The 57,671-nt window shown below is 56.0% G+C and carries 49 protein-coding genes, 2 tRNA genes, 1 other RNA gene and 3 pseudogenes (2 of these 55 cut by a window edge); 21 read left to right on the top strand and 34 right to left on the bottom strand.

Going from position 1 to position 57,671, the window contains the following annotated elements; all coding sequences use genetic code 11:
* Positions 1-2,743, top strand: the 3' portion of a protein-coding gene (locus tag BFP99_RS16140) for a DUF748 domain-containing protein (protein WP_065947691.1). It extends 191 nt beyond the left edge of the window; 2,743 of the gene's 2,934 nt are visible here — the last part of the coding sequence; its start codon lies beyond the left edge, outside the window; the stop codon is at positions 2,741-2,743.
* 180 nt (positions 2,744-2,923) lie between these two features.
* On the opposite strand, the gene BFP99_RS16135 is transcribed toward BFP99_RS16140, so the two are convergent.
* The 16 genes from BFP99_RS16135 to rlmE form a co-directional block, all read right to left on the bottom strand.
* Positions 2,924-3,544, bottom strand: coding sequence for a BON domain-containing protein (locus BFP99_RS16135; RefSeq protein WP_065947690.1), 621 nt, complete (start codon positions 3,542-3,544; stop codon positions 2,924-2,926).
* Positions 3,545-3,838: 294 nt separating this feature from the next.
* On the bottom strand, positions 3,839-5,944 hold the full coding sequence (gene pnp, locus BFP99_RS16130) for a polyribonucleotide nucleotidyltransferase (RefSeq protein ID WP_027605371.1): 2,106 nt from the start codon (positions 5,942-5,944) through the stop codon (positions 3,839-3,841).
* A 195-nt stretch (positions 5,945-6,139) separates the two neighbouring features.
* Complete coding sequence (rpsO, locus tag BFP99_RS16125; RefSeq protein ID WP_003176135.1) at positions 6,140-6,409, bottom strand: 30S ribosomal protein S15; 270 nt, start codon at positions 6,407-6,409, stop codon at positions 6,140-6,142.
* Between the two features lie 115 nt (positions 6,410-6,524).
* The gene (gene truB, locus BFP99_RS16120) at positions 6,525-7,442 is read right to left on the bottom strand and encodes a tRNA pseudouridine(55) synthase TruB (protein ID WP_027605370.1); all 918 of its coding nucleotides are present in this window, start codon (positions 7,440-7,442) and stop codon (positions 6,525-6,527) included.
* Between the two features lie 3 nt (positions 7,443-7,445).
* Positions 7,446-7,841: a 30S ribosome-binding factor RbfA gene (rbfA, locus tag BFP99_RS16115; RefSeq protein ID WP_029298974.1), complete on the bottom strand. Its 396-nt coding sequence runs from the start codon at positions 7,839-7,841 to the stop codon at positions 7,446-7,448.
* A gap of 159 nt (positions 7,842-8,000) precedes the next feature.
* On the bottom strand, positions 8,001-10,523 hold the full coding sequence (infB, locus tag BFP99_RS16110; protein ID WP_065925310.1) for a translation initiation factor IF-2: 2,523 nt from the start codon (positions 10,521-10,523) through the stop codon (positions 8,001-8,003).
* Between the two features lie 27 nt (positions 10,524-10,550).
* Positions 10,551-12,032: a transcription termination factor NusA gene (gene nusA / locus BFP99_RS16105; protein WP_003212187.1), complete on the bottom strand. Its 1,482-nt coding sequence runs from the start codon at positions 12,030-12,032 to the stop codon at positions 10,551-10,553.
* Between the two features lie 47 nt (positions 12,033-12,079).
* Positions 12,080-12,538, bottom strand: a complete 459-nt coding sequence (rimP, locus tag BFP99_RS16100) for a ribosome maturation factor RimP (protein ID WP_003235029.1) — start codon at positions 12,536-12,538, stop codon at positions 12,080-12,082.
* A 140-nt stretch (positions 12,539-12,678) separates the two neighbouring features.
* Positions 12,679-12,755: transfer RNA gene (locus tag BFP99_RS16095), tRNA-Met, on the bottom strand.
* Between the two features lie 96 nt (positions 12,756-12,851).
* Positions 12,852-12,937: transfer RNA gene (locus BFP99_RS16090), tRNA-Leu, on the bottom strand.
* 22 nt (positions 12,938-12,959) lie between these two features.
* Positions 12,960-13,343, bottom strand: coding sequence for a preprotein translocase subunit SecG (secG, locus tag BFP99_RS32180; RefSeq protein WP_010206600.1), 384 nt, complete (start codon positions 13,341-13,343; stop codon positions 12,960-12,962).
* 4 nt (positions 13,344-13,347) lie between these two features.
* The gene (gene tpiA, locus BFP99_RS16085; protein ID WP_015885920.1) at positions 13,348-14,103 is read right to left on the bottom strand and encodes a triose-phosphate isomerase; all 756 of its coding nucleotides are present in this window, start codon (positions 14,101-14,103) and stop codon (positions 13,348-13,350) included.
* 66 nt (positions 14,104-14,169) lie between these two features.
* Positions 14,170-15,507: a phosphoglucosamine mutase gene (gene glmM / locus BFP99_RS16080; protein WP_065925311.1), complete on the bottom strand. Its 1,338-nt coding sequence runs from the start codon at positions 15,505-15,507 to the stop codon at positions 14,170-14,172.
* Between the two features lie 16 nt (positions 15,508-15,523).
* Positions 15,524-16,375 (bottom strand): dihydropteroate synthase, encoded by an 852-nt coding sequence (folP, locus tag BFP99_RS16075; protein WP_065947689.1) that lies wholly within the window; start codon positions 16,373-16,375, stop codon positions 15,524-15,526.
* A gap of 8 nt (positions 16,376-16,383) precedes the next feature.
* Entirely contained in the window at positions 16,384-18,294 is a 1,911-nt protein-coding gene (gene ftsH / locus BFP99_RS16070; protein WP_027605365.1) for an ATP-dependent zinc metalloprotease FtsH, read from the bottom strand.
* 200 nt (positions 18,295-18,494) lie between these two features.
* Positions 18,495-19,145, bottom strand: a complete 651-nt coding sequence (gene rlmE, locus BFP99_RS16065; protein WP_015885924.1) for a 23S rRNA (uridine(2552)-2'-O)-methyltransferase RlmE — start codon at positions 19,143-19,145, stop codon at positions 18,495-18,497.
* A 105-nt stretch (positions 19,146-19,250) separates the two neighbouring features.
* On the opposite strand from rlmE, the gene BFP99_RS16060 reads away from it, so the two are divergent.
* Positions 19,251-19,559 carry a YhbY family RNA-binding protein gene (locus tag BFP99_RS16060; RefSeq protein WP_017139256.1) on the top strand — a complete coding sequence of 103 codons (309 nt, stop codon included), beginning with the start codon at positions 19,251-19,253 and terminating at the stop codon, positions 19,557-19,559.
* Between the two features lie 9 nt (positions 19,560-19,568).
* On the opposite strand, the gene BFP99_RS16055 is transcribed toward BFP99_RS16060, so the two are convergent.
* The 8 genes from BFP99_RS16055 to grpE all read right to left on the bottom strand — a co-directional run bounded on the left by BFP99_RS16055 (position 19,569) and on the right by grpE (position 30,033).
* Positions 19,569-19,973, bottom strand: a complete 405-nt coding sequence (locus tag BFP99_RS16055; protein WP_027605364.1) for a hypothetical protein — start codon at positions 19,971-19,973, stop codon at positions 19,569-19,571.
* Positions 19,974-20,001: 28 nt separating this feature from the next.
* Positions 20,002-20,478, bottom strand: coding sequence for a transcription elongation factor GreA (greA, locus tag BFP99_RS16050; protein ID WP_053137809.1), 477 nt, complete (start codon positions 20,476-20,478; stop codon positions 20,002-20,004).
* Entirely contained in the window at positions 20,475-23,696 is a 3,222-nt protein-coding gene (carB, locus tag BFP99_RS16045) for a carbamoyl-phosphate synthase large subunit (protein ID WP_027605362.1), read from the bottom strand. Before carB ends, greA begins: the two co-directional genes overlap by 4 nt.
* Before the next feature lie 104 nt (positions 23,697-23,800).
* A complete protein-coding gene (carA, locus tag BFP99_RS16040) occupies positions 23,801-24,937 on the bottom strand; it encodes a glutamine-hydrolyzing carbamoyl-phosphate synthase small subunit (protein WP_027605361.1) in 1,137 nt (378 codons plus the stop codon).
* A gap of 259 nt (positions 24,938-25,196) precedes the next feature.
* A complete protein-coding gene (gene dapB, locus BFP99_RS16035; RefSeq protein ID WP_027605360.1) occupies positions 25,197-26,003 on the bottom strand; it encodes a 4-hydroxy-tetrahydrodipicolinate reductase in 807 nt (268 codons plus the stop codon).
* 10 nt (positions 26,004-26,013) lie between these two features.
* Entirely contained in the window at positions 26,014-27,138 is a 1,125-nt protein-coding gene (gene dnaJ, locus BFP99_RS16030) for a molecular chaperone DnaJ (RefSeq protein WP_065925314.1), read from the bottom strand.
* A 318-nt stretch (positions 27,139-27,456) separates the two neighbouring features.
* On the bottom strand, positions 27,457-29,370 hold the full coding sequence (gene dnaK, locus BFP99_RS16025) for a molecular chaperone DnaK (RefSeq protein WP_065947688.1): 1,914 nt from the start codon (positions 29,368-29,370) through the stop codon (positions 27,457-27,459).
* Positions 29,371-29,472: 102 nt separating this feature from the next.
* A complete protein-coding gene (gene grpE / locus BFP99_RS16020) occupies positions 29,473-30,033 on the bottom strand; it encodes a nucleotide exchange factor GrpE (protein WP_027605357.1) in 561 nt (186 codons plus the stop codon).
* A gap of 254 nt (positions 30,034-30,287) precedes the next feature.
* Here grpE and recN point away from each other — a divergent pair, with 254 nt between their 5' ends.
* Complete coding sequence (gene recN / locus BFP99_RS16015; RefSeq protein WP_065947687.1) at positions 30,288-31,961, top strand: DNA repair protein RecN; 1,674 nt, start codon at positions 30,288-30,290, stop codon at positions 31,959-31,961.
* A gap of 85 nt (positions 31,962-32,046) precedes the next feature.
* Here the strand turns inward: recN and fur are convergent, their stop codons facing one another.
* The gene (gene fur / locus BFP99_RS16010; RefSeq protein WP_010562662.1) at positions 32,047-32,451 is read right to left on the bottom strand and encodes a ferric iron uptake transcriptional regulator; all 405 of its coding nucleotides are present in this window, start codon (positions 32,449-32,451) and stop codon (positions 32,047-32,049) included.
* A gap of 98 nt (positions 32,452-32,549) precedes the next feature.
* Between fur and BFP99_RS16005 the strand changes: the two genes are divergently transcribed.
* Entirely contained in the window at positions 32,550-33,077 is a 528-nt protein-coding gene (locus BFP99_RS16005; protein ID WP_027605355.1) for an outer membrane protein assembly factor BamE, read from the top strand.
* Between the two features lie 62 nt (positions 33,078-33,139).
* Here BFP99_RS16005 and BFP99_RS16000 read toward each other — a convergent pair whose 3' ends face one another.
* Positions 33,140-33,442: an RnfH family protein gene (locus BFP99_RS16000; RefSeq protein WP_065925317.1), complete on the bottom strand. Its 303-nt coding sequence runs from the start codon at positions 33,440-33,442 to the stop codon at positions 33,140-33,142.
* Positions 33,435-33,869, bottom strand: a complete 435-nt coding sequence (locus tag BFP99_RS15995; RefSeq protein ID WP_027605353.1) for a type II toxin-antitoxin system RatA family toxin — start codon at positions 33,867-33,869, stop codon at positions 33,435-33,437. Before BFP99_RS15995 ends, BFP99_RS16000 begins: the two co-directional genes overlap by 8 nt.
* Before the next feature lie 168 nt (positions 33,870-34,037).
* Here BFP99_RS15995 and smpB point away from each other — a divergent pair, with 168 nt between their 5' ends.
* The gene (gene smpB / locus BFP99_RS15990) at positions 34,038-34,520 is read left to right on the top strand and encodes an SsrA-binding protein SmpB (RefSeq protein ID WP_003176160.1); all 483 of its coding nucleotides are present in this window, start codon (positions 34,038-34,040) and stop codon (positions 34,518-34,520) included.
* Between the two features lie 36 nt (positions 34,521-34,556).
* Here the strand turns inward: smpB and BFP99_RS15985 are convergent, their stop codons facing one another.
* Positions 34,557-35,324, bottom strand: coding sequence for an FCD domain-containing protein (locus BFP99_RS15985; RefSeq protein ID WP_065947686.1), 768 nt, complete (start codon positions 35,322-35,324; stop codon positions 34,557-34,559).
* Positions 35,325-35,585: 261 nt separating this feature from the next.
* On the opposite strand from BFP99_RS15985, the gene BFP99_RS15980 reads away from it, so the two are divergent.
* From BFP99_RS15980 to BFP99_RS15955, 7 genes and pseudogenes are all read left to right on the top strand, one after another.
* Positions 35,586-37,280 carry a lactate permease LctP family transporter gene (locus BFP99_RS15980; protein WP_065947685.1) on the top strand — a complete coding sequence of 565 codons (1,695 nt, stop codon included), beginning with the start codon at positions 35,586-35,588 and terminating at the stop codon, positions 37,278-37,280.
* A gap of 105 nt (positions 37,281-37,385) precedes the next feature.
* A complete protein-coding gene (locus tag BFP99_RS15975; RefSeq protein ID WP_065947684.1) occupies positions 37,386-40,196 on the top strand; it encodes an FAD-binding and (Fe-S)-binding domain-containing protein in 2,811 nt (936 codons plus the stop codon).
* 137 nt (positions 40,197-40,333) lie between these two features.
* Complete coding sequence (locus BFP99_RS15970; protein WP_027605349.1) at positions 40,334-40,612, top strand: hypothetical protein; 279 nt, start codon at positions 40,334-40,336, stop codon at positions 40,610-40,612.
* 93 nt (positions 40,613-40,705) lie between these two features.
* Positions 40,706-41,102: a transfer-messenger RNA gene (gene ssrA / locus BFP99_RS15965) on the top strand.
* A gap of 182 nt (positions 41,103-41,284) precedes the next feature.
* Positions 41,285-42,529, top strand: coding sequence for an integrase domain-containing protein (locus BFP99_RS15960; protein ID WP_065947683.1), 1,245 nt, complete (start codon positions 41,285-41,287; stop codon positions 42,527-42,529).
* Positions 42,525-42,783 (top strand): annotated as a pseudogene (locus tag BFP99_RS34110) (integrase); the annotation flags it as partial. The gene BFP99_RS15960 and the pseudogene BFP99_RS34110, both read left to right, overlap by 5 nt.
* A 38-nt stretch (positions 42,784-42,821) precedes the next feature.
* Positions 42,822-43,481 carry a hypothetical protein gene (locus BFP99_RS15955; protein ID WP_065947682.1) on the top strand — a complete coding sequence of 220 codons (660 nt, stop codon included), beginning with the start codon at positions 42,822-42,824 and terminating at the stop codon, positions 43,479-43,481.
* Between the two features lies 1 nt (position 43,482).
* On the opposite strand, the gene BFP99_RS15950 is transcribed toward BFP99_RS15955, so the two are convergent.
* Both BFP99_RS15950 and BFP99_RS32175 read right to left on the bottom strand, forming a co-directional pair.
* The gene (locus BFP99_RS15950) at positions 43,483-44,568 is read right to left on the bottom strand and encodes a YagK/YfjJ domain-containing protein (protein ID WP_065947681.1); all 1,086 of its coding nucleotides are present in this window, start codon (positions 44,566-44,568) and stop codon (positions 43,483-43,485) included.
* 308 nt (positions 44,569-44,876) lie between these two features.
* Positions 44,877-45,128 (bottom strand): helix-turn-helix transcriptional regulator, encoded by a 252-nt coding sequence (locus BFP99_RS32175; protein WP_083221203.1) that lies wholly within the window; start codon positions 45,126-45,128, stop codon positions 44,877-44,879.
* Between the two features lie 349 nt (positions 45,129-45,477).
* Between BFP99_RS32175 and BFP99_RS33445 the strand changes: the two genes are divergently transcribed.
* A complete protein-coding gene (locus tag BFP99_RS33445; protein WP_218064741.1) occupies positions 45,478-45,855 on the top strand; it encodes a hypothetical protein in 378 nt (125 codons plus the stop codon).
* A 79-nt stretch (positions 45,856-45,934) separates the two neighbouring features.
* Positions 45,935-46,903, top strand: coding sequence for a DUF932 domain-containing protein (locus BFP99_RS15945; protein WP_065947680.1), 969 nt, complete (start codon positions 45,935-45,937; stop codon positions 46,901-46,903).
* A 169-nt stretch (positions 46,904-47,072) separates the two neighbouring features.
* Here BFP99_RS15945 and BFP99_RS32170 read toward each other — a convergent pair whose 3' ends face one another.
* Positions 47,073-47,318: a helix-turn-helix domain-containing protein gene (locus BFP99_RS32170; RefSeq protein WP_083221202.1), complete on the bottom strand. Its 246-nt coding sequence runs from the start codon at positions 47,316-47,318 to the stop codon at positions 47,073-47,075.
* A gap of 125 nt (positions 47,319-47,443) precedes the next feature.
* Between BFP99_RS32170 and BFP99_RS32165 the strand changes: the two genes are divergently transcribed.
* Both BFP99_RS32165 and BFP99_RS15940 read left to right on the top strand, forming a co-directional pair.
* The gene (locus BFP99_RS32165; RefSeq protein ID WP_083221201.1) at positions 47,444-47,803 is read left to right on the top strand and encodes a hypothetical protein; all 360 of its coding nucleotides are present in this window, start codon (positions 47,444-47,446) and stop codon (positions 47,801-47,803) included.
* A 173-nt stretch (positions 47,804-47,976) separates the two neighbouring features.
* Positions 47,977-48,669 (top strand): hypothetical protein, encoded by a 693-nt coding sequence (locus BFP99_RS15940; protein WP_256098151.1) that lies wholly within the window; start codon positions 47,977-47,979, stop codon positions 48,667-48,669.
* A 113-nt stretch (positions 48,670-48,782) separates the two neighbouring features.
* Here the strand turns inward: BFP99_RS15940 and BFP99_RS15935 are convergent, their stop codons facing one another.
* A complete protein-coding gene (locus BFP99_RS15935; RefSeq protein WP_065947679.1) occupies positions 48,783-50,150 on the bottom strand; it encodes an HNH endonuclease in 1,368 nt (455 codons plus the stop codon).
* Positions 50,151-51,056, bottom strand: coding sequence for a DNA adenine methylase (locus BFP99_RS15930; protein WP_065947678.1), 906 nt, complete (start codon positions 51,054-51,056; stop codon positions 50,151-50,153).
* A gap of 104 nt (positions 51,057-51,160) precedes the next feature.
* Here BFP99_RS15930 and BFP99_RS15925 point away from each other — a divergent pair, with 104 nt between their 5' ends.
* Positions 51,161-52,477 carry a site-specific DNA-methyltransferase gene (locus tag BFP99_RS15925; RefSeq protein WP_065947677.1) on the top strand — a complete coding sequence of 439 codons (1,317 nt, stop codon included), beginning with the start codon at positions 51,161-51,163 and terminating at the stop codon, positions 52,475-52,477.
* A 688-nt stretch (positions 52,478-53,165) separates the two neighbouring features.
* Here the strand turns inward: BFP99_RS15925 and BFP99_RS15920 are convergent.
* Positions 53,166-54,335 (bottom strand): MFS transporter, encoded by a 1,170-nt coding sequence (locus BFP99_RS15920; RefSeq protein WP_065947676.1) that lies wholly within the window; start codon positions 54,333-54,335, stop codon positions 53,166-53,168.
* Between the two features lie 166 nt (positions 54,336-54,501).
* Here BFP99_RS15920 and BFP99_RS15915 point away from each other — a divergent pair.
* The 4 genes and pseudogenes from BFP99_RS15915 to BFP99_RS34105 all read left to right on the top strand — a co-directional run.
* Positions 54,502-54,669 (top strand): annotated as a pseudogene (locus BFP99_RS15915) (DUF6124 family protein); the annotation flags it as partial.
* A 352-nt stretch (positions 54,670-55,021) separates the two neighbouring features.
* Positions 55,022-55,954, top strand: coding sequence for a chemotaxis protein CheV (locus tag BFP99_RS15910; RefSeq protein WP_065947675.1), 933 nt, complete (start codon positions 55,022-55,024; stop codon positions 55,952-55,954).
* Positions 55,955-56,029: 75 nt separating this feature from the next.
* A complete protein-coding gene (locus BFP99_RS15905) occupies positions 56,030-57,145 on the top strand; it encodes an HD-GYP domain-containing protein (RefSeq protein WP_083221200.1) in 1,116 nt (371 codons plus the stop codon).
* A gap of 131 nt (positions 57,146-57,276) precedes the next feature.
* A pseudogene (locus BFP99_RS34105) lies at positions 57,277-57,671 on the top strand (HAMP domain-containing protein); its annotated part runs 868 nt beyond the window's last position; the annotation flags it as partial.

Here is a 57,671-nt window from a genome sequence, read left to right as displayed (position 1 = left end):
GGGCTTGAAGATCGGCGAGCCCGGTAAGGAACAGGTAGGTTTCGAACGGCTTTACGCCAATCTGCAGGCCGATAGCCTGTGGACCCGCGCCCTGCACCTGGCGGATGTGCAACTGGACAAGCCCAGGACCGAGTTGTTGTTCGACAAGTCAGGCCAGCTGAATCTGGCGCAGTTGTTCAAGCTGCCACCGAGCGAGCCGACCCCGGCAGACCCTGACGCCAAGCCGTTCCCGCTGCGTGTCGACAGCATCAAGCTGGCTGGCGGTTATTTGCATTTCCAAGACCTGCGTCCCAGCGAACCCATCGAATTCCTCTACGACACCCTCGACTTCGAACTGAAGAATCTCAGCACCCTGCCGGAAGACAATGCGGACATGACCTTGGTCGCCGCCGGCCCTGAAGGCGGGCAGATCGACTGGAAAGGCAACTTCAGCCTGGTGCCGATCACGTCCGAAGGTACGCTCAAAGTCACCGGCGGCAAGATGAAAGCCTGGTGGCCTTATGTGCGTGACGCCTTACCCCTGGTACTTGAAGACGGCGTGCTCAACTTCAGTACCGAATACAGGTTCAGCCTGGCCAAAGAGACCGAGCTGAACCTGACCAACACCGCCGCCAGCATCGCGCCGTTCGCGATCAAGGCCCCGGATGGCCGGCCGTTGGTGCGCCTGGAGCGTTTGGACGTCAGCGAGACCACGGTGGACCTGGCCAAACAGCAGGTGGTGGTGGGCAAGATTCGCAGCAATAAACTCGAGACCTGGGCGGCTCGTGAAGCGGATGGGCAACTGGACTGGCAAAAACTGTTCGCCGGCCAGCCGAACAAACCGGCCAAGGCGCCGGAGCCTGCGACTGCACCCGCCACGGCCGACTCGCCAAAGCCTGCGCCCGTCGCCCCAAGCAAGCCCTGGCAAGTGCTGCTCAAGGATGTACAGCTGCGCAACTACCAAGTGCACTTGGCCGACCGTCAGGCCAAACCTGCGGTGGCACTGGAGCTCGGCCCGTTGAACGTCGACGTGCAGAACTTCGACAGCCTCAACCAGAGCCCCTTTACCCTGAAGGTCGACACCGGCCTGGGCAAGCAGGGCAAGATCCAGGCAACCGGCACGGTTAACCTCAACCCGGTCAGCGCCAAGTTGAAGGTCAATACCAAGGACATCGACCTGCGGGTCGCCCAGTCCTATATCAGCCCGTTTATCCGCCTGGAACTGCGCAGTGGCATGCTTGGCAGCGACCTCGACGTGAACCTGAAAAGCACCGATCCCCTGGCGCTGCAGATCACCGGCCGAGCGCAGGTTGACCAGTTGCATACCCTCGACACCCTCAAGACCCGCGACCTCCTCAAGTGGCAGCGCCTGGTGCTCGAAGGCGTGAACTACCAACACGGCGACAGCCTGTCGATCGACAAGGTCAACCTGCTGCAGCCCTATGCGCGGTTCATGATCAACGATGACCGCACCACCAACGTCGACGACTTGCTGATCCCGCAGCCGGCCGACAGTGGCGCCAAATCGTCAGCCAAACCTGCCGCGAGCAAAGACAAGCCGCTGGGTATCCATATCGGGCAGATTGCGATCAACGACGGTTCGGCCAACTTCGCCGACTTCAGCCTCACCCCCAATTTCGCCACTGCGATCCAACAGCTCAATGGGCAGATCGGCACCATCGACAGTCGCCAGGCCAAGCCGGCGAGCGTTGACATCAAGGGCAAGGTCGACCGTTATGCACCGGTGACCATCAAAGGCAGCGTGAACCCGTTTGACCCGATGGCGGCGCTGGACATCGCCACCAGCTTCAAACGTGTCGAGCTGACCACCCTGACGCCTTACTCGGGCAAGTTCGCCGGTTTCCGCATCCGCAAGGGCCGCCTCAACCTTGACCTGCATTACGTGATCACCAAGGGCCAGTTGAAGGCTGAGAACAAAGTGGTGGTCGAGCAATTGCAGCTGGGCGAAAAAGTCGACAGCGCCGATGCCGTGGACTTGCCGATTCGTCTGGCAATCGCCTTGCTCAAGGACAGCGACGGCAAGATCTCCATCGAACTGCCCGTATCCGGTGACCTGAATAACCCGCAATTCAGCGTGATGCCCATTGTGTGGCAAACCCTGCGCAATCTGGTGGTGCGAGCGGCCACTGCGCCGTTCAAGTTTATTGGCGGATTGGTCACCGGAGGCGGAGCGGAGGACTTGGGTAGCGTGTCGTTCGCGGCAGGCTCCAGCGAGTTGAACAAAGACGCCGAAGGCGCTCTCAACACCTTGGCCAAAGCCTTGAAAGAACGCCCTGCCCTACGCCTGGAAATCGAAGGCACGGCCGCAGCCAGCAGCGACGGCCCATTCCTGGCGGCCCAGCGGCTGGAGCGGGAATACCAATACAACTACTACAAAATGCTGCAGCGCCGTGGCGAGAAAGTCCCGGCCCAGGCGTCCTTGCTGGAAGTCCCTGAGGGCGAAAAAGCCCCCTTGCTCGAAGGTATTTACCGCACCCGCTTGAAACAGCAGCCTCCGGCAGAATGGAAGGACCTGAGCAGCAGTGACCGCACCGCCAAGTTGAAAGAGGGCGTGATCAAGTTCTGGAGTGGCAGTGACGTGCTGCTGCGCCAGTTGGGCCAGGACCGTGCAAGCACGATCAAGGACTACCTGGTGGATAAAGCCCAGCTGGAGGACGACCGGGTCTACTTCATTGACGCGCAACTGGGCCAGGCAGAGAAAGACGGTCGAGTGATAACGCCGATGCACCTGGATGCCGAGTAGGCGTCCACGGCAAGCCGCTACCGCATTACTTTCCCGCCCCAATAGAACAGGCCCCGACACAGAAGTGCCGAGGCCTATAATGACCACATCCGTGTGGTCGGTCGCATGAAACTTAGAGGTGCATTGAGTGGATATCTAACTCACGCGCCGCCGCCGCTAGTTCAGACGAGTGCTTGAGCGTTACTCTGCTTTCAGGCCATCGGCCGATACAGCTTTAACGCCTTTGATTTTCTTAGTGATGTTCACCGCGGTCGTTTTCTGTGCCTCGGTCAAAGCGACCGAAGAGGACAGGGAAACTACACCCTTGTTGGTTTCGACTTTAATGTCGGTGCCAGGAATGCCTTTCTCGGTGACCAGGTCAGCTTTGACTTTGGTGGTGATCCAAGTATCGGAGGTTGCGCCTTTGGCGTCAGCCGCTGCACCTTTGGTTTTGTCGATGTTGTCTGCCTTGGTAGCGCCGCCAGCCAACAGGCCGTCAGCCGAAACTGCGGTAACACCTTTGATTTTCTTGGTGATCGCTACGGCAGTTTCTTTCTGCGCGTCCGAAATGGCTACGGTCGAAGACAGGGAAACCACACCTTTGTTGGTCTCAACCTTGATGTCCGAACCAGGAATGCCTTTTTCGGTCAGCAGATCGGATTTAACTTTGGTGGTGATCCAAGTATCCGAAACGCTTTCTTTTGCCTTGGTGGCTTCACCGGCCGCCAGAGTCATTGGAGCTTGGGAAGTCTGGGCAAAGGCCACGTTAGCACCCATGGCCAGGGTCAGAGCGGTAGCAGTAGCGAGAGCGAACTTCTTCATACGAGTAACTCCTGTTTTATTAAAAGTCTGCAGTGTGTGAACCTTGATGCTGCAGCGTTAACAGGGTTATTGCAGGCAGTGTGCCAAGTCTCTAGCGCAGATTAAATACTTAAAAATCATATAGTTATCAAAATAGCCAAATTTCGGAATCGTGCAACTTGCATGAACCTGATCGTGCCTGCGTGCAAGTTGCGGCTTTTGCGATTTACTAAGCGTCTGATTTTTCGGCATTTTCCTTCAGGCGTAAAAAAAGGACTCCGAAGAGTCCTTTTTTTCAGCGGGAGCCTGGGGTAATTAAACGCCCGAAGCCTTGGCTGCTGCTACGTCCTTGATGGACAGCTTGATACGGCCGCGGTTGTCCACGTCCAGTACCAGCACTTCCACTTCCTGGCCTTCTTTCAGAATGTCGGTGACTTTCTCAACGCGAGCGTCGCTCAGCATGGAGATGTGAACCAGACCGTCTTTGCCTGGCAGGATGTTGACGAATGCGCCGAAGTCGACGATGCGCTCAACTTTACCGACGTAGATCTTGCCGATCTCGGCTTCAGCGGTGATGCCCAGGACGCGTTGACGCGCAGCTTCTGCAGCTTCCTTGGTTTCGCCGAAGATCTTGATCGAGCCGTCGTCTTCGATGTCGATCGAAGCCTTGGTCTCTTCACAGATCGCACGAATGGTCGCGCCGCCTTTACCGATAACATCACGGATTTTGTCGGTGTCGATTTTCATCGCGATCATGGTCGGAGCATTTTCCGACAGTTCGGTACGGGACTGACCAATGATCTGGTTCATCTGACCGAGGATGTTCAGGCGCGCTTCCAGGGCTTGGCCCAGGGCGATTTCCATGATCTCTTCGGTGATGCCCTTGATCTTGATGTCCATCTGCAGCGCGGTAACACCTTTGGCGGTACCGGCTACTTTGAAGTCCATGTCGCCCAAGTGGTCTTCGTCGCCCAGGATGTCGGTCAGGATGGCGAACTTCTCGCCTTCCTTAACCAGGCCCATGGCGATACCGGCAACCGGCGCCTTCATCGGCACACCCGCGTCCATCAGCGCCAGGGAAGCACCGCAGACCGAAGCCATGGAGCTGGAGCCGTTGGACTCGGTGATTTCCGACACCACACGGATGGTGTACGGGAACACGTCAGCAGCAGGCAGCATGGCCTGGACCGAACGACGGGCCAGACGGCCGTGACCGATTTCGCGACGACCAGCACCGCCCATGCGACCACACTCGCCCACCGAGAACGGCGGGAAGTTGTAGTGCAGCATGAACGGGTCTTTTTTCTCGCCTTCCAGGGTGTCCAGCAGCTGTGCGTCACGGGCAGTACCCAGGGTCGCAACGACCAGTGCCTGGGTTTCACCACGGGTGAACAGTGCAGAACCGTGAGTCTTCGGCAGAACACCGACTTCGATGTTCAGCGGACGAACGGTGCGGGTGTCGCGGCCATCGATACGAGGCTTGCCGTTAACGATGTTTTCGCGAACGGTGCGGTATTCGATTTCACCGAAGGCTGCTTTGACTTCGCTGGAAGAAGGCTGGCCTTCTTCGCCGGACAGCTTGGCAACAACCTGGTCCTTCAGCTCACCCAGGCGAGCGTAACGGTCGGCCTTGACGGTGATGGTGTAGGCATCGGAGATCGCAGTGCCGAACTCGGAGCGGATAGCGCCCAGCAGTTCGGTGGCTTCGGCTTGCGGAGCCCAGGCCCAGGTCGGCTTGGCAGCTTCGGCAGCCAGTTCTTTAACAGCGTTGATCACAACCTGGAACTCGTCGTGAGCAAACAGTACTGCACCCAGCATCTGGTCTTCGGTCAGCTCTTTGGCTTCCGATTCAACCATCAATACGGCTTCCGACGTACCGGCAACGACCATGTCCAGGCTCGATGCTTTCAGTTGCTCGTAAGTCGGGTTCAGCAGGTAACCGGTGCTTTCGTGGAAAGCAACGCGGGCTGCGCCGATCGGGCCATCGAAAGGAATACCGGAGATGGCCAGGGCAGCCGAAGTACCGATCATCGCAGCGACGTCAGGATCGGTTTTCTTGCTGGTGGAAACGACGGTGCAGACAACCTGCACTTCGTTCATGAAGCCTTCTGGGAACAGCGGACGGATCGGACGGTCGATCAGTCGGGAAGTCAGGGTTTCTTTCTCGGAAGGACGGCCTTCGCGCTTGAAGAAACCGCCAGGGATCTTACCGGCAGCGTAAGTCTTTTCCTGGTAGTGAACGGAAAGAGGGAAGAAGCCTTTGCTTGGGTCGGCGTGCTTGGCGCCAACAACGGTCACCAATACGGTAACGTCGTCATCAACGGTAACCAGCACTGCGCCGGAGGCTTGACGGGCGATACGGCCTGTCTCGAGGGTAACGGTCGACTGACCGAACTGGAATTTTTTGATAACCGGGTTCACGGTGTCCTACCTTCTTTGTGGCTCTTGGGGAACTTGTCTTCTTGCGAAATTCTTGGGCAATGTCGGGAATCGGCCCAACCCTTGTCCAGGGGTAAAACGTGTATCCAGATAAAACTTGAGGCTGGGAGCCTACCATGGGCCAGCGGGAATCCCACTGACACACGGCAGACAACCAACCTCTAGCGCAATCGCTGATTAGCGACGCAGACCCAGGCGACCGATCAGAGCCTGATAACGACCCAGATCCTTGCCTTTCAGGTAGTCCAGCAGCTTACGGCGCTGGTTTACCATGCGGATCAGACCACGACGGGAGTGGTGATCTTTACCGTTGGCCTTGAAGTGACCTTGCAGCTTGTTGATGTTGTGGGTCAGCAGTGCAACTTGCACTTCTGGCGAACCAGTGTCACCAACAGCTTGCTGGTAGTCAGCTACGATTTGTGCTTTTTCTTGAACGTCGAGAGCCATGAGGCAATCCTTTTTTCAGGAAACCACCCAAAGGGCAGTTTCAACAGGCCAGGGACAAATCCCTGTATCTAAAAATGAGTGTTGACCGTGCCTGTTAACAGCCACACTCGTTCGGTCATTCTGACCGAATCAGTCGACGTGGCGCGATGCGCCCGTCTTCGCTCACTTCACCGATACCGATAAAGCGACCGTTATGATCCTGTACCCGCACCATGCCGAACTTCGGGGCATCCGGGGCGCGTACCGGCTGGCCGTTAAGCCAGTAGAACGCGCTGTGTTCCGAAAAGTGCAGCAATGGCCAATCCAGTAAACCGCTGTCCGATGGCATCAGGAAGCGATCAACTGCTTCGTTGCCACCTTCGGCGTGTACCGCCTCCAACTCTTCCAGCGTGACCGTCTGGGCCAGGCTGAAAGGTCCGGCCTGGGTGCGTCGCAGTTCAGCTACATACGCGCCGCAACCGAGCTGTTCACCAATATCTTCCACCAGGGTACGGATATAAGTGCCTTTGCTGCAGTCTACGGCCAAGCGTGCGGTGTCACCTTCACAGGCGAGCAATTCCAAGCGCGCAATAGTAACAGAACGCGGTTCGCGCTCCACTACTTCGCCCGCACGTGCCAGCTTGTAAAGGGGCTGCCCATCACGCTTTAGAGCCGAGTACATCGGCGGTATCTGACTGATTTGCCCACGAAAAGCAGGTAAAGCAGCTTCGATATCAGCACGACCAACGGTCACGTCGCGAACCTGCAAAACATCACCTTCGGCATCTGCCGTGGTGGTGGTCTTGCCCAGTTGCATCAGGGTTTCGTAACCCTTGTCCGAGTCGAGCAGGTATTGCGAGAACTTGGTGGCCTCGCCAAAGCACAACGGCAGTACGCCAGTAGCCAAGGGATCAAGGCTGCCGGTGTGTCCGGCCTTCTCGGCATTGAGCAACCAGCGGACCTTCTGCAACGCGGCATTGGAGGTAAAGCCAATCGGCTTGTCGAGCAGAATGATGCCGCTGACGTTGCGACGGATACGTTTGACCTGAGCCACCGCTTACTCCTTGGCGTCTTCAGGTGTGGACGGATGCTGATTGTCTTCAGCCACGGCGCGCTCGATCAGGGCCGACAGGTGCGCACCACGCACGACGCTTTCGTCGTAGTGGAAGTGCAACTGGGGCACGCTGCGCAGCTTCATTTCACGGGCCAACTGCATGCGCAGGAAACCTGCCGCCGAGTTGAGCACCTTGATGCTTTGCGCGATTTCTTCGCTGTTGTCCTGCCCCATCACGGTGATGAAGATCTTCGCGTGACCGACGTCACGGCTCACTTCTACAGCGGTGATGGTGACCAGGCCAACACGCGGGTCTTTGACTTCGCGACGGATCAGTTGGGCCAGCTCACGCTGCATCTGATCGCCGATACGCTGGGTACGGCTGTATTCTTTTGCCATGTCTTGTTACCTGTTACTGCCACACGGTGAAACCCATGGGGTCTGAAAGCGGCAAACGCCCGGCCTGACAAAAGCCAGACCGGGCGTTGCGTTTAGAGTCCGCACGCTGCGCGGGGCATTTGCATGCCCACACGCGGCGTGGCTCCTGAAGTGCGCGAGTTAGAGGCTGCGAGCAACCTGAACCTTCTCGTAGACTTCGATCTTGTCACCAGCCTTGACGTCGTTGTAGCTCTTGACGCCGATACCGCATTCCATGCCGGCACGCACTTCGGAAGCGTCATCCTTGAAGCGGCGCAGGGATTCCAGCTCGCCTTCGAAGATAACGATGTCTTCACGCAGTACACGAATTGGACGGTTACGGTACACGGTACCTTCGATAACCATGCAACCGGCGATCGCACCGAATTTCGGCGAGCGGAACACGTCACGAACCTCGGCGACACCCAGGATGTTCTCCCGGACGTCACTGCCAAGCATGCCGGTGAGGGCCTTCTTGACGTCTTCGATGATGTCGTAGATGACGTTGTAGTAACGCATGTCCAGGCCTTCCTGCTCGACGATCTTGCGAGCGCCAGCATCGGCACGCACGTTGAAGCCGAACAGTACAGCGTTGGAAGCCAGTGCCAGGTTGGCGTCGGACTCGGTAATACCACCGACACCGCCACCCACAACACGCACTTGCACTTCGTCGTTACCCAGGCCGTTCAAGGCGCCGTTCAACGCTTCGAGGGAACCACGGACGTCAGATTTGAGGACGATATTAAGCGTCTTCTTCTCTGCCTGGCCCATGTTCTCGAAGATGTTTTCCAGCTTGCCGGCGTGAGCACGGGCCAGCTTGACTTCGCGGAACTTACCTTGACGGAACAGAGCCACTTCACGGGCTTTCTTCTCGTCCGACAGCACGCTCATCTCGTCGCCAGCGTCCGGGGTACCGTCCAGGCCGAGGATCTCGACAGGGATGGAAGGACCCGCTTCCTTGATTGGCTTGCCGTTCTCGTCGAGCATGGCACGTACACGGCCATAGTTCGAACCGACCAGCACCATGTCGCCTTGGCGCAGGGTACCGTCTTGAACCAGAACGGTAGCAACCGGGCCACGACCCTTGTCGAGACGCGATTCAACCACAACACCACGACCCGGGGCCGATGGCGTTGCTTTGAGTTCCAGGACTTCGGCTTGCAGCAGGACCGCTTCGAGCAGTTCGTCTACGCCAGTACCGACTTTCGCCGAAACCGAAACGAACGGCGTATCACCGCCCCACTCCTCGGAAGTCACACCGTGAACCGACAGTTCGCTACGGATGCGATCGAGATCGGCGCCCGGCTTGTCGATTTTGTTCACGGCAACAACCAGTGGAACACCAGCGGCCTTGGCGTGCTGGACAGCTTCAATGGTCTGCGGCATTACGCCGTCGTCCGCTGCAACTACCAGGATCACGATGTCGGTCGCCTTGGCACCACGGGCACGCATTGCGGTAAACGCGGCGTGACCTGGGGTGTCAAGGAAGGTGACCATGCCGCGCTCGGTTTCAACGTGGTATGCACCGATGTGCTGGGTGATACCACCGGCTTCGCCGGCAGCTACCTTGGCACGACGGATGTAGTCGAGCAGCGAGGTCTTACCGTGGTCAACGTGGCCCATTACGGTCACGACTGGTGCACGGGAGAAGGTCTCGCCTTCAAACTTCAGGGACTCGGCCAGGGAGTCTTCCAGGGCGGTGTCGCTGACCAGGGTCACTTTGTGGCCCAGTTCTTCGGCTACCAGTTGAGCAGTTTCCTGATCAAGCACCTGGTTGATGGTCGCTGGAGTACCCAGTTTGAACATGAACTTGATGATTTCAGCAGCCTTGACCGACATCTGATTGGCCAGATCGCCAACCGTGATGGTCTCGCCGATCTGCACATCACGCACGACAGGGCCGGTTGGGCTCTGGAAACCGTGGGCGTTGCGTTTCTTCAGCTTGGCCTTGCCGCGACCACCACGACGGAAGCCATCGCTTTCTTCGTCGGTAGTGCGTGGCGCAACGCGCGGAGCAGGCGCTTTCTCTTTGACCGAGGCACGATGCGGAGCGTTTTTACGCTCGCCATCGCCACCACCACTGCGACGATTGTTATCGTCGGCACGTGGTTTGTCCGGACGACGAGGTTCGTCGCGCTTGCGAGCGTCAGCAGCAGGTGCTGGAGCAGCGGCAACCGGAGCGGCCTCACGCACAGTTTCAACAGGCGCGCTAGGTGCAGCGACTGCATCAGTAGCGGATTGCGCAGCAGCAGGCTGGCTACGCGCTTCTTCTTCGGCGCGACGCTTGGCTTCTTCTTCAGCCTTCTGGCGTGCAGCATTTTCTACTGCGCGACGTTCGTCCATCTCGCGTTTGCGCTCGGCTTCGATTTCTTCCGGGCTGCGCTGTACGAAGACTTTCTTCTTACGCACTTCAACGCTGATGCTCTTGCTACCAGCCACCCGCAGGGTGCTGGTTGTTTTGCGCTGCAATGTAATCTTGCGCGGTTCTTCCACTTTCGCCTTGTGGCTGCTTTTCAAGTGAGTCAGCAACGATTGCTTCTCACTGTCGCTCACATGTTCCTCGGCGGCGGTGTGCGGCAGACCTGCCTCACGCATCTGCTGCAACAGGCGCTCTACCGGTGTTTTGACCTCATCGGCCAGTTGTTTCACCGTGACTTGCGTCATGCACTTCTCTCCTCAGGCCGCGCCTAATTACTCGAACCAATGGGCTCGGGCGGCCATGATCAACTTGCCGGCACGATCATCGTCAATGCCGTCGATGTCGAGCAGATCGTCAATAGACTGCTCGGCCAGGTCTTCGCGGGTAATTACGCCGCGCACCGCCAGTTCCATCGCCAAATCCTTGTCCATACCCTCAAGCGAGAGCAGGTCTTCGGCCGGATGGGCGTCTGCCAGCTTTTCCTCAGTAGCGATGGCTTTAGTCAACAAACGATCCTTGGCCCGAGCGCGAAGCTCGTTGACGGTGTCTTCGTCAAAGCCGTCGATGTTGAGCATTTCTTCCAACGGTACGTAGGCAATCTCTTCCAGGCTGGTGAAGCCTTCATCTACCAGCACCTGCGCCAGGTCTTCGTCGACTTCCAACTCGTCGATGAAGTTGCGCAGGATGTCACCGGTTTCAGCTTGCTGCTTAGCCTGGATGTCCGATTCGGTCATCACGTTCAGTGTCCAGCCGGTCAACTGGCTGGCCAGACGCACGTTCTGACCACCACGACCAATGGCCTGGGCCAGATTGTCTGCGCCAACGGCGATGTCCATTGCATGGGCATCCTCGTCAACGATAATTGCCGCCACTTCAGCCGGCGACATGGCGTTGATCACGAACTGCGCCGGGTTGTCGTCCCAGAGGACGATGTCCACACGCTCACCACCCAATTCGCCCGACACTGCCTGGACGCGCGAACCGCGCATACCAATGCAAGCGCCTTGCGGGTCGATGCGTTTGTCCTTGGAGCGGACCGCGATCTTGGCACGCGAACCCGGGTCGCGGGACGCAGCCATGACTTCGATCAGGCCTTCGGCAATTTCCGGCACCTCGATACGGAACAGCTCAATCAGCATTTCCGGCGCAGTGCGCGACAGGATCAACTGAGGGCCACGGTTCTCGGTGCGGATTTCCTTGAGCAGCGCACGCAAACGCACGCCAACACGGAAGGTTTCGCGAGAGATGATGTCTTCGCGGGCCAGCAACGCTTCAGCGTTGTTGCCCAGGTCGACGATCACATTGTCGCGGGTAACTTTTTTCACGGTGCCGGAGATGATTTCACCCAGGCGCTCGCGATAGGCATCAACGACTTGAGCGCGCTCGGCTTCGCGAACCTTCTGCACAATGACCTGCTTGGCGGTCTGTGCAGCAATGCGGCCGAACTCGATGGACTCGATCTTTTCTTCAACGACATCACCGACCTGGGCGCCTGGGTGCGTTTCAGCAACCTTGCTTGGCCAGGTTTCGATGGCCGGATCATCAAGATCGGCTTCTTCGACGACCGTCCAGCGACGGAAAGTCTCATAGGCACCGGTGTGGCGGTTGATTTCCACACGCAGATCAACTTCGTCTTCAAAACGCTTTTTGGTAGCAGTGGCCAGGGCCAGCTCCAGCGCTTCAAAAATCACGTTTGCCGGTACGCCCTTTTCATTGGATACCGACTCAACAACCAGCAGTACTTCTTTGCTCATCGTACGCCTCGCCTTTCGCAAGCCATTGGATCCGCGGGATCCGCGTCTCAGTCAAAACTGGGAATAATGTTGGCCTTGTCGATCATATCGATCGGCAACAGGAACTCATGGTCTTCTACCTGCACCACGACATCCTGTTCTTCTACACCGCGCAGAAGGCCCTGAAAGTTGCGACGCCCTTCGAACGGGGATCGCAGCTTGATCTTCACTTGTTCACCGGCAAATTTTGCAAACTGATCAATAGTGAACAGTGGGCGTTCCATGCCTGGCGAGGAAACTTCGAGGGTGTATTCAACGGAGATAGGATCTTCAACATCCAGAACACCGCTGATCTGACGGCTGACAATGGCACAATCGTCCACCAGCACGCCGCCCTCTTTATCGATATAAACGCGCAACATTGAGTGGCGACCTTGAGCCGAAAACTCAATACCCCAGCATTCATAGCCTAGGGCCACGACCACCGGGGCCAACAAGGCCTGCAACTCTTCTAGCTTGCTCGACACCTGAACCCCCTCGTGCATGTATGTGCATGCTGTGCAAAATAAAAAAATGGGCGAAACGCCCATCCTTGAAACGCCGTCGAACAGCGGCGTTGAAAGTGTCCAGCTAACAAAAAGCCCCTTAAAAGGGGCTCCGCTAAAACTGGTTGCGGGGGCCGGATTTGAACCGACGACCTTCGGGTTATGAGCCCGACGAGCTACCAGACTGCTCCACCCCGCGACAAAGCTGGGGCGGAAGTATACGACCGATCCCTTACAGGGTCAATGTAACCTTCCACCTACAAGAAAGCCCGCAACAGCGGGCTCTCCTGATAATTGGTACCGAGAAGGGGACTCGAACCCCTACACCCTATGGGCACAACCACCTCAAGGTTGCGTGTCTACCAATTCCACCACCTCGGCAATACAGCGCTTACAACCCTTCTTACTTCTGCTCTTGAGCTGGAGGTACGTCAGTCGCTGGAGTAGCCGACTTTTGCTCTTGAAGCACCGGGACATCATCAGAAGCCGGTTTTGCTTTTGGCACTTCCAACACTGCTGGGTTTGGCAAACCTACTTGAGTCAGCACATGAGCTTTCTCTTTAGCAAAGTAACCTAACCCTAAGCTGGTTATGAAGAAACCGGCGGCAAGTATAGCAGTAAACTTACTAAGAAAGGTAGAGGAACCTTGGCTTCCGAACACAGTATTTGAAGCACCTGCACCGAAAGACGCACCAGCATCCGCACCTTTACCCTGTTGCAACAAAACCAGGGCAACTACGCCCAAGGCAGCCAACAGATGAAAAACGACTACGACTGTTTCCAGCATTTTTTCAGTTTCCCGCGGCGCGACAAATCGCACCGAACTCATCTGCATTCAGGGAAGCTCCACCAATGAGCCCCCCATCGATATCCGGCATGCCGAACAGTTCGACCGCATTGGCCGCCTTCACGCTGCCGCCGTATAGAAGCCGCACACCTTGTGCGACTTCAGAATTCTCTGCCGCTAACTGAGCACGGATGGCTGCGTGCACATCCTGCGCCTGTTGCGGTGTAGCAGTCAGCCCGGTGCCAATGGCCCAGACCGGCTCGTAAGCAATTACCGCCTTTGCGAACGCACCAACACCCAGCTCCTCGATGATGCTGCCAAGCTGACGCGAGACAACCTCAAGAGTCTTGCCCGATTCACGCTGCTCAAGGGTCTCCCCAATACACAACACCGGAATCAAGCCACAAGCCTGCGCTGCTGCGAACTTGCGATTGAGTGTCCCATCACGCTCGCCCATCATCTGACGGCGCTCGGAGTGCCCGACAAGCACATAGGAACAACCCGCATCAACCAGCTGACTCGGTGCAATCTCACCGGTCAACGCACCTTGCATGGCTTCCACCGCGGAGTTCTGCGCGCCGACCTGAATCGACTTACCTTTCAAGCCATCCACCACTTGGGTGATATGCAAGCAAGGCGGGAACACCGCGATATCAACACCGCTAGGCAAGGCCAAGTGACGAAGGCCATTGATCAGCTCAGCGACACTGGCGCGGGTACCGTGCATCTTCCAGTTACCAGCTACCATAGTGCGACGCATGCTGTACCTCGTCGGTCAAAGTGGGCGCAGATGTTACCCAACCACATCATCACTGGCAAGCCGAATTCAGGCGCAAACTTCAGTTACCAATTTTGCCAGGTCCTCGGCATGACCGCGAACCTGTATTTCGTCGTCACCTTCGACCATGACGCGCACCAAAGGCTCTGTGCCGGACTTGCGTAGCAATACCCGTCCACGACCAGCCATTGCCAGGGTCGCGCGCTCGCAAGCCTCTTTGACAGCAGGGTGCTCGATCGGGTTTTCCCCACCTGCGAAACGCACGTTCAGCAATACTTGCGGGCATTTGCGCAAAGCCTGACGCGCCTGGGCCAGGCTCTCTTCGCGGCGACGCAAAGCCAATAGCACCTGCAACGCCGCAATAATCGCGTCACCGGTGGTGGTGTGCTGGAAGCACACCACGTGCCCGGAGTTCTCACCACCTACCTGCCAGTTACGCTCCAGCAGCTCGGCGATCACATACCGGTCACCGACGTTGGCGCGAACAAAAGGAATACCCAGGTCTGCCAACGCCAGCTCAAGCCCCAGGTTGCTCATCAGCGTACCGACGACACCGCCTTGCAGCTTGTTACGCTCATGCAGGTCACGGGCAATGATGAACAACAGATCATCGCCATCGACCACGGCACCCGTGTGGTCGACCATCAGCACACGGTCGCCGTCACCGTCGAAGGCAATCCCGAGGTCGGCATGCTCGGCCAGGACAGCGGCTTGCAACTGCTCCATATGGGTGGAGCCGCAGTTTTCGTTGATGTTCAATCCGTTGGGCTGAGCCGACAGCACTGTCACGTCTGCGCCCAACTCCTTGAATACGCTTGGCGCGACTTTGTAGGTCGCACCATGGGCGCAGTCGACAACAATCTTCAGGCCGGCAAAATTGGTGCTGGTTGGCACACTGCTCTTGCAGAACTCGATATAACGACCAGACGCGTCATTGATACGTGACACCTTGCCCAGCTTGCTGGACTCGACCACGGTCATCGGCGTATCCAACAATTCTTCGATCATCAGCTCAATCTCATCCGGCAACTTGGTGCCCTGGCCGGAGAAGAACTTGATGCCGTTGTCGTCGTGTGGATTGTGCGAAGCACTGATCACAATACCGGCCTCAGCGTGAAAGGTACGCGTCAGGTATGCAATCGCGGGCGTCGGCATTGGCCCCAGCAACATCACATCGGCGCCTGCGGCGGATAAGCCGGCCTCAAGCGCTGATTCAAACATGTACCCCGAAATCCGGGTGTCCTTGCCCACCAGGATGCGACACGCCCCCATGCTGCGGAACGCCATACCCGCCGCCCATCCAAGCTTGAGCATGAAATCAGGAGTAATCGGAAACTCGCCGACCCGACCACGGATACCGTCGGTGCCAAAGTATTTTTTAGTCATAAGTGCTCCATCATTCTTATTCGGCTGATTCCACAGCTGCAATCATGCGTACCACATCCACGGTCTCAGCAACGTCATGCACACGCAAGATGCGCGCACCCTTGGTCACCGCGAGCGCCGCCAGTGCAAGACCGCCGTACAACCGCTCACCCACCGGACGGCTCAATGCCAGCCCTATCATGCTCTTGCGCGAAACACCCACCAACAGGGGCCGACCAAGGGCGTGCAAGGACTCCATGTGCTTGAACAAACTCAAATTGTGTTGCAGGGTCTTGGCGAAACCAAACCCCGGATCAAGGATGATCCTTTCCGGCGCAATACCTACCGCGGCGCATTGGGCAACGCGCTCGGAGAGAAAACCACTCACTTCACCAACCAGGTCATCATAGTGCGGGCTGTCCTGCATATTGCCGGGCTCACCCAGCATATGCATCAAACACACCGGCAAACCGGTAGCTGCAGCTGCATCCAGAGCACCGTCGCGCCGCAGGGACCGCACATCGTTGATCAAGCCGGCACCTAATCGCGCAGTCTCACGCATCACGGCCGGAGTGGAGGTATCAACCGAAATGATCACATCCAACTCTCGAGCGATGCGCTCGACAATCGGCGCCACGCGCTCCAACTCCTCCAAAGGAGAAACTGCGCGAGCACCAGGCCGAGTCGATTCACCGCCCACATCAATCAAGGTCGCGCCAGCCGCCACCATAGCTTCCGCGTGGCGCAATGCAGCATCAAGCTGGCTGAAGCGGCCACCATCGGAAAAGGAGTCAGGGGTTACATTAAGAATGCCCATGACATGCGTATGGGCCAAATCAAGAACCCGGTTGCCGCAAGGCAACCGGGGGGAGGACGAAGCAAAAGTCATTTCAAACCTTAATGGTCAGCTGCCGGGCCACCGATTGGGGTTTCAGGACGTTCGTTCTGAACCACTGGCGGGGTGCCCGAAGTACCCGAACCACCTTCCCAATCACGAGGCTCACGAGGCGCCCGACCGGCCATAATGTCGTCGATCTGGTCTGCATCGATGGTCTCGTACTTCATCAATGCATCAGCCATTGCATCAAGCTTGTCGCGATTATCGGTAAGGATCTGCTTGGCCGTGCCATAGCACTGGTCAATGATACTGCGCACCTCAGAATCGATCAGCTTGGCTGTCTCACCAGAGAAACTGGCGTTTTGACCACCGCCGCCACGCCCCAGGAATACTTCACCTTCTTCCTCGGCGTACATCAAAGGACCGAGTTTTTCCGACAAGCCCCACTTGGTCACCATGTTCCGCGCAATCTGGCTGGCGCGCATGATGTCGTTGGAAGCCCCAGTGGTCACGCCGTCGAAGCCCAAGGTCATTTCTTCAGCAATTCGACCGCCGTACAGCGAACAGATCTGGCTGATCAGCGCACGCTTGGAGAGGCTATAACGATCTTCTTCCGGCAGGAACATGGTGACACCCAACGCACGACCACGAGGAATGATCGACACTTTGTAGACCGGGTCATGCTCAGGAACGACGCGCCCCACAATGGCGTGACCCGCTTCGTGATAAGCAGTGTTCTGCTTCTCTTTTTCGGACATGACCATGGATTTACGCTCAGCGCCCATCATGATCTTGTCTTTCGCCAGCTCGAACTCTTTCATTTCAACGATGCGCTTGCCGGTACGGGCTGCAAACAGCGAAGCCTCGTTCACCAGGTTGGCCAAGTCAGCACCCGAGAACCCCGGGGTACCACGGGCAATCACAGCCGGTGCAACGTCGTCGCCCATTGGCACTTTGCGCATGTGCACTTTCAGGATTTGTTCGCGCCCACGGATATCCGGCAAGCCAACCACCACCTGGCGGTCAAAGCGGCCTGGACGCAACAGCGCAGGATCCAGCACGTCCGGACGGTTGGTTGCCGCGATGACGATGATGCCGTCATTCATCTCGAAACCATCCATCTCGACCAGCAACTGGTTGAGGGTTTGCTCACGCTCATCATGACCACCGCCCATGCCAGCACCACGATGGCGACCAACGGCGTCGATTTCATCGATGAAGATGATGCATGGCGCATGCTTCTTGGCCTGTTCGAACATGTCGCGAACGCGGCTCGCACCGACACCGACGAACATTTCAACAAAGTCAGAACCGGAAATGGTGAAGAACGGTACCTTGGCTTCGCCGGCAATGGCCTTGGCCAGCAAGGTTTTACCGGTACCTGGAGGGCCGACCATCAGCACGCCGCGAGGAATACGGCCACCCAGGCGCTGGAATTTGCCTGGATCGCGCAAGAACTCAACCAACTCGCCGACTTCTTCCTTGGCTTCGTCGCAACCCGCTACGTCAGCCAGGGTGGTCTTCACCTGATCTTCAGAGAGCAGGCGCGCCTTGCTCTTGCCGAAGCTCATCGGCCCGCCCTTGCCTCCCGCACCGCCTTGCATCTGGCGCATGAAGAACATGAACACGGCAATGATCACCAGGATCGGGAAGCTTGCCACCAGGAGTTGAGTCCAGATGCTCTGCTGCTCAGGCTGCTTGCCTTCGACAACCACGTGGTTATCCACCAGGTCGCCGATCAGACCGTTGTCCTGAATTGCCGGACGAATGGTCTTGAAGCTATCGCCATCGTTGCGTTTGCCGGTGATCACGTAGCCATCAACCGCTACGCGCTCGACCTTGCCATCCTTAACTTGCTGGATGAAGTCGGAATAGTTGAGGGTCTGCGGCTCGTTAGGGCTGGAGAAGTTGTTCATCACCGTCACGAGGACAGCCGCGATGATCAACCACAGGATCAGATTCTTTGCCATATCGTTCAATTAACTACCCTCTGAAGCAAGCTCCGCTACTGGCGCGCGCTTCGCATGATATTCACCGGCCTAACTTACTACATTACCTACAACTCTGGCAGGCGCCGTCTGTAACCCTTTGTGAAACTTTGACTACACAATATTCGTAAAGCTTCGTGACGAAAGCGATATAAAAAAACCTATCGCCCTCCTCGAATTCCTCAAAAACGCTCTTCACTCGCCGCGCCTTCGACGCCACGGAAGCCGCGGCACAGCAGGTATTGCTCCCTGGACCGGTCCCGGGAAGAGTCTGGTTTACGCGTCTGCACCTTGTCGAACAACTTGCGGATGTTCTTGTGGTACTCGTCGAAACCCTCTCCCTGGAACACCTTCACCAGGAAATCACCACCGGGACGCAACACCCGACCCGCCAAATCCAGCGCCAATTCGCAAAGGAACATGGCTCGTGGCATATCGACGGCCGGTAACCCACTCATATTGGGGGCCATGTCGGAAATCACAAGGTCTACCTGCGAATTTCCCACAGCCTCAAGGATCTGGGCGAGCACTGTGTCCTGGGTAAAGTCTCCATGAACAAAGGTCACGTCCGGGATGCTGTCCATTTCCAGGATGTCGGAAGCAATCAGGCGACCTTGACCACCAATCAGACGACTGGTCACCTGGGACCAGCCACCGGGGGCCGCGCCAAGATCGATGACGCTCATGCCTGGACGAATCAACTTGTCCTTGTCCTGGATCTCCAACAGCTTGTAGCTGGCCCGGGAACGATAGCCATCCTTTTGCGCCTTTTTGACGTAAGGATCGTTGAAATGCTCTTGCAGCCACTTAAGGCTAGTTTTGGAACGGGCCACGGGCCACCTCGAAAATAAAACGGGTCGTGATTAACTGGGCGGTCCCGGACTCGCTCGGGTAAACTGGCCGCCGCTTTTTACAAGATCAGACGCAGGGGTCAGATTATGCCGCTCACTCAAGAGCAGAAGAAACAGTACAAATCCATTGGCCACCATCTGAAACCAGTTCTGATTGTGGCAGACAACGGTTTGACTGAAGGTGTGTTAGCCGAACTTGAACGCGCACTGGGCGATCACGAACTGATCAAGATCAAGGTCAACATCCTTGACCGCGAAGCACGCCTGGCCGCCATTGCAGAACTGTGCAAGGTTGGCAAGGCGGACCTGGTTCAGGTCATCGGCAAGATGGCGCTGCTGTATCGCAAGAACTTCAGCGTCAACAAGCAACTGTCGAACGTACACCGCTTCAAGTAATACAAAGGGTCACGGGCGTGCTTCGCGCGCCCCGCCACTCCATCCCGGAGCAGGCTGTATAACCAGCACCAGGCCGGAGAACCCTAGCACAAGATAGCTGAATAGCTGCCAGCGCAACGCTTCCGGCAGCCAGACATGCACAATGCAATACATTGCACACGCATACAGCGCCATCAACAGCAGTTGGCCGCGAATATCCCGCCACAGACTCTCCAAGCCTTCAGCCTTGACCAGCACCAACGCCTGAAGCGCTACGCACGCCGCCGCGAAACCCACCAGCAGCGCACTCAGTAATCCATCGATTTCATCGATCAGCAACGGAGCCAGGCCAATCACGCCCAGCACCGGCAATACACCAAGATGTAACAACCATAGGCCGCCCACCCAAAGCATCTGGGCAAGCTGCCAAAGCATGGCGCCCGCACGAAGCGGGCGCCGCCTTTCAGATGTGACGAACTTCAACAATCTCGTACTCGATCACACCGCCTGGCGTTTTGACAGACACCACATCCCCCTCTTCCTTGGCGATCAAGGCACGGGCCAGTGGTGAGCCGACGGAGATCTTGCCGAGCTTGAAGTCAGCCTCGTCCTCTCCCACGATGTGGTAGACCACGCTCTCGTCAGTCTCGACGTTGGCGATCTCCACGGTGGTACCGAAAATCACCTTGCCCGTGTGCGGAATAGTCGTGACGTCGATGATCACCGCATTCTGCATACGGCCTTCGATGTCACGGATCCGCGCCTCGACCATACCCTGCTGCTCACGAGCAGCGTGGTATTCGGCGTTTTCCTTCAAGTCACCCAGCTCGCGGGCCGTACCGATGTCCTGGCTCAGCTTTGGACGTACGACCTTGGTCAGATGGGCGTGCTCCTCTTCCAGGGCCTTGGCGCCCTGGACGGTCATTGGGTATTTGATCATGCCTTCAATCCTGCGTGTAGATCCTGCAAGCGACGCACGGTCTTTTCCGGACCGAACTTGAGCGCTTCGCAGATAGCTTCGCCAGCAGCAATAGTGGTGGTGCAGTAGATCTTGTGCTGCAAGGCATTACGGCGAATGGAGTAGGAATCCGCGATCGACTGGCGACCTTCGGTGGTATTGATGATCAGCGTGACTTCATCATTCTTGATCATGTCGACCACATGCGGACGGCCTTCCGTCACCTTGTTCACGCGGCGCACTTTCAAGCCGGCCGCTTCGATCAGCTTGGCGGTCCCGGCAGTTGCCACGATTTCAAAACCCAAGTTGATCAGATCACGGGCCACGCCTGCAACCAGCGGCTTGTCATCATCACGCACACTGATAAACGCAGTACCGCCGGTCGGCAGCACTTCGCTGGCGCCCATCTGGGCCTTGGCGAACGCTTCACCGAAGGTGTCGCCCACGCCCATCACTTCACCGGTGGACTTCATCTCCGGGCCCAGGATCGGATCCACACCAGGGAATTTGGCAAATGGGAACACTGCCTCTTTCACACTGTAGAAGTTCGGAATGATTTCCTTGGTGAAGCCAATTTCCTTCAGGGTCTTACCAGCCATCACACGCGCAGCGATCATGGCCAGGGACACGCCGATGCACTTGGAAACGAACGGCACGGTACGCGAAGCACGCGGGTTGACTTCAATGACATAGATGTCTTCGCCCTGCAGCGCCAACTGTACGTTCATCAGGCCGACAACACCCAACTCCAAGGCCATTTTCTTGACCTGCTCGCGCATCTCATCCTGGATATGTGCAGGCAACGAGTACGGCGGCAGCGAGCACGCGGAGTCACCGGAGTGAACGCCCGCCTGCTCGATGTGCTGCATGATCGCGCCGATGACCACGTCGGTACCGTCGCAAACTGCATCCACGTCCATTTCGATGGCGCAGTTGAGGAAGTGGTCCAGAAGCACCGGGCTGTCGTTGGACACTTTTACCGCATCACGCAGGTAACGCTTGAGCTCTTCTTCTTCGTAGACGATTTCCATGGCTCGGCCGCCCAGTACGTAGGACGGACGCACCACCAGCGGGTAGCCGATCTTGCTGGCTGCACGGATGGCCTCGTCTTCGCTGCGCACGGTAGCGTTTGGCGGCTGGCGCAGGTTCAGGCGCTCAACCATTTGCTGGAAGCGCTCACGGTCTTCGGCACGGTCGATGGCGTCTGGGCTGGTGCCGATGATTGGCACGCCGGCAGCCTCAAGGGCACGCGCCAGTTTCAGCGGGGTTTGGCCGCCGTACTGGACGATCACACCTTTTGGTTTCTCGACACGACAGATTTCCAACACGTCTTCCAACGTTACCGGCTCGAAGTACAGACGGTCTGAAGTGTCGTAGTCAGTGGAAACAGTTTCCGGGTTGCAGTTGACCATGATGGTCTCGTACCCGTCTTCGCGCAGCGCGAGGGCGGCGTGTACGCAGCAATAGTCGAATTCGATACCCTGGCCGATACGGTTCGGACCACCGCCCAGGATGATAATCTTGTCGCGGCCCGACGGCGCGGCCTCGCACTCTTCCTCGTAGGTGGAGTACAGGTACGCAGTGTCGGTGGCGAACTCGGCGGCACAGGTATCAACGCGCTTGTAGACCGGGAAGATCTCCAGCTTGTGGCGATGCGTGCGCAGGTTTTTCTCGGTCACACCCAGCAGCTTGGCCAGGCGCTGGTCGGAGAAGCCTTTGCGCTTGAGGCGGAACATCATGTCGCGGTCGATGCTGGCCAGACCCAAGGTCTTGACCTTCTCCTCTTCCTTGATCAGATCTTCGATCTGCACCAGGAACCACGGATCGATCATGTTCATGCCAAAGATGTCTTCGACAGTCATGCCGGCGCGGAAGGCATCAGCCACATACCAGATACGCTCGGCGCCCGGTACGGTCAGCTCACGCTTGAGGATGCTCATGCTTTCCGGATTGCTCAGGTCGAGCTTCTCGTCCAGGCCGCAAACGCCCACTTCCAGGCCACGCAGGGCTTTCTGCAAGGACTCCTGGAAGGTCCGGCCGATAGCCATGACCTCACCCACCGACTTCATCTGGGTGGTCAGGCGCGCGTCGGCCTTGGCGAACTTCTCGAAGGCAAAGCGTGGCAGCTTGGTCACGACATAGTCGATGGACGGCTCGAAGGACGCCGGCGTAGCGCCGCCCGTGATTTCGTTTTGCAGTTCGTCCAGGGTGTAACCGATAGCCAGCTTGGCGGCGATACGCGCAATCGGGAAACCGGTCGCTTTCGATGCCAGCGCCGAAGAACGCGATACACGCGGGTTCATCTCGATCACGACCATGCGGCCGGTGTCCGGGCAGATGCCGAACTGAACGTTGGAACCACCGGTTTCAACGCCGATCTCACGCAATACCGCCAAAGAGGCGTTACGCATGATCTGGTATTCCTTGTCCGTCAGGGTCTGCGCCGGAGCAACGGTGATCGAGTCACCGGTGTGCACACCCATCGGGTCGAAGTTTTCGATGGAGCAGACGATGATGCAATTGTCCTTTTTGTCGCGGACAACCTCCATCTCATACTCTTTCCAGCCAATCAGGGATTCGTCGATCAGCAGCTCTTTGGTCGGAGACAGGTCCAGGCCACGGGCGCAGATTTCTTCGAACTCTTCACGGTTGTAGGCAATACCACCACCGGTGCCGCCCATGGTGAAGGACGGACGGATAATGCACGGGAAGCCCAGCTTTTCGAGAACTGCGTTGGCCTCCTCCATGCTGTGGGCGATACCGGAGCGCGGACAGTCAAGGCCGATGGACTTCATGGCCTTGTCGAAGCGCGAACGGTCTTCAGCCTTGTCGATGGTGTCGGCGTTGGCGCCGATCATCTCTACGCCGAATTTTTCCAGGACGCCTTCGCGCTCCAGGTCCAGGGCGCAGTTCAATGCAGTCTGGCCGCCCATGGTCGGCAGCAGTGCGTCCGGACGCTCTTTCTCGATGATCTTGGCAACCGTCTGCCACTTGATCGGCTCGATGTAGGTAGCGTCGGCCATGTCCGGATCGGTCATGATGGTGGCCGGGTTGGAGTTCACCAGGATGACGCGGTAACCCTCTTCGCGCAGGGCTTTACAGGCCTGGGCGCCGGAGTAGTCGAATTCGCAGGCCTGGCCGATAACGATCGGGCCAGCGCCGAGAATCAGGATGCTTTTTATGTCTGTACGTTTTGGCATGGGTTTGTCACTCAAATCCGCAGGTCAGTCGGCAAGCCGTCTTGAACAATCTTCGAAGAGCCTGCAGGGGCCACCAAGGTAGGGGCCGCCCGCAGGCCGCTCAGTCAGCGTCGCTTGGCCATCTCATTGATGAAACGGTCGAACAGCGGTGCTACGTCGTTCGGGCCCGGGCTTGCTTCAGGGTGGCCCTGGAAGCTGAACGCGCTCTTGTCAGTACGCTCGATACCCTGCAGGGAACCGTCGAACAACGACTTGTGAATCGCGCGGACATTGCTCGGCAAGGTCGCTTCATCCACCGCAAAACCGTGGTTCTGGCTGGTGATCATCACAACGCCGGTGTCCAGGTCCTGCACAGGGTGGTTGGCGCCGTGATGACCATGACCCATTTTCAGGGTCTTGGCACCGGAGGCCAGCGCCAGCAGCTGGTGACCGAGGCAGATGCCAAATACCGGAATCTCGGTTTCCAGCACTTCCTTGATGGCCTGGATGGCGTAGTCACAAGGCTCCGGATCACCCGGGCCGTTGGACAGGAACACGCCGTCAGGTTGCAGGGCCAGCACGTCGCTGGCAGGCGTTTGCGCCGGCACCACGGTCACGCGGCACCCACGCTCGACCAGCATACGCAGGATGTTGTACTTGACGCCGTAGTCGTATGCGACCACGTGATACGGCAGGTCAGCCGCTTCGATAGTCTCGTGGCTGTCGGTCTTCAAGTCCCAGACAGTGGAGCGCCACTCGTACTGCTCCTTGGTGCTGACGACTTTCGCCAGGTCCATGCCTTTCAGGCCTGGGAAGCCTTGCGCTGCAGCAATCGCCGCGGCTTCGGAAATATTGTCACCGACCATGATGCAGCCATTCTGCGAGCCCTTTTCACGCAGGATGCGCGTCAGGCGGCGCGTATCGATACCGGCGATCGCCACAACGTTGTTGGCTTTCAGGTAATCGGACAGCGACATCGTGTTACGCCAGTTGCTCGCAACCAGTGGCAGATCACGAATGACCAGACCCGCCGACCAGACACGATCAGACTCAACGTCTTCCGGCGTAGTACCGGTGTTGCCGATGTGCGGATAGGTCAGGGTAACGATCTGTTGGGCGTAGGAAGGATCGGTAAGGATTTCCTGATAGCCGGTCATGGCGGTGTTAAACACCACCTCTCCAACGGTTTGACCGTCGGCTCCAATGGCTTCGCCGCGAAAAATGCTGCCATCAGCAAGGGCGAGTATGGCTGGCTTAGTCAAGAAGACCTCCCGTAAATAAAGCCTGAAAGGGCGATCGCAGGTTGTAAAAAAGCGGAGTGACGTATGGACACGTCACCCCGCTTCTTCACTGAATTATTCTGCGCGCTTTTAGTGGACACACTAAAGCTGTAGCTTACAGAAAAAGGCTTTTTTGGTCCACCGCTAATGAGCCTTAAAGGCAGGAGAATGCGACGGGACGTCGCTTAGCGGGTAAAAACGGGGCCTTAGGATAACCCCGAGGCCCGGTTTTAGCTACTGCTTAGTGCAGATCCAACACATCGCGCATATCGTACAGACCAGCCTCGCGACCTTCCAACCAGAGCGCAGCACGCACCGCGCCCTTGGCGAATGTCATGCGGCTCGAAGCCTTGTGGGTAATTTCCAGGCGCTCACCCTCGGTAGCAAACAATACCGTGTGGTCGCCCACCACATCACCGCCACGGACGGTCGCAAAACCAATGGTGTCACGCGCACGCGCACCGGTATGCCCTTCGCGACCGTAAACCGCCACCTTGGACAGATCACGCCCCAGCGCATCAGCAATAGCCTCACCCATGCGCAGCGCGGTACCCGACGGCGCATCGATCTTGTGACGGTGATGCGTCTCGATAATCTCGATATCCGCCTCATCCCCCAACACCCGCGCCGCCATGTCCAGCAACTTGAGCGACAGGTTCACGCCGACACTGAAGTTGGCAGCGAAGACGACGGGAATATCCTTGCCCGCCTCCTCCAACAACTGCTTCTGCTGCGCAGTCAAACCCGTGGTACCAATCACCATCGCCTTGCCCGCCTTGCGGCAGAACGCGAGGTTTTTCAGCATCACCTCCGGCAGGGTGAAGTCGATCAGCACATCGAATTCGTCAGCCACCTGCTCCAGGCTGCCTGACAATGAGACACCGATACGCCCCAGCGAAGCCAACTCACCCGCATCCGCACCGATCAACGTGCTACCGGGACGAACAATCGCCGCGGTCAGCCCAGAGGCCGGGGAGCGCTGCTGCACCGCCTCGACCAGCGTCTTGCCCATGCGCCCGGCAGCGCCCATTACGGCTATACGTCGCATACTCACTTCCTTACAGGTCGCCGAAGAAGCGCTTCACGCCTTCGAAAAAGCCAGTGGTTTTCGGCGAATGCGTGTCATCGCCCTCCAGCGAACTGCGGAATTCCTCAAGCAATTCACGCTGACGGCGCCCCAGATTGACCGGAGTCTCCACGGCCACACGACACATCAAGTCGCCAGCACCACCACCGCGCACCGGCGCTACGCCCTTGCCACGAATACGGAACTGCTTGCCGGTCTGCGTACCTTCAGGGATCTTGAGCTTGACCCGACCGTCCAGGGTCGGAATCTCCAATTCGCCCCCAAGGGCTGCATCGACAAAACTGATCGGCACTTCACAGAACAGGTGCTTGCCGTCGCGTTGGAAGATCGAGTGCTCGCGCACATTGATCACCACGTACAGGTCGCCCGTCGGACCGCCCTGGGTACCGGCCTCACCCTCACCCGACAGACGAATACGGTCTCCGGTATCCACACCCGCCGGCACTTTTACCGCCAGGGTCTTGTACTCTTCGACGCGACCTTCGCCGTGACAGGAATCGCACGGATCGGAAATGATCTTGCCCTGCCCATGGCAACGCGGACAGGTCTGCTGCACCGAGAAGAAACCCTGCTGCATACGCACCTGGCCGATACCGCCGCACGTCGGGCAAGTAATCGGCGCGGAGCCTTTCTTGGCACCCGAACCATCACACGGCTTGCAGTTAACCAGCGTCGGCACGCGGATATTAACGCTGGTGCCACGCACGGCTTCTTCCAGATTCAACTCCAGGGTGTAGCGCAAGTCGCTGCCACGCTGGGCACCGCCACGCTGACCACCACGGCCACCGCCGAAGAAGTCACTGAATACATCGCCGAAAATATCGGAGAAGTTCTGACCGCCAAAACCGGCACCGCCACCACCCATGCTCGGATCGACACCGGCATGTCCATACTGGTCGTAGGCCGCACGCTTGTTGGGATCAGACAAACATTCGTAGGCCTCGTTGGCCTCTTTGAACATATCTTCGGATTCTTTGCTATCCGGATTACGGTCCGGGTGGTGCTTCATTGCCAGGCGACGGTAAGCCTTTTTCAGGTCCGCCTCGCTGGAGCCGCGCTCCACACCCAATACTTCGTAATAGTCACGCTTTGCCATAAGTCTTTGCACTCTTAAGGACGTTCAGCCAGACCCTCCTGAGCCTGGCTAAACTCGTTGAGCCCCAATACAGGCCCGGACCCAACTCACGTCAATTCAACGATCCTGGTCATTACTACTTTTTAGCCAGGGACCCGGCCAAAAACGCGGTATTTATTGCTCGGAAAGCAGGAGCATCCCCGATCACACCGCCAACATCCGAACGCTGTCGCATGCTGTAAAAATTCACATACCCCAGACACGCCAACGCGGGAGCAAGCTCCCGCGCGGCGACATCCTACCAGTCACCGCTTGATAGCGGTCAACCGGGCGACCAACTTACTTCTTGTCTGTAACTTCTTCGAACTCGGCATCGACAACATCGTCTTTAGCTTCAGGCTCTGCCTTTTGAGCAGCACCGTCAGCTGGCTGAGCCTGTTCGGCGTACATTTTTTGAGCCACTGGCGCGGAGACTTTCGACAATTCTTCAACCTTGGCTTCAATGGCAGCCTTGTCGTCGCCTTTGACAGCGGCTTCCAGGGCAACTACAGCAGCTTCGATCGCAGCCTTCTCTTCAGTGGTCACTTTCTCGCCAGCATCAGCGATCATTTTGCGTGTCGAGTGAACCAGTGCGTCGCCCTGGTTGCGGGCACCTGCCAGCTCTTCGAACTTCTTGTCAGCTTCAGCATTGGTTTCAGCATCACGGATCATCTGTTGAATTTCTTCATCAGAAAGACCGGAGTTGGCCTTGATGGTGATCTTCTGCTCTTTGCCGGTAGCCTTGTCTTTCGCACCTACGTGCAGAATGCCGTTGGCGTCGATATCGAAGGTCACTTCGATTTGTGGCACGCCACGTGGTGCTGGTGGAATCTCAGCCAGGTCGAACTTGCCCAGGGACTTGTTCTGAGCAGCCTGCTTACGCTCACCTTGCAGCACGTGAATGGTCACAGCACCCTGGTTATCATCAGCCGTCGAGAACACCTGGGATTTCTTGGTAGGAATCGTGGTGTTTTTCTCGATCAGCGCAGTCATCACGCCACCCATGGTTTCGATACCCAGGGTCAGCGGGCTTACGTCCAGCAGCAACACGTCTTTCACGTCACCGGCCAATACCGCGCCCTGGATGGCAGCACCCATGGCGACCGCTTCGTCCGGGTTCACATCTTTACGTGCTTCTTTGCCGAAGAACTCGGTAACCAACTTCTGAACCAGTGGCATACGGGTCTGACCGCCTACCAGGATCACGTCGTTGATCGCACCAACATCAATACCGGAGTCTTTCAGCGCAATGCGGCATGGCTCGATGGTGCGTTGAACCAGGTCTTCGACCAGCGCTTCCAACTTGGCGCGAGAGATCTTCACGTTCAAGTGCTTAGGACCGGTGGCGTCTGCAGTGATGTACGGCAGGTTAACGTCGGTCGACTGAGCGGAAGACAGCTCGATCTTGGCTTTCTCAGCAGCTTCTTTCAGGCGCTGCATCGCCAGAGGGTCACCCTTGAGGTTCATGCCGCTTTCTTTCTTGAATTCGTCAACGAGGTAGTCGATCAGACGAATGTCAAAGTCCTCACCACCCAGGAAGGTGTCGCCGTTGGTGGCCAACACTTCGAACTGGTGCTCGCCGTCTACTTCAGCGATCTCGATCACGGAAACGTCGAACGTACCGCCACCCAGGTCATAAACGATCACGGTATGATCGCCCTTGGCCTTGTCCATACCGTAAGCCAGAGCAGCTGCGGTCGGTTCGTTGATGATACGTTTTACATCCAGGCCCGCGATGCGGCCGGCGTCTTTGGTCGCCTGGCGCTGGCTGTCGTTGAAATAGGCTGGAACGGTGATCACCGCCTCAGTCACTGTCTCACCCAGGTAATCTTCGGCAGTCTTCTTCATCTTCTTCAAGATTTCAGCCGAGATTTGCGGTGGCGACATTTTCTGGCCATTTACTTCAACCCAGGCGTCACCGTTGTCAGCCTTGGCGATCTTGTAAGGGACCATTTTGATGTCTTTCTGTACGACTTCTTCGTCGAACTTACGACCGATCAGGCGCTTCACCGCGTACAGGGTGTTATGCGGGTTGGTCACAGCCTGGCGCTTGGCCGACTGGCCAACCAGGATTTCACCATCGTTGGCGTAAGCGATGATCGACGGCGTGGTACGCGCGCCTTCGGCGTTTTCGATTACTTTTGCAACGCCGTTTTCCAACACGGAGACGCAGGAGTTGGTGGTCCCCAGGTCAATACCGATAATTTTGCCCATGATTTACTCTCCCGAAACTTGAATTTGGTTGCCGCAGCAGTGGTGGCTAACTGCGGTAGCACTTAAACGCTTGACTTATAAATGGGGGCCTTGCGGCGGATTTCAAGCCTGCTCATCAATAGAAGGTGCAACGGGTGCAGGAGCCTTGCTCACTACCACCATTGCAGGGCGCAACAGGCGACCGTTGAGCTGATAGCCCTTCTGGAACACTTTCAACACACTGTTGGGTTCGAGGTCGTGGCTTTCTTGCATGGCCATGGCCTGGTGAAGCTCAGCGCTGAACGGTTCGCCGCCTTGCGGATCAATGGCTTCCAGCTGATAACGCTTCAGGGTGTCCTGAAACATTTTCAGGGTCAGTTCGATCCCTTCGCGCATCGGGCGGATGTTTTCGTCATCCGGGTTGGACAACTCTAGGCCACGCTCCAGGCTGTCAATAATTGGCAGCAGGTCGCCCGCGAACTTCTCCAGCCCGAACTTGTGAGCTTTTTCTACGTCCTGCTCGGCACGGCGGCGGACGTTCTGCAGATCGGCGGCAACACGCAAAGACTGATCCTGCGCAGCGGCCAACTGCTCTTCGAGCACTTGCACACGAGTTGCCAGTTCATCACCGACAGCCGAATTGGCGTCCGGAGTTTGCGTATCCTGCGTCTGTTCGTCAGCCATAGATTTCTCCTTTCAAAATCATGCGCGAACTCAACTCGCGCTTCTGTTCCGGTATATGGGGCCACAATTTCCAGGTTCAAGGGTGCAGGCTCTACCAAAAGTCTTTCGCCTGCCCCAGATCAACTTCGACCCGATCATTCTCCTTTGCACTAAAAAACCCGGGCGACCGAGCAAATTGAGCTAAGCATCAGGATTGTCAGCCCAGAACAAAACACTGTATAAATAACCAGACCTAAAGCCTGGGAGCGGCCGTCATGCTCGTGCACCTGTCTGTACACAACTACGCCATCGTTGAACATCTGGATCTCGAACTGGATCGCGGGATGAGCGTAATCACAGGCGAAACCGGCGCCGGCAAGTCAATCATGCTCGACGCCCTGGGCCTGACCCTGGGCGACCGCGCCGACAGTGGCGTGGTGCGCCCCGGCGCGGATAAGGCCGACATTCTGGCCACCTTCGACCTCGCGGACATCCCCGAAGCCGAAGCCTGGCTGGTCGAGCGCGACCTTAATAACGACGGTCCGTGCATCCTGCGCCGAGTCATCACCGCCGAGGGCCGCTCGCGCGGCTATATCAATGGAACCCCCTGCCCCCTTGGCGACCTGAAGGCCCTGGGTGAACTGCTGATTGACATCCATAGCCAGCATGAACACCAATCCCTGCTCAAAACCGACACCCACCGCCGCCTGCTTGACGAGTACGCTGGCGCCACCGACCTTGCCCGACAGGTACAACTGGCCGCCCAGCGCTGGCGCCAGACCCGACAGGAGCTGGAGCGACTGTCCAATTCCGGTGACGAGCAACGCGCTCGCCATCAATTGCTCAGCTATCAGCTTGAAGAGCTGGAAAGCCTGGGTCTTGGCGAAACCGAGCTGGAACAACTGGAACAGGAACACAAGAACCTCACCAACGCCGAAACCCTGCTGTCTATCTGCCGCCAGGTAGTGGAGCAATGCAGCGAGAGCGATTCCGGCAATGTGCTCAATGCACTCACCGCCAGCCTCAACCGACTGTCCAGTGTTAACAGCGCCTCAAGCTCACTGAATGAAGCCACCACCCTGCTGACCAGTGCTCAAATCCAGGTAGAAGAAGCCGTCGGCGAACTCAATCGCTTTCTTGACCATTTCGACGCCGACCCGGCGCGGCTGCAGGAAATAGAAGAGCGCCTGGACACCATCTATACGCTGGCGCGCAAACATCGAATCCAGCCCACCGAAGTGGCAACCATGCAGCAGAAGCTGCTGGATGAAATCGAGACCCTGAACGCGAATGGCGAATCCATTGAGCGACTGGGCCAAGAGCTCGGCTCTTTTGCCCGCCACTATCAGGAGAAGGCCCGCGAGCTGAGCGATCTGCGCCAACAGGCCGCCACCAGCCTGGCTGGCGCCGTCGAGCAGGAAATTCAGCGCCTGGGCATGCCGGGCGGGCGCTTTACCATCGAGTTGCGCACCAACGCCAGCAATGAACTGCAGCCCTACGGCCTGGAGCAGGTAGAACTACTGGTCAGCGCCAACCCCGGGCAACCGCTCAAGGCACTGGCAAAGGTGGCGTCTGGTGGTGAGCTGTCGCGAATCAGCCTGGCGATCCAAGTGATTACCGCGCAAACCTCACGGGTACCGACACTGGTGTTCGATGAAGTAGACGTAGGTATCGGTGGCCCCACGGCGGAAATTGTGGGTCAGTTACTGCGCCGCCTGGGGGATCGCGGCCAGGTGCTGACCGTTACTCACTTGCCACAAGTGGCGGCTCAAGGACATCAGCACTTGTTTGTGCACAAGGTGAGAGACAGCGAAGCGACACACACAGCGGTATCCAAGCTGAACAAGTCGGAGCGCGTGGAAGAAGTGGCGCGGATGCTCGGAGGGATCGACCTGACCAAAGAATCTTTGGCACACGCGAAGAAAATGGTCGTAGCCGCCAAGGCCTGAGCCGAGCTTTTCCTTCTTATAGAAAGCACGAAGGCGACCCCAGGGTCGCCTTCGATCGTTTCGCAGAGCAATTCTGCGTCGCTTTTTACTTTTTCTTACGGATGTACAACACAAGATTGTGGTCGACCAAATCGAAACCATGCTCCTCAGCAATTTCGTGCTGGAGCTTTTCGATTGCCGGGCTGGTGAACTCGATAACCTCATTGGTATCCAGGTCAACCATGTGGTCGTGATGACCACCGTCAGCCAATTCGAACACTGCATGACCGCCGTCGAAATTATGACGAACCACCAGCCCTGCGGCTTCAAACTGGGTCAGTACACGGTAAACCGTGGCCAGGCCGACGTCCTCGTTAGACTCCATCAGCGCCTTGTAAACATCCTCGGCACTCATGTGGCGCTGCTCAGCAGAATCGAGCATTTGTAGAATCTTGACTCGTGGCAGAGTCACTTTAAGACCGGCTTTGCGTAGTTCGCTATTTTCAACCATGGTTAGCTTTCTCGCGGATGCTGCTTCGCAGCTTCTCTTAATACGGGTATGATCGGCGTTTACGTTGTCCCAGCCAAGATAGTGGAAGTCGCCCACCGATGCAAAACACCAAGCTCTTGCTAACCAGTTTCACCTTTGTGGGACTGCTCGCACTCGCCGGTTGTTCATTCCCCGGGGTTTACAAAATCGACATCCAGCAGGGCAATGTCGTCACGCAGGACATGATAGACCAGTTACGCCCGGGAATGACCCGACGGCAAGTACGGTTTATTATGGGCAACCCCCTGCTGACCGACACTTTCCACGCCGATCGCTGGGATTATCTCTATAGCCTGCAGCCTGGTGGCGGTGAACGCCAACAGGAGCGTGTCAGCGTCATTTTCAATGGCAATGACCAGCTTGTCAGCCTGTCGGGTGACTTCATGCCAGGCGTAAGCCGTGATCAAGCGCTGCTCGGCAACGATAACGGCACCAACGTGACTGCACCTGTGCAGGAAAGCGAGAAGCCGAAGTCCGAAGTACCAGCCAAGCCAGGCTCCTTGCTCGACAAGATCCAGAAAGACGTCGACGGGGTCGAAACGGTCCCTGTCCCGACGCCTCAGCCTCTGGACACCAGCCCGCAGTAACATTGCGGCGCATATAAAAAGCCCGGCATGCCGGGCTTTTTGTTGCCTGTCATTCAACCAGCTTATGGATGCTGCCGCTTCGCCAACGCCGCCCTGGCGGCACGCAGCCTGCGCACTTCTTTAGGGTCCACAAGCAAGGGCCGATAGATTTCAATGCGATCGCCCGATTGCACGGGACGCACCTCAGCATCCGTGACGACCTTACCGAATACCCCCAAGGGGCAAGCAGCCAGATCCAGTTCAGGAAACTGCATAGCCATCCCTGACAACTGCACTGCTGCACGCAGACTGGTTCCCGAAGCCACCGTCAGCGCCAGCAGAACCTGGCGATCCTCGGCGGCATAAACCACCTCGATCTCAACCATGCAATTGCTTGGCTCGCTGGCAGAATGCATCCACCAGGGTATTGGCCGCCTGATTGAACAACGGCCCCAATGTCGCCCGCACAATCGGCCCAGCGTAATCAAACGACAAATCCAGGCTGATCTTGCAGGCCTTGTCGGTAAGCGCCTTGAAAACCCATACACCATGTAGCTGGGTAAACGGCCCTTCCTGCAAATTCATTTCAATGGACTTGCCCGGCACCAGCGCATTCCGCGTAACAAAGTGCTGACTGAGCCCGCCTTTCGCCACCCCAACACTGGCAACCATATGTTCATCACTGCTTTCCAGCACCTCGGCAGTTGAGCACCAAGGCAGGAATTCCGGGTAACGCGCCACGTCGTTGACCAGGTCATAGAGCGCCTGCGCCGGATAGGGCAGCAGGGCCGAACGTTGAATATGCGTCGTCATGTGTGCGTGATTTCCACAGCTGAGCGGCAAACATCGCGAAACAACAGTCCGATCCGCGAAAGAAAAAAACCAAAGAACTGCCGGTATTGTCCGGGATTCGACCAACACGCTCAAGCACGCAGGTTGACCGTAGCCGACACGCTCGCAACTCCCTATAATGCCGCCCCTATGGCTAAACAAAAGAAACACCCCACAGGGACCATCGCGCAAAATAAAAAAGCGCGACACGATTACTTCATCGAACATCGGTTCGAGGCTGGTCTGGTCCTGGCCGGCTGGGAAGTAAAGAGTCTGCGTGCCAGCAAGTTGCAACTGGTCGACAGCTACGTATTGCTCAAGGATGGCGAGGCATGGCTGCTCGGCAGTCATATCACCCCGCTGACAACCGCGAGCACCCACGTGATTGCCGACCCGGTGCGCACGCGCAAACTATTGCTCAATGCCCGCGAACTGGAAAAGCTCGCCGCAGCCGTACAGCAGAAAGGCTATGCCTGTATCTGCCTGTCCTGGTATTGGAGCAAGCACCTGGTCAAGTGCGAGATCGCACTGGGCAAGGGCAAGAAGGAATACGATAAGCGTGATACTGAGCGCGAACGCGATTCCAACCGCGAACTGCATCGCGCCGTGCGCAACAAGGGCAAGGAAGAGTAACCCTTGTAACGATGTAGCCTCGGGACTTCCCCCCGGCTACATCCCCTTACGCCGCTCCGCACGCGCCACGCGCTGAACCTCCTGACGTACTTCCTCCAACACTTCCTGCACGTACTCCAGGTGACGTGTCGAGACTTCTCGCGCCTGTTCTGCCCGGCCCTCGATAATCGCCATGTACAGCTCCCGGTGCTGACTGATCAGCATGTCGCGCGTCTCCGTACGTTGCTGATACATGCCGCCAATATTGGTCACCACGTTACGCTTGAGCAGGTCGAACAAGCCGCGAATGGTGTGCAGCAACACCGCGTTATGGCTGGCCTCCGCAATGGCCAGGTGAAACTGTGCATCCGCAGCCCCCTCCTCGACCCGGCTCACGTCATCAACGCGGGCATAGCAATCCTGCAACGTCTCGAATGCAGCGGTCAGCCGCTCACGGTCGACCTCAGTCGCTCGCAATGCTGCGTAATAAGCACAGGACGCTTCAAGGGTCTGGCGAAACTCCAGCAGGTCACGCTGGGCCTCAGGATTGTTTTCCAGCAGATGCAGCAGCGGATCGCTGAACGTCGAGCCCAGTGACTCGGCAACATAATTGCCCCCTCCCTGACGGCTCACCAACAAGCCCTTGGCCGCCAGCTTCTGAATCGCCTCCCGCAACGACGGACGCGACACACCAAACTGTTCAGCCAAAGCGCGCTCGGCCGGCAAGCGTTCACCCGACTTCAACGTGCCCTCAAGGATCATCCCCTCAAGCTGCTCGACAATATCGTCAGACAAACGGCGCTGACGCACCTGATCAAACCCCATAACTCACTCTCCACCATCCCGACCACTCGCCGGGCCCTCTATTCTGGCCTATCGCCGCCCTTCCAGCACCTATCAGAACCGCTTCGATTCACCCGATCAAACCACCTCGCCTGCCGGGCTACGACCAAAGTTTCGCAAGCGGCAAATTGACACATACCCCGAAGACTTTTAACCTAGCCTCCGGCGATTGTAAATTGGTATTACCAATTATCCAAATCGACTATGAAGTGCCTGACCAACAACAATTAGGGGCCACCCCATATGCAAACCTGGCAACAGCTCTACAGCCCGCTCGGCAGCCTCGGCCTGTCCGCACTGGCCGCCGTTATTCCGATCGTGTTTTTCTTCCTGGCTCTGGCCGTGTTTCGCCTCAAAGGCCACGTGGCCGGCAGCATCACGCTGGCGTTGTCGATACTGGTAGCGATCTTTGCCTTCCACATGCCAGTGGACATGGCGCTGGCCGCCGCTGGCTACGGTTTTGCCTATGGCCTGTGGCCTATTGCCTGGATCATTGTCGCGGCGGTGTTTCTCTACAAACTCACCGTCAAGAGCGGCCAGTTCGAGATCATCCGCAGCTCTGTCCTGTCGATCACCGATGACCAGCGCCTGCAGGTGCTGTTGATCGGCTTCTGCTTCGGCGCATTCCTGGAAGGTGCTGCCGGTTTCGGCGCCCCCGTGGCGATTACCGCCGCACTGCTGGTAGGCCTGGGCTTCAACCCGCTGTACGCGGCCGGCCTGTGCCTGATTGCCAACACCGCACCCGTCGCCTTTGGCGCCTTGGGAATTCCGATCATCGTTGCCGGGCAAGTGACCGGAATCGATGCATTCAAGATCGGCGCCATGACTGGCCGCCAACTGCCGCTGCTGTCGCTGTTCGTGCCGTTCTGGCTGGTCTTCATGATGGACGGCCTGCGCGGCGTTCGCGAAACCTGGCCAGCTGCGCTGGTCGCGGGCCTGAGCTTTGCCATCACCCAATACTTCACGTCCAACTTCATCGGCCCGGAACTGCCGGATATCACCTCGGCCCTGGCCAGCCTGATCTCTCTGACCCTGTTCCTGAAAGTATGGCAACCCAAACGCACTGCGGGCGCGCAGATTGCCGGTGCCACTTCCGACGCAGCGATTACCGCCAGCGCCGGCGGCTTCGGCCTGCCGCGCAGCACCGTCGCCTCACCTTACAGCCTGGGGCAGATCTTCAAGGCGTGGTCACCGTTCCTGATCCTCACCGTGCTGGTCACCATCTGGACCCTCAAACCGTTCAAGGCGATGTTCGCCGCAGGCGGCTCGATGTACAGCTGGGTATTCAACTTCGCGATCCCGCACCTGGATCAAATGGTGATCAAGGTTGCACCCATCGTGACCAACCCGACTGCGATCCCAGCGATATTCAAGCTGGACCCGATTTCAGCGACCGGTACCGCTATTTTCTTCTCGGCACTGATCTCGATGCTGGTCCTGAAGATCAATATCAAGATTGGTCTTACCACTTTAAAAGAGACCTTCTACGAGTTGCGGTGGCCGATCCTGTCTATCGGCATGGTGCTGGCATTCGCCTTTGTCACCAATTACTCCGGCATGTCTTCGACCATGGCGCTGGTATTGGCTGGCACTGGTGCAGCCTTCCCGTTCTTCTCGCCGTTCCTAGGCTGGCTGGGGGTTTTCCTGACAGGCTCCGACACATCGTCCAACGCCCTGTTCAGCTCGTTGCAAGCCACCACGGCGCACCAGATCGGCGTCAACGACACGCTTCTGGTCGCTGCAAACACCAGCGGCGGCGTGACCGGCAAAATGATTTCGCCGCAATCGATCGCCGTGGCTTGCGCCGCTACCGGACTGGTGGGTAAAGAATCCGACCTGTTCCGCTTCACCCTCAAGCACAGCCTGTTCTTCGCCACGATCGTCGGGCTGATCACCCTGGCCCAGGCTTACTGGTTTACCGGCATGCTGGTGCACTAAAGCCGTAGCAATAGGGTCATAACCGACGCCGGGCTATAACTTCGGCGTCGGCTTTGCGCAATCGTGTCAATACGGCGCCCAGGGGGTGCTGATCCTGGAGGACCAATGAGTCTGCCTGCCGCTTTCCTTGCTGACGTCGCACAGCTGATCCCACAAGACCGACGTTTCGACGATCCACTTTCCACCCTCGCATTCGGCACCGACGCCAGCTTTTACCGATTGGTCCCACAACTGGTGATCCGCGTCGAATCGGAAGACGAAGTGGTGGCGCTGCTGCAACTGGCCCAGCGTGAACGTGTGCCGGTAACCTTCCGCGCAGCCGGCACCAGCCTGTCCGGGCAAGCGATAAGCGACTCGGTACTGATCGTGCTGGGGGACAATTGGAACGGCCGTGAGATTCGCGGGCAAGGCACTCAGATCCGCCTGCAACCCGGCGTGATCGGCGCACAGGCCAACGCCTGGCTGGCGCCATTCGGGCGCAAGATCGGCCCAGACCCGGCGTCGATCAATGCCTGCAAGATCGGCGGAATCGTCGCCAACAACGCCAGTGGCATGTGCTGCGGTACGGCGCAGAACACCTACCACACCCTGGCCGGAATTCGTCTGGTCCTGGCCGATGGCAGCCGCCTCGATACAGAAGACGCAAGCAGCGTTACGGCGTTTCGTGAACAGCACGGCGCACTGCTCGAGCGCCTGGCCACACTCGGCCGTGAAACGCGGGCAAACGCGGAATTGGCAGCAAAAATCCGCCACAAATACCGTCTGAAAAATACCACCGGCCTGTCACTCAACGCCCTGGTGGATTTTGATGAACCGCTGGATATCCTCAGCCATTTGTTGGTGGGCTCCGAGGGAACCCTAGGGTTTATCAGCGCAGTCACCTACGACACCGTGATCGACCACCCGAACAAGGCGTCGGCGTTGATCGTATTTCCGGATGTGGAGACCTGCTGCAACGCAGTCACCATCCTGAAAACCCAACCGGTGTCGGCTGTCGAGTTGCTGGACCGACGCAGCATGCGCTCGGTGCAGAACAAACCGGGCATGCCCGCATTCGTACAGCACTTGTCAGAAAGTGCCTGCGCCCTGCTGATTGAATCCCGCGCCGCATCGCCGTCATTGCTGCACGAACAATTGGCGCTGATCATGGCGTCGCTGGCCGGTTTCCCGGTGGAGAAACAGGTCGACTTCACCGAAGACCCTGTGGAAAACGCCCGCCTGTGGGCCATCCGCAAGGACACCTTCCCCGCCGTAGGAGCCGTACGCAAAACCGGCACCACGGTGATCATCGAAGACGTCACCTTCCCGGTCGAGCAACTGGCCATTGGCGTGAACCGTTTGATCGAACTGTTCGACAAGCATCACTACGACGAAGCCATCCTTTTCGGACATGCCCTGGAAGGCAATCTGCACTTTGTGTTCACCCAAGGCTTCAACAGCGCGGATGAAGTCACACGCTATCAAGCGTTCATGGATGACGTCGCGCAATTGGTGGCCGTGGAGTTCGGCGGTTCGCTGAAAGCCGAACACGGCACCGGCCGCAATATGGCACCGTTCGTGGAACTGGAATGGGGCAGCGACGCCTATCAACTGATGTGGCAACTCAAACGCCTGCTCGACCCCAACGGCATTCTCAACCCGGACGTGGTGCTCAGCCAAGACCCGCAGATTCACCTCAAGCACCTCAAGCCGCTGCCTGCGGCCGACGAGCTTGTGGATAAGTGCATTGAGTGCGGTTTCTGTGAACCGGTGTGCCCATCGAAAGGCCTGACGTTGAGCCCGCGCCAGCGCATCGTGATCTGGCGAGATATACAGGCGAAAAAACGCGCCGGCGCCGACACCACCGAATTGGAAGCGGCCTACCACTACCAGGGCATCGAAACGTGCGCCGCCACCGGCCTATGCGCCCAACGCTGTCCGGTAGGAATCAATACCGGCGACCTGGTGAAAAAACTGCGAAGCCGTGACGCCGACCGTACGAAAACCGCCGAATGGCTGGCCACCCATTTCGCCACGGCACTGCAAGGTGCGCGCTTTACCCTGCATGTAGCCAATGGTGCACGCATGCTGCTGGGAGCGCCTCGCCTGGCGAAGCTGTCGGCCACCATGACCAAGTTGTCCAAGGGACAGATTCCGCAGTGGACCAACGCCATGCCACAACCGGAAAAAGCCATTCGTTTCAGCCCGGCGGTGACGGATGAGCGGCCACGGGTGGTCTACCTGGCGGCCTGCGTCTCACGCGCCATGGGCCCGGCGGCCGGTGATAAAGAGCAGATGTCTTTGTACGAAAAAACCCAGGGCCTGCTGGAAAAAGCCGGTTACCAGGTCGTGTTTCCCGACAACCAGGACAACCTGTGCTGCGGCCAGCCTTTCGCTTCCAAAGGCTACGCCGAACAGGCAGAACACAAACGCCAGGAACTGATCGGCGCCCTGCTCCATGCCAGCCGCGGCGGCCTGGACCCGATCTATTGCGACACCAGCCCCTGCACCCTGCGCCTGGTGCAAGACCTCGGCGAAACGCGCCTGGACCTTTACGACCCCGTACGTTTCATCCGCACGCACCTGATGGACCGTCTCGACTTCACACCGCAGGAGGCACCGATCGCCGTACACGTCACCTGCAGCACCCAACACCTGGGAGAAAGCCAGGCCCTGATCGACCTGGCCCGTCGCTGTGCCAAAACCGTGGTGATCCCGGAAGGCATTCACTGCTGCGGGTTTGCCGGCGACAAAGGTTTCACCACGCCGGAACTCAACGCCCACTCGCTGCGCTCCCTCAAGGATGCAGTGCAGTATTGCAGTGAAGGCATCTCCACCAGCCGCACCTGCGAGATCGGCCTGAGCCAGCATGGCGGCATCGACTATCACGGATTGGTGTACCTCGTGGATCGCGTGACCCAGGCCCGCGCCCATTAATCCCGCAAAAAAACAGAACCCCTGCGCGCTGGCGTAGTCATCTGCATAGGCCTCGACGCACGAGGCCCATCAGTGATGTCGCTGGCAGCCCATGAACGCCAGCAGCGTCGAGCCTTTTTTGCGCAAGGAGATACCCTATGAAGCGTTCCGCTCTTGCTGGCTTGTTCATTACCGCTGCGATGTTGGCCTCCCCTGCTTTCGCTGCTGGCGAGCCCGACCTGTGCAAGATCAACCTGGACAAAATCAACAACGGTAAAGCGCTGCTCGCCACCGACACCAGTGGCAAAAGCGGCGAAATCGACACAGCCGTCTCCCAGGCCAAGGCTGCCCACGCCGCCGGTGACGACAAGAAGTGCATCGAAATCACCTCCAAGGCCCTGCAAGACCTGCAGAACCTGGACAAAGGCGGTCAATAAGCGCAGGGCCAACCTTCGGGTTGGCCTTCCGTGACCGTTTGGCGTACACTGCACAGGCTTGTCACTCACTATGAAACAACGAGTTACAAGCACGGGGCCGTTTAGGATTCGACGCCGGTCGCGAAACTTTAGGTGCATGCCGAGTTGGTAACAGAACTCGTAAATCCACTGTTGCAACTACTTATAGTTGCCAATGACGAAAACTACGGCCAGGAATTCGCTATCGCTGCGTAAGCAGCCTTAGACCTGAGCTTCTGGTACCTTCGGGTCCAGCAATCACCAGGGGATGTCTGTAAACCCAAAGTGATTGTCATATAGAACAGAATCGCCGTGCAGTACGTTGTGGACGAAGCGGCTAAAACTTACACAACTCGCCCAAAGCACCCTGCCCTTCGGGTCGCTGAGGGTTAACTTAATAGAAACGGCTACGCATGTAGTACCGACAGCGGAGTACTGGCGGACGGGGGTTCAAATCCCCCCGGCTCCACCACTTAATCATCTAAAGACGTCCAAGGGCGTCTTTTTTTGTGCCTGAAATCCAGCAAATACAGGGGATTCAGGTCCAACGGGGTCCGATGGTATCTGAGCACATCCTACAATTCGTGTATTCCACGTGGTATTCCAAGCCCACGACTGCTATTTTTTGGAATACATGCAGTATCGGAGATTCTCATGGGTGCCCAAGCCACTCGACTTTCAGACGTCAAAGTCAAAGCAGCGAAACCAAAGGAAAAAGACTACATCCTCACTGATGGCGACGGCCTCCAGATGAGAGTGAGGGCTAATGGCTCAAAGCTCTGGAATTTTAACTACATTCACCCAGCCACCAAGAAACGGATCAATATGGGCCTTGGTACGTTTCCGGAGGTGAGTTTGGCTCAAGCCAGGAAACGGACGGTAGAAGCCAGGGAGCTGGTGGCGCAAGGGCTTGATCCGAAAGCGAAGCGTGACGAAGATCGGCAAACATTAAGAGCGACTACGGAACATACCTTTAAAAACGTAGCCACCGCTTGGTTCGAACTCAAGAAAGACTCGGTTACTACTGCGTATGCTGAAGACATCTGGCGCTCGCTCACGCTGCACGTTTTTCCCGACTTGGCCGCTACCCCAATCTCAGCGATCACTGCTCCGGCGGTTATCAAACTTCTCAGACCGCTTGAAACCAAAGGCAGTCTTGAGACCGTGAAGCGACTGAGCCAACGTCTTAACGAGATCATGACTTATGGCGTGAATTCCGGCTTGATTCACTCGAATCCACTGAGCGGAATTCGCTCTGTCTTCAAGAAACCCAAGAAGACGAACATGGCAGCACTTGCGCCAAACGAACTCAATGAGCTAATGGTGACGGTGGCCAACGCCAGTATCAAAAGGACCACACGCTGCTTGATTGAGTGGCAACTTCACACCATGACTCGCCCTTCAGAAGCAGCCACCGCACGATGGGCAGATATCGACATCGGCAAGAAAATCTGGACGATACCGCCTGAACGGATGAAAAAGCGCCGGACCCACATCATCCCACTCACAGAACAAGCTTTGGGGCTCCTAGAGGCTATAAAGCCCCTTAGCGGGCACCGTGAGCATGTCTTCCCGGCGGATCGCAATCCCCGTACTCATTGCAACAGCCAAACAGCCAATATGGCTCTGAAGCGCATGGGTTTCGAAGGCCGCTTGGTTAGCCACGGCATGCGCTCAATGGCCAGTATCATCCTCAACGAACACGGCTGGGATCCTGAGCTAATCGAGGTTGCTCTGGCTCACGTGGACAAGGACGAGGTGCGTAGCGCCTATAATCGGGCAGATTACATAGAGCGCCGCAGGCCAATGATGAAATGGTGGAGCGAGCATATACAGGAAGCTGCTACCGGGAGCCTTTCTATGTCCGCGATCAATGCCAGCGGGGGTGTAGTCCGCTAACGCAATACGCACAATTTTGCATGACATAAATTACGTGCAAATCACTAGGCACGATTTCCGGTCTTCCTTTCGTGACTGGCGGGTGAATGCCCCCAGCATCCTCGCGAGGTTTGCGAGATGGCACTGGCGCATGATGAACGCGATCAGACTGAAGGGGCATACTCTCGTCAGACTTTCTTGATAACCGCCGACTGCTCATGAATGATTGGGCAGCTTTCCTCAATCCAACGCTCAGCAGTAATCTCGAAGACTGAACACCAATTATATCAAGCCGCACCGTCAGGGAGTCGACATGACCAATTCGTCGCAAAATCTAGCTCAAGCCTTGCATGAGCTAGAGCAACTAAAAGAAGAGCTACAGACTAACTGGAAGGACGAAAGGCTCAGGATAGAAGAGTCACTGTGCTACCTGATAACACACGTCATTTGCGAAGATTATAACCACATAAAAAATAGCATAGAAGCTCAAGTCAAAACGGGAGAGACGTGCAAAGACCAGAAGACGTCTCAATGGGTGATGAGTGAGTTCGACTCGCAAACCCACCCAGCGCGAGAATACACCCTAATCGCACTCACCTACCTTCTCCTATTTGACTTTGAATGTCAAAATGGATCCATCGCTAGCGCTTCGAAACTTATCTGTCATGCTAGTCACTTCGAGGGATATGCCAGTGGAGTGACACTTCCTCGAATTAATGGAGGGGCCCGAGGACGCTCAAAGAACAGCCAAAAAAATCAGAACAAGATAGCAGTGTTAATTAGCTCGCTTCGGCCGACGGAAGGCTGGAGAAAAGAGCGAGACGCTGCAAACTGTATTTATGACGAAGCTGTAAAACTAAATAAAAATTCAAGCATGAATCTCACTCCCTCCCAACTTACTAACCTGATGACGAAATGGATGAAGGAAGAAGGCTCCGTATGCCGAGCGGCCTTTCTGGGCACTAGTGAATAGGTTATTCACTTGGTAACGCCTCAGGCTGCTTTCTGGGCCTACCTCGTTTTGTTTCCTTGGGAGTTACCCGCCCTCCTTTCCCGAAGCACCTACCGCCGTCAGGTGCGATCATCCGGATAAAGTAATCCGGCTTGGTCAGATACGCCGCCACAAGGTTTAGCCCAGCCCTTAGACCGGCCTGATGGTGGCTAATCATGCCAACCCCTAAGATCCCTTTCTTTTCAAACGCCGCTTTGTTCTTGTTGCAGTTATAATAAATTCCTTTCCCTTCAGTCACCGTCTCTACCCAGTATTCCCCCAGAAGCTTGGCAATGACGATATCCTCTCGATGATCAGTTCCATTCAAAAACAACAAACAGTGATAATGGTAGGACTTATCAAGACCATATTCCAGTTTCCAAGCATACCCTACAACACCCGGTGACTTAGGGCTCCTGAGATACTTCATTAAGGCTTCCCGATGCCTCCTGGCTTCGGCATGGGTGATAGCGGTTTCTCCTCGAGGAACGCAGTACTGGCTGCGATAGGTGAAATCGACACGAATCACTAGCATCCTAGCGTAACGCACAAACAGCGACTCAATATATCCAACTAGGCTTTTATAATTTTTATTGGCAGACCGGCTAAACCCTTTCAGATTAGCTTGAAATTCCACCCCACGAATTTCCCGCTTAACCTTTTCTATTAAGTCATGGAGCAGGGATAATTCATCAGACTGAAGAAACTCAACCTTATATACATCTGTTTTCATCTCCACTCCAAAAAAGTACTTCATAAAGACTCTCAACAGCGGATTAAACTCATGACAGGGATAAACCTCTTTGATCATCCCAAAATCCACCTTTAGTAAGCTTAGACAGTCCTGCTCCAACACTCTGACCTTCTTCTGCTTAGACATTGCAGTCGTACGAGGCAGAAACAACCCCTTCTCAAAGGCCTTCAGACGCAACATCACGCGCACAATTGAACGGATATCACTCGCCAATAAAGCTTGATCGGTATATTGCTCAACCGTCTCACCGTTGATGTCCGCATACATGTACGATTCATGTTCAAAATATAACTCTAACCCTTCATCAAACCTCATGCACTCACCTTATATGGACAGGCACTCTAACCATTCCTCACATAGAGCACTCAACTAACGATAAGCCACTACTGCACCCATCAACCCATACTGCCCATGCACGCCCATGCTCTATCACGGTGTGCATTGAAGATGGGTATTAGGTATCGGCATTGAATATGATACTAGAGATACTATTCTAGATATTACTATTCTAGATATAACATAGATACCAATATTCAAGCTCTCTGCTTGCCCCGGCCAACCCAGCGAATTAGATAAACAACAGCACATAACGCTGGAGATATGACCCCATAGAAAAATGAAAGTTAGTGCTTGTGGCTGCTCGAATTAGAACCATTATAAGAAACGCTGACGCATCGCTGTAGCCAAGCGCTTACATCTTCCTCCAGCCACCCCACAGCAAAGCTGCCCAATTTAAAAGGCTTAGGGAACGTTGCGTCATAACGCGAAGATCGCGGGTTGATCCGATCATAAATAGTTGACCGTGACAGCCCCACCCTAACTGAGAGCTGCTTGAGTCTGATAACACTAGGATGTACTGCCGAATCTCGCTGCATGGTAGGTACCCTCGGGTTTCAATGAGCCCCAACGGTAAAAGATGTTCTTCCCGCGTTCACTCGACTTAGCACCCAGTAAAAAATTCCCAGGTGCTAAACCAGATTTCAATTGACGAACGAGCCACTACCGGACTGAGGCATGCACTAGCCTACCTTCCAGTACAGAAAGTTGGTTCCCAGCTATGAAATGTTAGTTCCCTCGTTTGAAATGTTAGTTCTTTTGTCAGAGAGAACTAACTTCGGTCATCTCCGCCGACACCAGGAATCAATTCGAAACAATTTTAACCATACATAACACTCGAGCAACGACAACATCCTTGACACCGATAATTATTTAGAGGTCTGAAAAATGATTGAATGCCCAAGCTGCGGGTCATCAGCCGTCGCACAACAAGCTACAGCCAAGAAAGCAGGTGCCGCCATCGGTGGCGTGAGCGGTGTGCTCAAAGGATTATCCGCTACCACAATCGGCGCCAATATTATTTTGATCGCTGGCAGCCCAACAGGCGGGCTAACCAAAGCAGTAGGCCGATTGGCCTCATCCATTATGGCGGCATTCGCAAGCGGCGCAGCCGGATGTATCGCGGGAGCGAGGATCGGAGCATTAATTGATCGCAACGTCTTCGACTCCTACCGATGCAGTCACTGTAACTGTTCTTTCAATATGTACTTGCCTGCAACATCCGTGAAGGCTTCACACACAGTCGAAGCAATTCAAGACAACTGATATTCATCTCGCTTGCATATTACGCACCGCTGATATCCCAGCAGCGTTGGCGCTCGCCTGTCAAACAAGGAAAAACCTAATGGCACATTTAATCGAACAAATGGCTTATGTCGGTGAAAAGCCATGGCATGGGCTCGGCTCCGTACTTTCACCCAAGCAACCTATTGAGGTCTGGCAGAAAGAAGCCGGTATGAACTGGCGCATAGAAGACAGTCCCGTCCATTTCAAGGCCAACACGGTAGGTAACCTGGGATCAATTTATACATTCCCAGAACAGAAGGTTCTTTACCGCTCTGACACCAAAGCAGCACTTTCAGTAGTCTCACAGCGCTACCAAATAGTGCAGCCTCGCGATGTGCTGGAATTTTACCGAGACCTCACTGAGGTCTCCGGGTATGAGCTGGAAACTGCGGGAGTGTTGAAAGGAGGTCGTAAGTTCTGGGCGTTGGCGCGGACAGGGCAAACCGCAGCGTTGCCGGGTAATGATGAAGTTAATGGTTATTTGCTACTGGCAACCTCGTGCGACGGAACGTTAGCTACCACCGCCACACCCACCACCGTTCGAGTCGTCTGCAACAACACACTGACTATTGCCCTGGATGGGGAAAGCCGCGCTATCAAGGTTCCGCACAGTACTCGGTTTGATCCACAGGCGGTAAAGAAGCAGCTGGGTATCGCGGTATCACAGTGGGAAGAATTCATGCATCGAATGCACATGCTTGCAGAGCGCAGAGTGCCGTGGCCGGAAGCGATGAGCTTCTTCCTCAGCGTGCTGTGCGATACCCCTGCTAACAGCCCAATTCCTGAGGTACTACCGAACGAACGAGCACTACGCAAAGTACAAAGCCTGTATGAAGGACAAGGTCGAGGCTCAACCTTGCAGTCTGCTAAAGGTACCGCATGGGGACTGCTCAACGCCGTGACCGAATATGTCGACCACGAGCGGCGGGCAAGGAGCTCTGAGTACCGGATGGACTCGGCATGGTTTGGACAAGGCGCAGTCATTAAGCAGAGGGCACTGGATGCGGCTCTACGCCTCGCGGCCTGAACCGTTTCGCACACCAAAACAGCCCAGCCAGTGCCTCATGGCTGGGCGCTTTATGCCCTATGGGAACCATTTAGATCCGGCCCTACCTACCCAACTGAACTACGCAAAGAATGGGCAGATTCAGGAATTAAGAACGGCTTACGCAAACAAGCCGCTGATTAATGAACGGTCATAGTCCTGCGTCGATGAGCAAATCTGACGGTTTACAGTGCAATGCAGTCGCGATCCGGAGGATATTCAAAAAGGTAACGTTCCTCTCCCCTCGCTCTATTTTTCCCATGTGAGAACGGTCGATCCCGGCAGCATCCGCCAAGGCTTCTTGCGACAGCGTATGCCCTAGTCTTCGTGCGCGTACCGCCGCACCAAGCTGCACTAGGTCGCCGTCTTTATCGTGAGTCGCAGAGATTCTTGCCATGGCGAAAATCGTCGCGCTATGATGCTTTCACGACCACGGCATTTACGACCCTTTTTGACATTTCTGTGACGTAGAGCAGAGCTAGCAGAGGGCCTTCCTACTCCCAATACAGAGAATCTGAAAATATGTCTCTTTCAACAGTAAATGGATTAAACGAATCTCAAATAGAAACTTTTCTAAAAGCCAAAAAGTCTTTTGAGGTTGTAGGCTTAAGAGGCCAATTCACTAAAAGCGTAGCAATTATCGAAAAAAAGATAGAAAGCCTAGATCTAAAGTGCCGAGTAAAAGTCGACCTGAAAGGCGCTATAGCTCAAGGCGGTATATTGGGCACAGTCATTGGAGCAGCATCTCTCCCCATCGGCGTCGCTCTAGCCGCCGCTGCTACCGTGGTCAGCACTGGTCATACTCTAGCTACCTACAACCCCGACTACGAAATAATAAAAGACTACATCAATAAAAAACTAAAAGTCATCTATAAAAAATAACAGATGACAGCATTAATTAGCGCCACAGCGCATATTTGAGAGTTTAATAAATGAATATAAAGTCAGTCATACTTAAAGCATCCAGCTGTCTTGCCCTTGCACTCTCCATAAACGCTCAAGCCGAGGTCGACTATGGGTACATGTATCCGCCCATGTTACCAAATGAACAAACCATGAACGACTTACCGTATGCCATACCCTGTGCGGAGGCCAAAAATCAGTACGGGGCAAAATTTTATCGCTGCACGTGGTATAGCATTCCAAGAAATATTACTCAGTGGAATGCACAACAACAGCGTAACGTTACCTTCAGCAACCATGTCAGCGGTAAATGTGTGCGAGGCACTTGCCGTGCATCCAATGGCTCAGGCATCTATGGCATGTACGGTCAGGACCTAAGCTTTAGCCTTTCAATTTACTATTACATGTATGAAAGCGAAGATGGTTATCCGATAGCGTACCGCATGGACGGCGGACCAAATAAAAAGGGGAAAGAGGTTACTTACTCTCAAGCTCGCGCAACACTCCAGGACTTTTTGCTTGACCACGGTGTTAGCAATGCGAGCGTAAAAGACTCTATTGCTGCCTACTCGCTGGATGCGAATGAAACGAGTGGCTCAGTCGATAGCGAACCACAGGTCGAAAAGACCCCCATGACAAAACCCACCAAAACAATCGAAGTAAAGGCAGCCTGGTGCAACCCACGGGCGGACGATGACTGCACCATTAATGGTAAGAAAGTTCCCAAGGCGGAGCTCAAGCAGTACCTACCAACGGTCTATGAACTGGAAGTACTCAATGCCGGTGGGCACTGCGAATATCCGATTTGTTATGATAAAAATGATAAGCCAGTCGGAATCAACTGACACCACGGCACGGAAGTTCCGTGCCTTGGTTTTTTACTTAAGTCGGACTTAAAGGCCGGAACATATATTAAATCCGGCATACAGCATCAACTCACACAGAAACCAGACACCAACTATTCAGTAAGAGTAGCCAATGCTCGCCTACGCTGAAGATAATCTAATTTAGGCAAATGCCCTTTAGGCACTGCCAGCGTGCATTTATCATAGGGCAGAAGCTGATCACGTAGCGCGCCGTCGCTTCCAACTTTTTCCCAATCGATAGAAATAGTAAAGTCGTCCAGAACCATTAAGTATCCTTTCTCGAAAGCTCGGTCCACGAGAAGCGAAAGACAGATACCATTAGACGGATCCAATCGAATACTTTGATCGACACTCCATGGAACAATATGCGAAGCCACAAGAAAATCCTTATTCTCGATTCCAGTTACAGCGCATTTAAATCCATAGTTAGTTTTTACTGCTTCTGCAAACGCTCGCTGAGCACTACCCCTGGTTTTAACAGTGGCGTGAGAGTCAGCAACTTCATAATTTTCTTGTTTTATCTGACCTCTAAACTCTTCAACCTCTTCAGCAGAAACCTCTAGAGTCTCAGCCGCCGCGTCGCCTTGCGGGACCATCGGGAATCGTGTCTCTAGCATCTCTAGAAAAGCACTAGCGGACGCCGCCAGCGTTTCATCAAGCGGCGATAGCTGTAACCATGCGTCATGATTAAGATCAGGATCGAAAAACAATCCATAGCCAGGATTTCTGAGGTACGCAGCCAATGCACTAGCAGTCGCAGCATCAAGCGTTTCGATCAAAGAAAGCGGGCTTTCCATTGCAATGAGCCGCGCAAAAATATCGCTAACTTCTGCATTCGGTGCCACGCCACCGCTTGTGATTGTCGACCACTGAAGCGCTGAGCTTTGCGACGTTTTTGCAGCTAACCTCTGAATACTCTGCGGAACAAGCTGCATGTCAGCCCAAGCATAACTTGTGCTCGGATTATCCAGATAAGCACGTAATTGCAACGTGCCTGGATCATCCTGCAATTTAACTGCTATTAAGTACGGCTGACCCGCTCCACGACTCGCGAGTAATGCAAACTCATTCTCGGCATCGGCTATATCAACGTGGGACGGATCGCCAGGTATCGTCTCGGCAGTAGCATCGCTTGTCGCGACGGCCATCTTCCAAACCTGGGGAGCGCCAATACTTGTTTCCCACTTGAGGTGTGGACGATCCGCAGAACGCAGGACGAGCGCACCTGTAGCAGTCCCTGTTGGCCACTTGTACGTCAGCGACGCCGAACCGTTCTCGTTTGTCTCTGGAAAGAATCGCTTTACGGCAGCAATAAACTCATCCCTTCTCGACAGCTGAATATAGTCTTTCGTATATGTCTTGTTCGCCGCATCACTGCGGCCAAGGCGCCCATACGTTGCGCGATGCGCCGAGGGCCCGTAATAAATCACAAGCACCCATTCCACTGGCAAAGCAGACATTCAACCTCTCCCGATGATGATCGCCTCCGGCGACCGATGTGCCTCAACCTCACGCCGACTCTGTGCTGCCAGCGAGCGGTGGGTTGTGAATTTTATAATTTCAGTGTCGGGGAATAGCTCGTGTACTGATTCAGTATCGCGATTAGACATAATCCATTTCACCCCTCTCCGAGAGAGGTCGGCGCAAATATCTGCAAGCTCAATAAGGTCAACCGCCTCAAAGGTTTTTGCAGTGTATTTGTTAAATTTTGCAGTCGGCTCTTTTTCAGTGTCCGGCTGAGAAAAAATGGGCAAATATGGGGGGTCAAGATAGACAAAATCACCATCTGAGGCTGTCTTCAGCACCTCTCGGAAGTCGGCAGCAACGATATCTGCCCGAGACAACACCTTCCCTATCGTCGCCATAGTAGCGTCGTCAAAGCCTTTGAAGCGACGGTCGCCCCAAGGTGCATTCATCGCCCCTGTACGAGAATTCTCACGCCATAGGTGGTTCCAAGACACACCGTTTAGGTAAAAGAACCTTGCAGCCCTTTCGATGAGGGAAGTTGGAGCAGCCGAGCGAACCTCGTAGTAGAATTCCTTGGAGTCATTCTCCATATACCAATCGAGGAGCGGACGCAACGCAGGCTGATGGTCTCGCATTGCAACCCAAGCCGCTACGAGGTGTTCATTGAGGTCTGCTAGATATGAGCGACCGGAAACGCGCCCAGCACAAGCCAGGAAGACCGCTCCTCCACCGAGAAATGGCTCGTAGTAATTTTGAATAGTGTCAGGCACGTGCGGAAGAATGCGAGAAAGCAATCGCGATTTGCCACCTACCCACCTGACGAAAGGCTTGATGGGTGGGTGGGTGGAGCTGACAAAAGGTAGTTCTACCTGATCCAGTTTTGAAGCACAGTTGTCCATTTGATCTCTTTCTTTTCGCCGTTAAATCGGCTAGAGGTATTTTAACAGGATGTATGACGTAGGTAACGCATCACCGTCTGATACGTCTCAACTCTGGAGCTTTTATGTCTGAAATTCAGCTTGTTTGGCCGAACAAAGACTTGGCACTGCGCGCCTCAGGCGGGAGTAGCTACGAGTGGGTGCAGCCCACAGATCCTCGACTCAGTGAACCTTTTGACGTTCAGGCCCTCACGAACCATCCGATAGACTCTCAGACGAACGTACTAGCCATTGGCGACGGCCTCGATGTTCTGGAGGCACTGCGCCAACGGACATCAGTCCTCGACGGAGGCATCCGGCTCGTCTACATAGACCCTCCTTTCAACACGCAGGTGGATTTTCGACAGTACCGCGACACCATGAATAGGTCGATGTGGCTTAGCATGATGCGCGACCGACTCATTGCAATTCGCCCACTGCTTGCCAACGACGCGAGTATTTGGGTGCATCTGGATGACAGCGAAGTGCATCGTGCCCGAGCAGTGATGGACGAAGTCTTTGGCGAGACTGCATTCGTGACATCTGTTATATGGCAGAAGAAGACTACGCGGGACTCGCGGGCAGCGTTTTCCTCCAATCACGACACCATTCTTGTGTACGCCCCGAGCGGGCCGAAGAAATGGAAAACCACTAGAAATCTGCTCGTAAAGGACAACGCCCATCTCCTTAATAAGGATGACGACCCGCGAGGTCCATGGGGAGATGCTCCGTTTACAGCTCCCGGTTTTAGGAGCGCCCAGCAATACGAAATCATTGCGCCATCTGGACGAGCCCTACGTCCGCCACGAGGCCGCTCATGGTACGCCACAGAGCCCACTTACCGAGACCTGATAGCAGACGATCGGATTTGGTTCCCTAAAGGCGGTGACGGATCACCACGGCTCAAGCTTTTTGCAAGTCAGTTGCGCGGCCTTGTCCCATTCACAGTTTGGGGGACATCAGATACCGGCACAAATGACGATGCTAAGCGCCATCTTCTATCAATGTTCCCTGACAAAGAGGTATTCGACACGCCCAAGCCTGAACTGCTGCTCGAACGCATCATTCATATTGCCTCTAACCCAGGGGAGCTGGTGGTGGACATTTTCGGAGGCAGCGGGACGACGGCAGCTGTTGCTCACAAAATGGGGCGGCGATGGGTAGTCGCGGAGCGCAATGCCCAAACGGTCTTAGACTTCATGGTTCCTCGACTAACGCACGTAGTTAACGGGACAGATCCAGGAGGGGTAACTGACACGACCTCTTGGAGCGGCGGCGGGAGCTTTGAGATGATCCACGTTGCGCCACGGTTCGGCAGATTAAAAGGAATTGAGAGGCCCGAATATGTAAAGCCATGGCTGGACAATCTACTCCCACCCCATATGCTTTCGACTGCGTCTTGAGTAAGCGTCCCCCGATGCCTGAAAGCACATAGCGCCAGGCTTAGGACCAAGAACAAGCCCGACCACAAGGGCAATCAGTAGTAAGGTCGCATGTCTCGCGGAAGTCGAATGGGGGGGATAAATGCGGGGACAGCTATAACGAACCCCGCTAACGACCAGTAAAATATGGCATAAACCTACCAATAACGCCGGCCACAAGCCGAGCGAACGTAAGGTTTAAATGGCGAGAGCAGGATGGAATACAGACGCACCACTGGCGCTTAAAAGGATAGCGGCTTTGATCGGGCCCCCTCGGATCAGGTGGAATCTCATAGGCCCGCCTGATCACACTTCAGAGCCTTGCAAATGGACTTTGTATTCCAAAGAGTATTCCAGTAAAAAATTAAACCGAAATAAATCCATAAAAAACAACAGCTTATGCATTTAGTTCAGATTACCCCGGCTCTAAAGACGTCCACGGACGTCTTTTTTTGTGCCTGAAATCCAGCAAACACAAAGTTTTGATGACCGCTTTGCGCTTTCTAGAGCTTTTTGAGTTCCAGACGCTTTGGTATTCCCAATGGCATTCCAGGCTGAACAGCACCAGTCTTGGGAAAGCCCCCCTGCCCTTGTGAAGACGACGTTCTCCGAATTTATCTCCAGCAGAGGCGCAACCGGGATACAGCGCTAAACAAGGTACAGACGCAATTCACTCTGATGCAGGAGCTCTGCGCAACATCAACATTGCAATAAAAACCGCACCGACTACCCCCACCGAGATCATCAGCCCATGCTCGCTGACATAGGACACTGTGGCGCCCGTGGCAATGGGACCCAATACGCTACCCAAGGTGTAGAACATCGCAATCGCCGTCATGGAGGTGGACATTTGATGTTCGCCCACTCGGTCTCCCGCCTCGATCACTGCCAGGGTGTTCATGCCGCCAATGGCGCCGCCCCAGAGGAACACGGTAATCGTCGCCAACCAAGGGAGCGGCTGGCTGAACGGAATAGCCAGGGTGCCCAGCAACAGTATCAAGCCGCAGACTAATTGACCGACCTTGTAGGAACTGCGGTCGGCCATCCAGCCGATCGGCAGTTGCAGGACGGTGCCTCCAATGCCGAACACCGATATCAGCAGGGTGGCGGCGGTCAACAGATAACCAGCCGAGAGGCTGTAGCCTGCAAGGAACGATACGGATGAGGTTTCCGAAAAGCCTGCGATAAACGCGCCACACAGCGCCGTGGGGATGACGCTGAATAACTTGCCATGGCGTTTTTCCGCCGGTGTTTGCGGTCGCGTATCGTAGCCCTTGAGGGTTAAGGCCAGCGCGCCGGATAACAACACGATCACGGCACAGGCGTAGTAAGGCGCGGTACTCCCGACTCCGAATACCACCAACAGCAGCGGGCCAACAGCAATACCCAGGCCCATCAAGGTCTCATGTATGCCGATCGCCCGGCCGCGCTCGTCTTTCGAGGCGACCGCGAGGATCCACGTATCGCAGGCAATCCAGCGCAGGATCAAGCCAATACCGAGTACGAAGTTCAGCGAAAAAATCAGTACCAAATGGGTAGTCAAGGTCATACCGATCAGCGCGGCAATCGTCAGCGCTGCGCTGAGGATATTCGTCTTGACGAGCCCCAAATGGGCCAGCAAGCGCGGAACCCATTTGTAGAGCAGCAGGATCGCCAACCACGAGGCACTGACAATCACCCCGATCTTTGCCGGCTCGACCCCATGCTGATCCAGCGAAAGCGACAGCAGCGGAGTGACGGTACCTATCTGCACGATCTGTGACAGGGCCGAGAGCGTGTTTATCTTGGTGAGCGCAAACCAGCGTTGTTTGTCGGTGTACTCAATACCGGTATTTTCCATTCGTGACCGACCTTGGCTAGACAGCGCTAAAGTGTTCGAACAACCACGGGCAGAGCTCACCTTCGGGCTTGTGGAACAGCGCACTGATGGTGTCCAGAGGCGTCCAGTCGGCCTGGATGCCTTAGAGACTTTCGAGGAAGGGTAGAGCAATTTCCAGCACCCGACGATGATCCATCTGTTCCGGCTCGACTATCCCGCGGTGAAGCATGTATTACGCACCGCCCCCGAGCTCCTGCTGATTCAAGCAAGCGAAACCCTCGCCTCACTCAACGCCATGACCACCGACCTGGCCTTCGAGCTCGAAGGTGCCAACCGTCACAAGCTACTGGCCACCTAACAATTGATCGTGCCAGGTGAACTGATGGTCGAACGAGTGCTGGTACTCACCCAAGACGCGCGCGCATTCCAGTAACAAGAAAGGCCGAGTCGCATTCAGCGTCTCGGCCTTTTGTTGTCATACATCCACCCTGCTATTTTCCAATCTTAATCATTATCAACTCCCAAACCAGCAAGTTAGCCAACTAACTATTTTAAAACATCCGCCTGAATAGCTAATCATCCGCGCCGATATTGCTTTAACGATAAACCCGTCGATTATTTTTATTTCACATATATTTTACATTCCCCCACATATGCTAATGTCATTAAGACATCAACGCTGTTCCAACCAGAATCAAGGGGTGTGTATGGCAGGTGTAATGGCATCCGTTAACAGCCGTACACAACTGGTCGGCCAGAACAGGCTGGAATTACTGCTATTCCGCTTCAACGACCAACAGCTGTACGGGATCAACGTCTTTAAAGTTCGGGAAGTTATCCGCTGCCCCAAGCTATCTCTACTACCAAAGTCTAATAACAACATTTGTGGCGTTGCCAATATACGCGGCGCTTGCATTCCCATTCTAGACCTCGCGATGGCAACAGGACTGCCCGGGATCACGGATAAAGAAAGCGCCTTTATTATACTTACGGAGTACAACAACCGCGTTCAAGGTTTCCTGGTCTATGCGGTTGAGCACATCGTCAATTTGAACTGGGAAGACATTCATCCGCCCCCCAAGGGCAGCGGTGACAACAATTACCTGACGGCCGTTACCCGTGCCGATGATCGTCTGGTCGAAATCATCGACGTGGAAAAGGTGCTGACGGAAATCTCGCCCTCGTCCGAGGAAATATCCGTCGGCGTGGTGGATGAAGCCGTCACCCAACAGGCCAGGCATCTGCGTGTGCTGACCGTGGACGACTCGATGGTGGCGCGTAAACAGGTGACCCGCTGCCTGGAGACGGTAGGCGTCGAGGTGGTCGCCTTGAACGATGGGCGCCAGGCGCTGGATTACCTTCGGGCCATGCTCGACGAGGGGCGCAACCCGCACGAGGAGTTCCTGATGATGATTTCAGACATCGAAATGCCGGAAATGGACGGTTATACCCTGACCGCCGAAATCCGCGGCGACCCGCGCATGGCCAAGTTGCATATCGTGCTGCACACCTCCCTGTCGGGCGGTTTCAACCAGGCCATGGTCAAGAAAGTCGGGGCCGATGACTTCCTGGCGAAGTTTCGCCCGGATGACCTGGCAGGCCGCGTAGTCGCGCGTATCAAGGCCGCGAGCCCGATCTGAAAGGCAAGACAACACTGCTCAAGCCAGGGAGGCTGATGAGACACGTATAAGAAGAACATCAACAGAGGGCATACCATGTTGAAGTGCAATGAACTCAATCTGCAGGCGCCTGACGGCGAGGCAAAGCCCTTCTGGCGGGACGGCGCACCCTCAGAGGGGCCGTGCGCCCTGGGCTGCGGCGCTCCGCCAGCCACCCAGCCCCCAACAGTTGCTCCGGTCATCGCCGTCGTCCCCACCTCCATGCAGGACGAGTTGGTCGCCGCACAGGAAATCTGTAGCCGCGCCAAGACCGCCGTTGTCGAAATGTTCGGCCATGCCCGCATGGGCCGGGCCCTGGAGCTTGAAGACGTCAGTGCACTGGTGGACGACATTTCGAGCTCGATCGCCCGCCATCCCAACGCCTTTATCAGCCTGGCACGCCTTAAAAGCATCGACGACTACACCTACATGCATTCGGTCGCCGTGTGTGCGTTGATGATTGCCCTGGGCAATCAATTGGGCCTGTCCTCCGCACTGATTCGTCGGGTCGGGATGGCCGGGTTGCTGCACGACATCGGCAAAATGGCCATACCAGGTGCCATCCTCAACAAGCCTGGCCGGTTGAGCAGTGACGAATTGCAGTTGGTGCGCACCCATCCACTGGAGGGGGAGAAAACCCTGCTGGCGGCCTCGCAGATGTGCGAAATGGTCGTGGATGTGTGCCTGCATCACCACGAAAAGTTCGACGGTACCGGCTACCCCCATCAATTGGCGGGTGACCAGATAAGCCTGATGGCCCGGATGGCTGCGGTATGCGATGTCTACGATGCAATCACCTCGGACCGTTCCTACAACCAGGGCTGGGACCCCGCCGTCGCCATCCAGCAAATGTCCACATGGGACGGACACTTTGATGACGAAGTATTTCGTGCATTTTTGAAGTCCGTGGGTATTTACCCGGTCGGTTCTATTGTTCAATTGAAAAGTGGCAGTATCGGTGTCGTCATAGAGCAACATCCCGACTCTTTATTGATGCCAAAAATCAAAGTGTTTTTCCTGCCCGTTCTAAATATCTATGTAACGCCGAAAATAATAGACCTGAGTGATCCCGCACAATCCGATCGAATTGTCGCGAGAGTACCGCCCCAGCGTTACGGTTTTAAAAACACCGAGCATTTATGGCTCGATGAAGAGATGCCAAAAGAGCATTAAGCAAACTCAGCGCTGTACCGCATGCATATGCCTAAGCAGCCAATGATAGAACACTATGCCTTGCGCCAAGAAAGTACCGGAATGTCGACATTCGATGATGTTGGCAACTATTAGCATGGGCAGGAAACATCATGAAATTCAACTCATTGCAGACTCGAATCTGTTTCACCGCCGGGCTCTGCCTGTTTATCTCTTGCGCGAGCCTGGTGTTATATGGCCTGTATTCCTCGAATGCCAACCAGGCTTTTGTGGGTGCTGAAGTTTCAACCCTGATTGAAAGCGCCACCATCCGCGAAGTGCAAAACCTGGCTGAGTCGCGTGCCAATGCCATCCAGGCAAAACTGCAGAACGCCTTGGACTCGGCACGCACAATGGCCAATACCCTGGGAGCGAGTAAAAGTGCCCAGAGCCCGCTGAGCCTGGGCCGCGAGCAGATCAATACGATGCTGCTCAGCGTGCTCAAGGACAACCCCGACTTCAACGGCACGTATTCATGCTGGGAGCCGGACGCGCTGGACGGCCAGGA

It is taken from the genome of Pseudomonas sp. 1 R 17 (genome assembly GCF_900067035.1).
Lineage (GTDB): Bacteria > Pseudomonadota > Gammaproteobacteria > Pseudomonadales > Pseudomonadaceae > Aquipseudomonas > Aquipseudomonas marginalis.
The sequence above is the reverse complement of the archived record's forward strand: the minus strand, read 5'-3'. Positions and strand labels throughout refer to the sequence as shown.

Bases quoted from the DNA above. Each gene is read 5' to 3' on its own strand.
- BFP99_RS15940 (WP_256098151.1), top strand. From the start codon at position 47,977: ATGAACGACTTACCGTATGCCATACCCTGTGCGGAGGCCAAAAATCAG.
- BFP99_RS15905 (WP_083221200.1), top strand. From the start codon at position 56,030: ATGTTGAAGTGCAATGAACTCAATCTGCAGGCGCCTGACGGCGAGGCA.
- folP (WP_065947689.1), bottom strand. From the start codon at position 16,375: ATGACTTTTGCTTCGTCCTCCCCCCGGTTGCCTTGCGGCAACCGGGTT.
- rbfA (WP_029298974.1), bottom strand. From the start codon at position 7,841: ATGGCAAAAGAATACAGCCGTACCCAGCGTATCGGCGATCAGATGCAG.
- BFP99_RS15960 (WP_065947683.1), top strand. From the start codon at position 41,285: ATGGGTGCCCAAGCCACTCGACTTTCAGACGTCAAAGTCAAAGCAGCG.
- BFP99_RS15950 (WP_065947681.1), bottom strand. From the start codon at position 44,568: ATGAGGTTTGATGAAGGGTTAGAGTTATATTTTGAACATGAATCGTAC.
- dapB (WP_027605360.1), bottom strand. From the start codon at position 26,003: ATGCGACGTATAGCCGTAATGGGCGCTGCCGGGCGCATGGGCAAGACG.
- carB (WP_027605362.1), bottom strand. From the start codon at position 23,696: ATGCCAAAACGTACAGACATAAAAAGCATCCTGATTCTCGGCGCTGGC.
- BFP99_RS16055 (WP_027605364.1), bottom strand. From the start codon at position 19,973: ATGCTTTGGCAGCTTGCCCAGATGCTTTGGGTGGGCGGCCTATGGTTG.
- BFP99_RS15985 (WP_065947686.1), bottom strand. From the start codon at position 35,324: ATGGGGTTTGATCAGGTGCGTCAGCGCCGTTTGTCTGACGATATTGTC.
- BFP99_RS16000 (WP_065925317.1), bottom strand. From the start codon at position 33,442: ATGGTTGAGATCGAGGTGGTTTATGCCGCCGAGGATCGCCAGGTTCTG.
- BFP99_RS16060 (WP_017139256.1), top strand. From the start codon at position 19,251: ATGCCGCTCACTCAAGAGCAGAAGAAACAGTACAAATCCATTGGCCAC.
- dnaJ (WP_065925314.1), bottom strand. From the start codon at position 27,138: ATGGCAAAGCGTGACTATTACGAAGTATTGGGTGTGGAGCGCGGCTCC.
- grpE (WP_027605357.1), bottom strand. From the start codon at position 30,033: ATGGCTGACGAACAGACGCAGGATACGCAAACTCCGGACGCCAATTCG.
- infB (WP_065925310.1), bottom strand. From the start codon at position 10,523: ATGACGCAAGTCACGGTGAAACAACTGGCCGATGAGGTCAAAACACCG.
- BFP99_RS16005 (WP_027605355.1), top strand. From the start codon at position 32,550: ATGCAAAACACCAAGCTCTTGCTAACCAGTTTCACCTTTGTGGGACTG.
- BFP99_RS16135 (WP_065947690.1), bottom strand. From the start codon at position 3,544: ATGAAGAAGTTCGCTCTCGCTACTGCTACCGCTCTGACCCTGGCCATG.
- BFP99_RS15925 (WP_065947677.1), top strand. From the start codon at position 51,161: ATGTCTGAAATTCAGCTTGTTTGGCCGAACAAAGACTTGGCACTGCGC.
- greA (WP_053137809.1), bottom strand. From the start codon at position 20,478: ATGATCAAATACCCAATGACCGTCCAGGGCGCCAAGGCCCTGGAAGAG.
- BFP99_RS15995 (WP_027605353.1), bottom strand. From the start codon at position 33,869: ATGACGACGCATATTCAACGTTCGGCCCTGCTGCCCTATCCGGCGCAG.
- BFP99_RS32165 (WP_083221201.1), top strand. From the start codon at position 47,444: ATGTCTCTTTCAACAGTAAATGGATTAAACGAATCTCAAATAGAAACT.
- BFP99_RS33445 (WP_218064741.1), top strand. From the start codon at position 45,478: ATGATTGAATGCCCAAGCTGCGGGTCATCAGCCGTCGCACAACAAGCT.
- BFP99_RS15930 (WP_065947678.1), bottom strand. From the start codon at position 51,056: ATGGACAACTGTGCTTCAAAACTGGATCAGGTAGAACTACCTTTTGTC.
- BFP99_RS15955 (WP_065947682.1), top strand. From the start codon at position 42,822: ATGACCAATTCGTCGCAAAATCTAGCTCAAGCCTTGCATGAGCTAGAG.
- BFP99_RS15945 (WP_065947680.1), top strand. From the start codon at position 45,935: ATGGCACATTTAATCGAACAAATGGCTTATGTCGGTGAAAAGCCATGG.
- tpiA (WP_015885920.1), bottom strand. From the start codon at position 14,103: ATGCGTCGCACTATGGTAGCTGGTAACTGGAAGATGCACGGTACCCGC.
- BFP99_RS15935 (WP_065947679.1), bottom strand. From the start codon at position 50,150: ATGTCTGCTTTGCCAGTGGAATGGGTGCTTGTGATTTATTACGGGCCC.
- ftsH (WP_027605365.1), bottom strand. From the start codon at position 18,294: ATGGCAAAGAATCTGATCCTGTGGTTGATCATCGCGGCTGTCCTCGTG.
- secG (WP_010206600.1), bottom strand. From the start codon at position 13,343: ATGCTGGAAACAGTCGTAGTCGTTTTTCATCTGTTGGCTGCCTTGGGC.
- nusA (WP_003212187.1), bottom strand. From the start codon at position 12,032: ATGAGCAAAGAAGTACTGCTGGTTGTTGAGTCGGTATCCAATGAAAAG.
- BFP99_RS15920 (WP_065947676.1), bottom strand. From the start codon at position 54,335: ATGGAAAATACCGGTATTGAGTACACCGACAAACAACGCTGGTTTGCG.
- rpsO (WP_003176135.1), bottom strand. From the start codon at position 6,409: ATGGCTCTCGACGTTCAAGAAAAAGCACAAATCGTAGCTGACTACCAG.
- BFP99_RS15980 (WP_065947685.1), top strand. From the start codon at position 35,586: ATGCAAACCTGGCAACAGCTCTACAGCCCGCTCGGCAGCCTCGGCCTG.
- fur (WP_010562662.1), bottom strand. From the start codon at position 32,451: ATGGTTGAAAATAGCGAACTACGCAAAGCCGGTCTTAAAGTGACTCTG.
- dnaK (WP_065947688.1), bottom strand. From the start codon at position 29,370: ATGGGCAAAATTATCGGTATTGACCTGGGGACCACCAACTCCTGCGTC.
- BFP99_RS15975 (WP_065947684.1), top strand. From the start codon at position 37,386: ATGAGTCTGCCTGCCGCTTTCCTTGCTGACGTCGCACAGCTGATCCCA.
- recN (WP_065947687.1), top strand. From the start codon at position 30,288: ATGCTCGTGCACCTGTCTGTACACAACTACGCCATCGTTGAACATCTG.
- glmM (WP_065925311.1), bottom strand. From the start codon at position 15,507: ATGACTAAAAAATACTTTGGCACCGACGGTATCCGTGGTCGGGTCGGC.
- BFP99_RS32175 (WP_083221203.1), bottom strand. From the start codon at position 45,128: ATGCAGCGAGATTCGGCAGTACATCCTAGTGTTATCAGACTCAAGCAG.
- BFP99_RS32170 (WP_083221202.1), bottom strand. From the start codon at position 47,318: ATGGCAAGAATCTCTGCGACTCACGATAAAGACGGCGACCTAGTGCAG.
- smpB (WP_003176160.1), top strand. From the start codon at position 34,038: ATGGCTAAACAAAAGAAACACCCCACAGGGACCATCGCGCAAAATAAA.
- BFP99_RS15970 (WP_027605349.1), top strand. From the start codon at position 40,334: ATGAAGCGTTCCGCTCTTGCTGGCTTGTTCATTACCGCTGCGATGTTG.
- BFP99_RS15910 (WP_065947675.1), top strand. From the start codon at position 55,022: ATGGCAGGTGTAATGGCATCCGTTAACAGCCGTACACAACTGGTCGGC.